Raw genomic sequence first — 57,671 nt, forward strand, 5'->3', positions numbered from 1 at the left:
TACGTGTTACTCACCCGTCCGCCGCTAACTTCTTAAGAGCAAGCTCTTAATCGGTTCGCTCGACTTGCATGTATTAGGCACGCCGCCAGCGTTCATCCTGAGCCAGGATCAAACTCTCCAATAAAGTGTTTGTCTAGCATCATAAATAAAAATTGACGTTTCACGTTGTTTGTTTCGTTCAGTTTTCAAAGAACTTGTCCGCCGCTCAATTGGCGACTTCCTTATGTTAGCATCTTTGTTTTTCGATGTCAACATTGTTTTTTTATTTCTTTTTTCTATTCGCTTTCTGCTGTAGTGCAGCAGCGACGTTTATTAATATATCATCTACATTTTTAAAGCGCAAGCACTTTTTTAAAAATATATAAAGTTTTTTGTCGTATAAACTAAATTATTGTATAACATATCGTTCACTCGTTAACTAACCATAAAATGAGTTCCTCACTTAAGAGTTTTTTTTTAGAAAATTTTTACATATTTTTAACTCTATTTCCTTGTCATTTGTTATATAGTAAAACAGTAAACCATCAAACCCTATCATGGAGGAATTTATTTATGGAAAGATTGACGAAGTTTTCATTAAAAAATAGGGCCGCTATTATCATCATGGTTTTCCTCATCTCTGTATTAGGTATTTATTCCGGCTCTAAGTTACCGATGGAGTTTTTACCAAGCATCGATAATCCCGTAATAACAATCACCACTTTATCCGAAGGACTAGATGCTGAAACAATGACAAAAGAAGTAACAGAACCTCTCGAGAAACAATTTCGAAACCTTTCACACGTCGATACCATTACATCGTCAACAAGTGAAGGATTATCACGGATTGATATTACGTACACCTCAGAAGCAAATATGAAAGATGCAACGCGTGAAGTTGAAAAACTCACAAACGGAGTACCACTTCCAAAAGATACAATGAAACCAGTTGTCAGCCAACTAAACACCTCTATGATTCCACTCGCACAAATCACAGTTCAAAAGAAAAATGGCTTTACAAAGGCTGATGAAAAACAAATCGAAAAAGAAGTTATCCCGCAACTTGAAAATATCGATGGCGTGTCCAATGTTATGTTTTACGGAAAATCAACATCTGAATTATCTATTGTATTAGATCCCGTTAAAATGAAAGATAAAAATATCATAACATCACAAATTGTATCTGCTCTTCAAGGAAAAGAAGTTTCTATACCTGCTGGACAAATATCTATAAATAACGAAAATCATTTACTTCGTGTAATTGGAGAAATAAAAAATATTGAAGACATAAAAAACATTCCCCTCACACCAGAAGTAAAACTAAGTGATATCGCAAAAATTGAGCTAAAACAACATCATGATGCAATTTCCCATATAAACGGAGATGATGGTGCCGTATTAGTCATTATGAAAGAACCCAGCAAAAATGCTGTTACAATTGGAAAAGAAATTGAGAAAAAAGTTCATGATATGAGCAAGCAATATAAAGACACTTTCACTATAAAAACACTTATGTCAACGCACGAACAAGTCCAAAATGCTGTTACAAGTATGGCTAAAGAAGTTATTCTCGGTGCCATTGCCGCTACATTCATCATTTTAATTTTCTTACGTAACATTCGTACTACTTTAATCGCTGTTGTCAGTATCCCTTTATCTATACTCCTTACACTCTTTTTACTTGAGCAATCTCATATCACTTTAAACATTTTAACATTAGGAGGACTAGCAGTTGCTGTCGGACGCCTTGTTGATGATAGCATCGTTGTAATCGAAAACATTTTCCGTCGTTTACAAAAAGATTCTTTCTCAAAAGACGTTATTATTGATGCTACAAAAGAAGTTGCAATCGCAATTACGTCTTCCACTTTAACGACCGTCGCTGTTTTTTTACCAATTGGCTTTGTATCAGGCGGAATCGGTGAATTTATGCTGCCTATGGTGTTGGCAGTTGTATATTCGATTCTTTCCTCTCTAGTAGTGGCCTTAACAGTTGTTCCGCTCATGGCTTTTCTACTTTTAAAGAAAGCAAGACACGAAGAGCAAAAAGAAACGAAACGTTATACAGCCATTTTAAAATGGTCGTTATCACATAAATTTATCATTTTACTTACTTCTTTCTTATTGTTTGTCGGTTCAATTGCAGCTTACATTGTACTTCCAAAAGCAAATATTAAATCTGACGATAACACAATGCTTTCTATCAATATGACATTCCCCGCTAATTACGATTTAGAAAAGGGGAAACAACAAGCTTTCGAATTCGAAAAGAAATTACTTGCAGATACACAAGTACAAGACGTTACCTTACGAATGGGTTCTGCTTCAGAAGATGCACAGTGGGGCCAAGTGACAAAAAACAATCTTGCAAGTATATATGTAGGATTTAAAAAAGGAATTGACCTTGAAACATACATTAACAAACTAAAAAAAGAACAGAATCAATTTCAACCAGCAACATTTGATTATATAAAAGTGAGTTTTTCAAGTTTCGGTGGCGGGAACGCTTTACAATTTAACATTACGGCCAACAATAGTGAAGATTTAAAGAAAGCTTCCGATCTTGTTACCACAAAATTAAAAAGCTTAAATAGTCTTTCAAAAGTAAAAACAAATATGGAAGAGGAGAAAAATGAATGGGTCATCAACGTTGATCAAACAAAAGCAGAGAAAGCAGGATTAACTCCTGAAGTCATCGCACAACAAGTTGCATTTTTAATGAAAAAATCACCAATTGGCCAAATTTCACTCGATAATGAAAAGACAACTATTGTAATAGAACACGAAAAAACAAACATCCATAATAAAGATGCAATTCTAGACTCAAATATTTCGTCTCCAATTACTGGTTTGATCCCATTAAAAGATGTTGCAACCATTTCTGAAAAACAAATACAAACAGAAATATTCCATAAGGACGGAAAAGAAACAATTCAAGTTGCGGCGGAAGCAAAAGGTGAAGATTTAAGTAAAGTAAGTACAGATGTAAATACAGCTATTACAAATTTAAAATTACCTGATGGAGCGAAAGTTAACATTGCCGGAGCAACAGAATCAATGCAAGAAAGTTTCACTGATCTATTTAAAATTATGGGAATTGCAATTGGTGTCGTTTACTTAATTATGGTTATTACTTTTGGGCAAGCACGTGCACCGTTTGCAATTTTATTCTCCCTTCCATTAGCTGCTGTCGGCGGTATTTTAGGTTTAATTATTTCACGAACACCGGTTGATTTAAACTCCCTTATCGGTGCCTTAATGCTAATCGGAATCGTCGTGACAAATGCAATTGTATTAATAGAACGTGTACAACAAAATCGCGAAAAAGGAATGTCAACAAGAGAAGCGCTATTAGAAGCTGGCTCGATAAGATTACGCCCAATTATCATGACAGCTATTACAACCATCTTCGCAATGCTTCCTCTACTATTCGGTGATACACAAGCTGGAAGCATGGTATCAAAAAGCTTAGCTGTTGTAGTAATTGGCGGTTTATTAGTTTCCACATTACTAACACTCGTTGTTGTACCTGTTATGTACGAATTACTAGATCGAATTGGCAGCAGGAAGCATCGCAAAAAACAACACGAATCTTATACAGACGTTCCAAACTCATAAAGTGAAACTTCCATAAGAGTAGGTTTTCTTCATCCCCCACTTTTCTTTGAATCTTGAGGTGGGGGTCTTACTGCCCACGAATAATAGAATAAAATACAACAACCGCACTCAGACTTCTGAATGCGGTTGTTGTATTTTTTTACCTATACCCTTCACATTCCTTGAGAATAGGGGCTTCTCAAATAAAGTGAAGCTTTCAGCAGTAGTTTCTCATGTTGCTTAAACTCTTCATTAAATACCTTTGTTTCTACATCCAAAGAATTAACTATGGACCGGTTCTTTTTCGTTTAGACCAAGCGTCTGCGCTGTTGAAGTATGAATTTCTTGGAAAAGCTCTGGATTTTCCACTAGTGACACGCCATAAGAAGGAATCATTTCTTTTATTTTCAGTTCCCACTCTTTCATATGTTGCGGGAAGCATTTCCCTAATACTTCAAGCATAACGTGAACAGCAGTAGAAGCCCCCGGAGAAGCACCAAGCAATGCAGCTATCGAGCCATCAGCGGCACTAACAACTTCCGTACCAAATTGAAGTGTTCCTTTACCGCCAGCATCAGTATCTTTGATAACTTGCACACGTTGGCCCGCTACCACTGTACTCCAATCTTCGCTTTTGGCGTTCGGAATAAACTCGCGTAATTCTTCCATGCGCTTTTCATTCGATAACATAACTTGCTGGATCAAGTATTTTGTCAATGCCATCTCTTTTACGCCTGCCGCCAACATAGTCAGGACATTATTCGGTTTTACGGAACCTATTAAATCAAAATTTGAACCAGTTTTTAAAAACTTTGGTGAGAAGCCAGCAAACGGTCCAAACAGCAATGTTTTTTTGTTGTCGATATATCTTGTATCAAGATGCGGAACAGACATTGGAGGAGCACCAACCTTAGCTTTACCGTATACTTTTGCATGATGCTGCTCTACAACTTCCGGATTGTTACATACCATAAATAAGCCGCTTACCGGGAACCCTCCAATATGTTTTGACTCAGGAATACCGGTTTTTTGTAGTAAAGGCAGACTTCCGCCTCCACCGCCGATAAAGACGAATTTTGCAGTATGGTATTCGATTTTACCACTATCGATATCATGCACTTTTACTTCCCACGAGCCGTCGCTAGTACGTTTAATATCCTCAACGCTATGTTTGTAGTTTATCTCGACGTTTTTAGTCTGCAAGTAGTCAAACAACATGCGTGTTAAAGCACCAAAGTTAACATCTGTCCCAGAGTCAATTTTTGTTGCCGCTATCGGTTCATCCGCTGTACGTCCTTCCATGATAAGCGGAATCCATTCCTTCAGTTTTTGAGGGTCATCGGAAAATTCCATCCCTTGAAACAGAGGATTATTTGAAAGCGCTTCAAAACGATTCTTCAAGAACTTTACATTTTTTTCCCCTTGTACTAAACTCATATGAGGTATTGGCATGATAAAGTCCTGCGGGTTACGAATCAGATTGCTATTTACAAGATATGCCCAAAACTGTCTTGAAAGCTGAAACTGTTCATTAATTTTTATAGCTTTACTAATATCTACAGATCCGTCTGTTTTTTCGGATGTATAGTTAAGTTCGCACAGTGCAGAATGACCCGTACCCGCATTATTCCATTCGTTAGAGCTTTCTTCTCCTGCGTTTGCCAGTTTCTCAAACACTTTGATTTCCCATTCAGGTACTAACTCTTTCAGTAATGATCCCAAAGTCGCGCTCATCACTCCGGCACCAATTAAGATAACGTCTGTTTTCTTCTGTATTTTGCTCATTTTAACCTTCCTCATCCCCTATATTTACAAAAAAGAGTAGGCGCACTCCTGCTTAGATGTCGCAAAAAGCAAGGCGCCATCTAGACCCCACCTAGAAACACACCTTTTCTGTCTCAATTATAACACCATATCATATTCTATTATAATTATTTATAGAGTAAAATATCTACTATTATCTGATAATTATAAACTATGTAAAGTTCGTTAAAAAGTGAACAGTCCGTCCAAAAGGCCTTAACTTAGCTTCTTACAAGGGCTAAGGCTTCGGTTTGCCATTACTTTTGGTATGGTTCTCCGCACTTAACAGGGAGTAAAACGTTTACTATAGTTAGTTTAACTGTATAATACTGCACATTCTCCAAAATATCCATATCATCTATAAGCTCGCTCTTCCACAATCTGGCCATTTAATGGAATAACGGTCGAACTTTATTTCAAATCCACTCCCCCACCTATCTTCTGTAGAAAACGCGGAAACGTCCTGCGATTCTAGCCGCTAGAGCTGGACAACGATTCTCTCTCAATCTTGAGGCGGAGGTCTTACTGCCCTTGAATAGCGGGATTAAAAAAAGAGCATCCTTAAAAGGTCGATTTTATCGAACTTTTAGGACACCCTCTTTATTTTATATAGAGTACAAGTAGTTATGCCACTGCTTTTCCTTTACTTCTTTTACGAGATTTTTTCGTACCAGTAAAGCGTTTATGCAGTACGGCTGCTATAAAGCGAGCAAGAATATTAAATAGTAGTACCATAATAATTAATACTGCTGCTGATTTTGTTGCAATTAGCTTCGCGTCAGGAATAATTCCCTCAGAATTTAACTTCCAAATATGCACTGCCAATGTTTCTGCTGGTCGAAATGGGTTCAACGGATTAGCAGGACTTGAAAGGTCCGCTGCTGAATTTAAAATTGGTGACGTTAATCCAGCTGTATAAATTAGTGCTGCCGCTTCACCAAAAATACGTCCAGCCGCTAAAATAACACCTGTAATAATTTGTGGCAATGCAGATGGAATAATAATTCTAACAATTGTTTGCCACTTTGTTGCACCTAACCCAAGACTTGCTTCTTTCACATTAGATGGAATTTCTGTAATTGCATTTTCACAAACGCGCGTTAAACTTGGTAAATTTAAAATCGTTAGAGCTAACGCTCCGCCTATGGCAGTATAACCCCAACCTGCCATCGTAACAAACACAAGTAATCCGAATAAACCAACTACAATAGAAGGTAGCGATGCCATTGTTTCAATACATAGACGAACAAAATTTAAAAATCGACCTTGCTTTGCATATTCTGCAAGATAAATTCCCGCACCAAGACCTAAAGGAATTGAAATAACTAATGTAATGACAAGCATATAGAAGGAATTAAATAATTGAGGACCAATCCCTCCTCCTGCTGTTGTATTACTTGGTTCTCCAAATAAAAAATTTGGATCCCAAAACCCCCAACCTTGTCGTAAAATTTCGTATACAAGAAAACCGAGTAAAGCGACTACAAATGCTGCAACCGCATATAAAATCCCTGTCCATATACTATTAACTGTTCTAGCATTCATCGTTATCTTTCACCTCTTTGGCCAATCGCTCGAATTGCTACGATAAATAAGAAAGAAATAAGAAGTAATATCATCGCTAATGTCCATAGCGCATTATTCCAAGCTGTCCCATTTAACGTATTCGTCATATCCATTGTCAAAATACCTGTTAAAGTTGAAGTTGGACTATATAGTCCTTCTGGTAATTTTATTGTATTACCGATTACCATCTGAACTGCCAATGCTTCACCAAAAGCACGAGCTAATCCAAGAACAACCCCTGTTAAAATACCTTTTTTTGCTGCCGGAACAATGACGCGGCTAATCGCTTGCCATTTCGTCGATCCTAAACCATAAGAGGCTTCTAAATATTCAAAAGGAACTGCACGAATTGCATCGGAAGCAATACTTGCAATCGTTGGCAAAATCATAATACTTAATACAATAATCCCTGCAATTAAACTAAATCCTACACCACCAAAAGAATTACGTAAAAGCGGAACTAAAATTGTAACCCCTAGTAAACCATATACAACAGACGGAATCCCTACTAACAATTCTAAAACCGGCTTTAATACTTTGTTTCCAAACTTTGGTGAAATTAAATTCATAAACACTGCTAGTGCAATTGCAATCGGCGCACTAATAATTACTGCACCGAGAGATACAGCAGTAGATCCAACTATAAAAATAACAGCGCCAAAACTTCCATCATTCGGAGCCCATTTTGTTGATGTGAATATTTCTGAAATTGAGATATTACTTTGCGTAAATGATTGAATTCCTTTTGCACAAATGAATGCAATAATAGCTAATGTAACAGCAACAATTAATAAACCACAAAGCGTCACAAGTGTTCTTCCAATATATTCACTTTTTACGTAGTTAATTTGTTTTTTCCCCTTCATCACAAGACCACAACCTCACTTCATATATCGAAATGAACAAGACTGGCTAAATAGCCAGCCCCGTTTTATATTATTGTTTTAATTTAGACATTGGGATGTAACCCATTTCTTCTACTTTTTTCTCAAAGTCTGAACCTTTTACATAATCAATGTAACCTTTTGTTGCATCTTTTGCTTCACCTTTTGTGATCATGTATTCATAAGACCAAAACGGATATTTACCAGAAGAAATATTTTCAGTTGTTGGTTCTACACCATCAATTTTCAATGTTTTTAAAGTACCTTTTTTGTCACCAACCATGTAAGAGTTAGCTAAATAACTAATAGATCCTGGTGTAGAGTTGATTGCTTGCTCTACTGCACCATTGGAATCTTGTGTTGTACCAGTAGCATCGTTAATTTTTGCGTCTTTCATAACTGTTTTTTCAAACGTAGCACGTGTACCAGAAGCAGCTGGGCGATTAACTACATTGATTTTTTCGTCTTTTCCGCCAACTTCTTTCCAGTTTGTAACTTTACCAGAGAAAATATCTTGTACTTGTTTTACTGTTAAGTTATCAACATTTACATCTTTATTTACAACTAACGCAAATCCGATACCTGCAACTTTGTTATCTACTAATTCTTTTGCTTTATCAGCTTCTTTTATTTTATCTGCAGCAGGAACATCAGAGTTACCAACTTGAACAGCACCAGAAGCTACTTGGTTAATTCCAGTTCCACTACCGCCACCTTGAACTGTAATTGATACTTTTGAATTTTTCCCCATAAATTCTTTAGCAGCTTCGTCTGCAAGTGGTTGAAGCGCCGTAGAACCAGCTGCTGTAATTGTACCGGATAATTCTTGCTTCGTTTCGTTACCACCTTTAGCAGTTTCCGTCTTTGTTGTGTCTGTTTTCCCACAACCTACTAAAGCACCTGCAACTACTAATGCTGCTAACGAAAATTTAAAGCCTTTTTTCATAACCATGTCTTGTACCCCCATTTGATTATCACTTTTCATTTCTACATTATTATGTGCATATCTCGTAGTACAAATTCATTGTAGGACAATAATATTATGTCAGTGTTAAGCGTTTTTAAATTTTAAGTAAAGGAAGTGGATTCATAGAAAAAACCATATATATTCATTGTTTTCAACATAAAACAATGAAAAAACCATAAAAAACAGAACGTATTGTAAAGCTAATTTTAATAATGTAAATTTATTGTAAATTCATATCTTTGCTTTACACCTTTATTTAAGATATTTTTCTAAAAAATTCTACTTCTCCTTGTTAAAATCCCAACATAAACAACAAAAAATGGAATAACATGCAAGTGAGCCCTATAAACTGGAACAATTCGAAAAATACCTGAATATTTTTAAAGTAAGAATTGACAACCGCGCTCAATATCACCTAGTATGTTATTAACAAAATGTTTCCCTAAGGAAACATTTTGAACTCGTACTAAAAAAATAGAAGTGAGGTAACTCTTATGGTATCGGTTAAAACCCAGCCACTTTCTACTTTTAAAACAGGTCAACTCGTACAAATTGAAAAAATTCAGTTAGAAGGAACAATGAAACGCCGCCTGCTTGATTTAGGATTTATTCCTGGTGCAACGATTAAAGTGTTACAAAAAAGTCCGCTTGGTGATCCCATTGCATATCAAGTAAGTAATACGACAATTGCACTTCGAAATGAAGAAAGTTCGCAAATAATTGGGACATTGATAGGAGATGATCCAAAATGAAAAAGCGCCGCATTGCATTAGCAGGAAATCCGAATACAGGAAAAAGTACGTTATTTAATACATTAACCGGATTAAAACAACATACTGGAAACTGGACGGGAAAAACAGTATTAAAAGCTGAAGGCGAGTATGCACATAACGGAGATTTATATACGATTATAGATTTACCTGGAACGTATTCTTTATATTCCAACTCTGCCGATGAAGAAGTTGCCCGTGACTACATTATCTTTGAAAAACCAGATGTAACCGTCGTTGTATTGGATGCAACAGCGATGGAGCGGAATCTAAACTTAGCACTGCAAGTTATGGAAATGACAAAAGAAGTTATTATATGCGTTAACTTAATTGATGAAGCAGAAAAGAAAGGCATTATAATCGATGAGAAAAAATTAGCAAAATCACTTGGAGTTCCTATTGTAAAAGTCTCTGCCCGTAACAAAATCGGAATCAGTCGGTTACTAAACACAATTGAAAAAGTAGTAAATAGAAAATTAATTCCTACTCCCTTTCAAATTACTTATAACGAAAAAATAGAAAAGATGATTCAGGAACTTGAACCACAAATATATGAAGTTTTTGGAGATTCTTATCCTGCACGTTGGATTGCACTTCGCATTCTAGATGGAGACAAGAATTTCTTAGAAGCTCTTCAAAAACATCATGAAGAACCGCTTGTAAGGGAGGTCGTAATCAATGGAATCTCATTTAACCAGTAAAGCTCTTCCATTAGACCATATCGTACATCATGCACAAACACTTGTTAAAGAAGATATTCGCGATGAAATTGTTGTTGATATCTATCGTGCTTCAGCTAATATTTGTAAAAATTCGGTTCAATATACGGATAAAAATAAATTATATCGTTCAGAGAGGCTCGATAAAATTTTCACCTCTCCTATATTCGGTTTCCCTATTATGCTTGCTGTTTTATCTGTGATTTTCTATCTTACAATTGCTGGCGCAAACGTTCCATCCGATAAAATTGCTGAATTCTTTGGATGGGCAGAAAATCATTTAACATCTTGGTTCCAAGCGATGCATGCACCAGAATGGTTACATGGTGTTCTTATTCTTGGGCTATTCCGTGGAACAGGAGCAGTTATTAGCGTTATGTTACCACCCATGGCAATCTTCTTTCCAATTTTCGCTTTACTAGAAAACTACGGTTACTTACCACGCGTTGCTTTTAACATGGACCGCCTCTTTAAACGTGCCGGGGCACATGGGAAACAATCATTAACAATGGCGATGGGATTTGGATGTAACGCAGCTGCAATTATGTCAACACGTATTATTGAATCACCTCGTGAACGTATGCTCGCAATCTTAACAAATAACTTTGTTCCTTGTAACGGTCGATGGCCAACACTTATTTTATTAGCATCTTTATTTATGGCTGCTGGATATACAGGCGGTATGCAAACCCTAGTAACAGCCGGAGTTGTTGTCGGCATGGTTGTAATTGGCATTATCGTAACTTTAACCGTTTCATGGGCACTCTCAAAAACGGCTTTAAAAGGTGTTCCAACCCACTACACACTAGAATTACCACCTTATAGAAAACCTAAAATTTGGGATACGATCGTACGCGCAACGCTCGATAAATCAATATACGTTCTAAAGCGTGCCGTTATCGTTGCGGCACCTGCAGCAGTATTAACATGGGTATTAGCAAATGTATTTATTGGAGACACAAGTCTTCTTATGTATATCGTAAATTTTTTAGATCCGTTTGCAAAATTACTTGGGCTTGACGGATACATTTTAGCAGCATTTATTCTCGGCTTACCTGCAAACGAAATTGTTGTTCCAATTTTATTAATGGCTTATCTATCAACAGGTTCATTAACAGAGTTAGCAGATTTAACACAAATTAAACAACTGTTTCTTGAACACGGGTGGACTTGGCTAACTGCATTAAATATGATGTTGTTTTCTCTTCTGCATTTCCCATGCGGAACCACACTAGTTAATATATATAAAGAAACAAAAAGTGCCAAATGGACATTTCTTTCATTTGCCATCCCTACTGTAATTGCCATTGTTGTTACATTCCTTACGGCACAATTGGTACATTGGTTGGGACTTATATAATAGAAAAGAAACCCGATGTATCATTACTCGGGTTTCTTTTTTTGCGGTATTTGTTTTTGCCAAGGCTGCGCACCGTATTCTTGTATTTTTTTATGAATGAAATAAGCAGTATAGGGCAGAGTTGCCATTAAAATCGTGCATATAATCCCTAAAGTCGTAAACATTATGCCGCTCCTTTACTCACCTTCTTACTGGTAACACAGATCCTGTATGTTCAATACTTGGATGCACACGAACAATAATGTTACTTGTACTAAAAAAATTTTGACCTTGATCCCAATTTTTTTTAATTTTTATCCATTGCTTATAATTTTGACGCTTATAATATTCTCCTAATCCAAATGCATCTACTTTTAAATCTTTTTGGACAATCTTAATTGTTTTTTGTATCTGTTTTTCAATTTCACTGGCAAGGTATTTACTAATTTCTTCAGAACTCATCGCTTTATTATCTTTCCTTAAATACACTTCTGCTAATGTTCCGTCTAAATATACATCAATTACAAATTTAGGCTTTGTAGGGTTTGTTAAGAATGTGTGGATTTTCCGACGCATCCCACGAATTTCAAATACAATAAGCTGATTTCCCTTTTTTATTTTAAAAAAGCCCCCTACTTTTTTTCCAACAATATAATTTAGTCCTAATGTTTCCATCCCATTTAGACTACCTACAAATTTAGTATCTTTTCCACGAAATACAGCTGCTCCTTCCATTTTAATTCCCTGCCGAGTTAGTCCTAAGACAGGAAGAACAAAACTTCTATCAGCAGACATTTTTTCTTGTAACTCACCAATTCGAACTGCTTCTAACATTTGGGCATTTTTCTGCGCATGATTTGATATCATACTTACGTATTTGGATGGTAAATTTTCTGGTTTTGCACTCTGCTTTAAAATTTCTTCCGCTCTTCCTTTTGAAATAAAGATCCGAATATTTCTTCGCATCTCATGATCACGAAAAAATACATCTAATGTATCTTCTAAAACGAAAGGTTTTTTCAATAAGTCCTCAGAAAAAATAAGCGCTTCTATATGAGGAAAGAATAAGGACCGACTTATTTTCTTAGAGATAATCCGAATTTGGGCAAATACACTATCAGCCGTTGCATTAATATTAATGTAATTTTCTTTACTTGATGTTTTACTTCCCTGTTGCATTAAAGAACTAGGCAATACAATTTGATACGTTCCTTTTATAAGAGGGGAAAGCTTGGAAGTTATCGTTTCACTTTTTTCTCCCTTATTCGTTGCCCGGTCTAATGCAACACCAACAACAAACCCTCTTTCTTCAATTTCCTGCCGTTCAGAGCAGCCACTTATAAGTAAAATCAAAAACAGACAACTCATTTTTTTAAGAAGAAGGTTCATTTTTATTCCCCCCTCCTTTTATTTTATAGAAAATAAAAATGAGAAGAGGAACAACAAACATAATAGACATGTCAACCCAAGCTAAATATGTACCATACTTACTTATCACATCCAAATTACCTGGAATATTATTCACAATATAAATGATAGGTGCACTAATAAAAATAAACGTATGTTTTTTTATTGCAGGAAACATTGCACAAAATAAAAAAATAGCAACATCATAATACAATGCAGTTGTATTAAAAACAGTAATAATCCATGTTATAAAAAAGATTGCATCAAATCTCTCTAGAAAACCTCCCCCGATTTCAATTTCTTTTCCAAGTTCAATCGTTGGATATGTTAAAGTACTAGTCGTTAAATAAGTAAATACACTTATACAAGTAATATAAATTAATATATAGGATAAAACAGTAATCATAACCCCTTTTGCCGCTGCCATAGGGGCGTTTTTAGTTGACTTTAGTATAGCAGCATAGAAAAAACCTACTTCGAATCCAATAAACGTAAAGGCAGATTCTCTGATTCCACCCATATATTTACTCATTTTAGTTTGAAAAAATGGGGATAAACTTTCAAATTCCATTAAATTAACATTTAGCAGCGATAACAAAATAATAGCAATAAAAACAATGGGTAAAAATAGAACACTAAGCCTTATTAATCCTGCCCTAGATCCACAAACGCCATAAATAACAACGAGCAAATAAAAAAAAGACAAAAGCTGAACAGGTGTATCACTAAATAAATAGGTTTGAGAAATAATAGAAATTGTTCGCGCTTCATAAGCCGTAATTCCCATAAATGTTAGCATTAAAATAAAACAGATAAGATAAGTAATAGGCTTCGTTAAATGCACGCTCGTATATTGAACAAAATTTTGTTTCGGAAATAAAATGGCAACCTTCATGATAAGCCACGCAAAACAAGTACATATTAACCCACTTAAGAGTAAAAGAATCCATCCATCCGCAAAAAGCGCATGAGTCGCCATAACACGCGGCATGGCAAGTGCACCTGTACCAATAATAGTAGAAGATACAGCAAACGTGAGTTCACGAGTACCAATTTCTTCATCTCCATACTCAAATGGCTTCACTTCATCCCCTCTCCTTTGAACGCAATGTTTTATCCTTTGGTTGTAAGTACTCCGGTCTTTCTTTCAACATTGCTTTAGGCAAACGTACAACCTCTTCTTTCCAATCTTTATAAAAAGCAGGTGTAATCGGTGCAGAATATGGTACTCCAACACTCGTTAAATTTACGATGTGAATTGCTAAGGCAATTAACCCTAAAATAATTCCATACAAACCAAAGACTGTGGCAGCTAACATAAACGCAAACAATAAAATACGAAAAGTAATTGTAATGCTATATACCGGCAATGAAAATGTAGCTACGGCCGTGACCGCAATAATAATGACAAGAAACGGATTTACAATACCGGCACTTACAGCAGCTTCTCCAATAACAAGACCTCCTACAATACCAATCGTTTGCCCCATCGGCTTCGGAAGACGAATTCCAGCTTCACGAATCAGTTCCATTGTAAAAGCCATTATGAGCGCTTCAATATACGCTGGAAACGGAACACCTTCTCTTGCTCCAGCAATTGAATATGCAAGAGTAGAGGGAATAAGCCCTTGATGATAAGAAACAAGAGCTACATACATAGCCGGTAATAAAATTGCAATCGTGCCCGCTAACATTCGAAGTCCTCTTAACAACGTTCCAATCATCCAACGTTCATAGTGATCTTCAGGCGATTGAAATATATCAATCATTACCATTGGAGCAATAAGTGCAAATGGAGAACCATCTACTAAAATAGCTGCTTTCCCTTTTGCAAGTGAAGCTGCGACGTTATCTGGTCTTTCTGTATTTAAAAATTGAGGGAAAGGAGACAAATTATTATCTTGTATGAGTTGTTCAATCGTTCCTGTCTCAAAAATAATATCTGTTTCAATAGACTGAAGTCTCCGGTTTAATTCTTTTACAATATAAGGATTAATAATATCTTCAATGTAAACTAATGTTACTTCCTTCTGTGAACGTTTCCCCATAATATAGGAATAAAAACGTAATTGCGGGTCACGGATGTGACGCCGAATCAACATTTTGTTTACATTCACATCTTCAATAAATCCTAAATTAGGCCCTCGAATGATTGTCTCCGTAGATGGTGAATCGAGACTTCGTTTCTCCCATTCACGGAAATTTACAATCATTGCAGAAGGAATACCATCTAGTAGCACAATTGTATCGCCTGCTAATAGCGCATTCATAACATCCGGAAATGTCTTTGCAATACTCACTTCTCCAACTGACAAAAATTGATCGATTAACGTTTGAATGATCGGAGCTTGTTTAGGAATATCTTCATACTGCAATGGTCGAATAACAAAACGATAAATCATGTCTTTATTGCTTAGTCCGCATAAAAATATAACTGCACACCGATCATTCGTTCCTGAAAGAGAAAATTCACGTACAGTTAAGTCATTAGGTGAATCTAACTTTTCTCGAATTTCATTCGTAATTTTCGATAAGTTAGCATCTAATTGAATCATCTTTATCACCTAACTTTCTTTCTCAAAATGTTGTAGTTATATTTCTCCACTTCAAACAAATATATACAAAAAGAGTTATCCGTTAGTAGCTGGATAACTCAAATAAAACACTATTTTATTCTCTGTTTCTCATGAAATTTAAAACAGACGAAACAAATATCTCTACACCAATCGGCAAGGCATCCTCATCAATTGTAAAACGCGGATGATGATGAGGGTGGATAATTCCCTTCTCGTGATTTCCAGCCCCTATAAAGAAAAATGTACCGGGGGCTTTTTGTAAGAACGCCGAAAAATCTTCTCCAGCCATCGTCGGCTGTAAATGAACAACGTGTTCTCTTCCTAAAAGTTGCAATGCTGTATTTTCTATATGCCTTGTTACATTCTCTTCATTTACAACTGGGCGATATCCGTATTCGTATGTAAATGTATAAGATGCCCCGTATGCTTCTGTAATACATTTTACAATTTTCTCAATTCGCTCTGCTGTTTGCTTCCGAAGTTCATTTCGTAAACTTCTTACTGTTCCCCCAATTGTCGCACTGTCAGGAATTACATTATGAGTTGTCCCTGCGTGAAACTGTGTTACAGATAACACTAATGAATCTAACGGGTTAGTAAGCCTGGAAACAATTTGTTGTAATTGAGAAACAACTTGCGTACCAATTGCAATACTATCAATCGTTTCATGCGGAATCCCAGCATGTCCGCCTTTCCCAACAATCGTAATCGAAAACGCATCAGGAGCAGCCATTGCCGGACCATACACAACCCCAATTTTTCCAACTTCCAGTGGTGCCCAAAGGTGTGCGCCGATAATATAATCGACTCCTTCCATAACACCAGCGTCAACCATTTCCTGTGCACCGCCCGGAAAGTTCTCCTCAGCATGTTGAAACAAAAAACGGATTTCCCCTTGAATTTGATCCCGTTTTTGTGAAAGTGTGTATGCCGTACCAAGTAACATCGCAATATGTCCATCATGTCCACACGCATGCATAACCCCTTGATATCTAGAAATAAAATCAAACTTATTCTCTTCTTCAATAGGGAGTGCATCCATGTCAGCACGAAGCGCAATTGTTTTTCCTGGCTGTTTACCAACCAATTTTGCCATCACACTATACTGCGTTGGACGTGAAACTTCTAAATGAGGAAATGTTTGCAGTATGTCATAAACTGTTTGAGATGTTTTTTCTTCACGATAAGAGAGCTCAGGATACATATGAAAATGTCTTCTCCATTGAATAAGCTGCTCTTTCGAAATAGATGCTTCTTGTATAATATCCATATACAATCATCCTTTCTCCACTACATTACCTGTTATTATGAAAACTCCCGCCACTTATCTCATTCGGATCTTAAAGTGGGGGTTTCTCGTGTATCACCTTCAAGAGATGCTTAACACGAGTGGAGTTGACACAGCTGCCCGATGGCACAACCCCTCTATTCCATCAGCAAACGCCTTTGGAACTGCTTTTTTTAAGATGTTATAGGCACCATTCACATCTGCGTTCAGTAGTTTGTTCTCTTTCGTACGGTACAAGCCACGTTTGATACGTGTTCCACTGAATATAGGAATATCTTCCTCACCATAAGTTGGTATCACGTCATTGTCTAGGAAGGATGCCTTGCTTGTATACGATTCTTCTACAACTTGTACAGCAATACCTTTTCGTTTTGCCTTATAGATGATCATTTCAATGAGTAAATTATGTGGGACATGACAAAATGATTGATTTTGTCGTTCCCCCATCTTACTGTTTTGTTTCCATGATGTATTTTTTCCAATCGCAATCGTAGAGATTTCTTGTTGAATCGCTATCTGAACAATGTGGTGACTCATTTTATGGAAGATATCTTTTATTTTGAGAAACCGTTTCTCATGAAGCTTCTCTAAACGGTTTGATGTGTGTGGTCCTTCTTTTGGTTCTTTCCCATGACGAAGAATCCCCAGCAAATGTGCCTTTTGCTTGTTATAGTATTGATTGATACTTTTGATGACATTGCCCTTTACTAACACAGGAGTAGCCCCCTGTATTCGTTGTGATAGTTGCAATGTTATTGATCCCTAAATCAATACTCATATAGCGATTATTGTCGACATGCTCAGGTGCTGACTCAGATTGTTCTGTCACAATTGCCACTTTAAACTTCCCATAAGCAGGGGAAACGCGTACCTCCTTCAGATTTTCGATATGCCCAAACAATTTACCGATATTTAATTTCATGCTTGTTTTTGGAAAACGAATGTAATTCTCTTGGAGTTTACACGCTTGATTCGTAAATACAACTTCTGCCATAGATGATTTGATATATTTTGGAATGCGAGGTCTGCCAGTAAAAGTGGAAGAATGTTTTTTGTATACCTTGATGGTAGCAAAGAATGATTTCCAGTTTTGATAGAGTTTTTTCATGACCGCTTGATTCGTTTGCGCTGGCAAGTTCATATAATCTTGTTGTTTCATTGTTTTAAACAAGCAATCTAAGAAATGATACGATAGGAACGACTTCTCCTTTGTCGGTAATGTAAAGAAGTTACATTTCATTTCTTTTCGCTCTTCCACAGGTTTTTCTTTCTGTTTTTGCACGCGTTTTTGGTACGCACGAAGTTGATTTTCATTCATGGTTTCAATATGTGTTTGGAATATATGGAGAACTTCTTGTTGAAGTGGCTGTAATGGTTGATCAGTACGTAAAGCCGTATACACTTGGCGAATATAGAAGTTTGTTGTATTGTAGAGATTTTTTGCATTTTGGCACATTTCCATGAAGTAGGCGTGCAATTTGTGACCTTTCTTAATCCAAATTTGATAGGTTGCATATTCTTTTTCTTTCATCATAATTTTCACCTCCTTCTTTCCTTTATGATACTACAAAACAACAAAAAGGAACGTACATTCGTATTGATACAAAAATATTTTTACGAATGCAATGGCAGTTCAATCCCACCTTAAACTTAGCTATGCCCTGCACGTTTTGGAGATGGGGTTTTTTACCCATTTTCCGATGAAAAAAATAAAAAGCTATCAAATTTGATAGCTTTTTATTTTTTTAGAATAGTAATCGCCTGTTTCCCCATTTGTTCCCACGCCTTTTCAAATTGAGCGCGCGGAATACCTTTACGCGGGTTGTTTGCCAACGGATCATTTATATATACAAAATTTTGATCATAACCGACAATAACAGCGCTATGTTCATAATATGTAACCTTTACTTCTCCAGCATTTGTATTCCAAGTCTCAAAGCTTCCTTCATCTAGCGGCTGAAAAGTTGTATTAGCAATAACCCATACCGGTGAACCAGCACTAAGCACTTTATATATATCTTTTATATCTCTTCCTGTTAAATCAATTGTTTTATCTGGAACATATTTTTGCGCTAATTGAAAAATCGGCTGATGATATACCCCGTAACCTGGTTCAGACTTTGTATAAATATTTCCTACAAATCCTTCATGAGGATTTCCTCGCAAACCATTTGCCTCAAACGGTACACGTGTAATTTCATTTGCAAGCTTCATTTTGTCAACTTGAATTCCGTTATATTGCAGTAACATTGCTAAACTTGTTACTTCACAACCTCTTTCTAATTCAGGAAGTTGCTTTATAAATGGCACATTTTCAATCATCACTTGCTCTTTCATTTCATATGAAAAGTCTAAGCGAAGTTCCTCAGTTTTTTGAAAAATTTTATTTTTTCCTTTTTCAAATACTCCCATAACATCCTTACTGCATGCCGCACCGACAAGAACTCCAACTCCTAAAATACATATGTATTTCATTATCCTAAACATATATCTAACTCCATTACATAATTATTTTCTTACATTTCCCAAAATAATACTCTCTTTATTGTACCGTTGTTTTCACTAGTTTACTAGAATGATTCTACGAATTGTGATTTTAGGATATCGACGTAAAATTCTTACTTTTTAAAATAAAAAGATTTTTTAATATACAATTTCAGAATATTTTGTTAGAATGAAATATGCTTAATATAGTGAAATTTCTTCAATAAAGATAAGCGAATTCACTAGCAGTTTTCATTGTGATTTTAACTAAAAAATATGAGGTGAGGGGTATATGATACAAAAGGAGAAGCAGTCAAATGAACTAAAACGTACAATGCAAAGCAGACACCTCTTCATGATTGCTCTAGGAGGAGTTATCGGAACCGGATTATTTATGGGATCTGGACAAACTGTTCACAATGCTGGACCTGGCGGAGCCATTCTTGCCTATTTAGTCGGCGGATTTGTTATGTATTTAACGATGCTTTGTCTTGGCGAATTAACAGTTGCAATGCCTGAAGCCGGCTCTTTCCAAAGCTATGCTAGCCGATATATTTCACCTGGTTTTGGATTTGTGGTTGGATGGATGTATTGGCTAAACTGGGCTGTAACCGTCGGAGTTGAATTAACGACTGTCAGTATTTTAATGAAGCGCTGGTTTCCAGATGTTTCATCTTGGATATGGTGTGTTATATTTGCAGCCATACTCTTTATTGTAAACGCTTCATCTGCGCGTGCGTATGCTGAAGCTGAGTTTTGGTTTGCAAGTGTTAAAGTAATAACAATTATTCTTTTTATTCTACTCGGCGGCGCTGTTATGTTTGGTGTATTAGACTTTAACGGTAAGCCGGCACCGATGTTCCATAACTTCACAGGAAATGGCGGATTATTTCCAAATGGACTTCCAGCTGTTCTTCTGACAATGATTACCGTTAACTATGCGTTTCAAGGAACAGAATTAATTGGTATTGCTTCGGGTGAAAGTAAGCAGCCGGAAATAACAATACCACGTGCTATAAAAAGTACAATTTGGCGAACACTTTTCTTTTTCGTTCTTGCCATTTCTGTAGTCGTAGGATTATTACCATGGCAAGAAGCAAATCTTGTAGAAAGCCCGTTCGTACTCGTTTTTGACACAGCTGGAGTCCCATATGCAGCAGACATTATGAACTTTGTCATTATTACAGCTGTATTATCGGTAGCAAACTCTGGTTTATACGCAAACTCTCGTATGCTGTGGGCGATGGCAAAACAAGGAATGGGAAGTCCGCGTTTCACAAAATTAACGAAAAAAGGGGTACCGATTAATGCCTTAATTTTCAGCTTAATCTTTGCCGGTCTTTCTCTGTTAACAAGTGTATTTGCCGCTGATACAGTCTTTTTAGTATTAACATCGATTGCGGCCATGGCAGCTGTCGTTGTTTGGATGTCCATTGCTGCATCTCAATTTTTCTTTAGAAGAGAATTTATTAAGAACGGCGGGGATATACGAGACTTAAAATATCGTGCGCCGCTATATCCGCTTGTTCCTATTGCAGCGTTCTCGTTAAACTTCATTACATTTATAAGCTTAGCGTTTATTCCAGATCAACGTATTGCTTTATATTGCGGCATTCCATTCATGATTATTTGTTACATTTTTTATAAAGTAAAATATAAAAAAATTGTCACATTTGAGCAGCAAAAAAATGTCTCATGAGGAGTAAACTAAATATATAAAATATTCAGCTATCTTTACTTATTATAAGATAGCTTTTTTCTATTTTTTGGATATCCTGGTATAACTTTATTTATCTTAAAATTTTAAAAATCGCGATATGGCATCAAAAATAGTTTACAATGTTAGCAAGTTACAAAAGTTTTTCATCGTAAAAACTGTGCATTTGTGTCTATTTTTTAACAATATCTTAAAAACTATTGCCAACTATAAATTAATAGGTTTATATTGTTTTATTGGCATAGTTTCAATCCAAGGAGAAAGGAGATTTTCAATCGTGCAACTGAAAAAAAAATTTTGGAAGTTGGCTTCACTTCTTCCACTATCATTACTCTTGTTCCTCGGTGGATGCGACAAAAAAATTGCTGTATTAAATCCACAAGGACCTGTTGCAAAAACGCAGTATGATTTAATTATTTGGTCGCTCATACTGATGTCTGTAATTATTGTAGTCGTATTCGTCCTGTTTACAGTTATTTTAATTCGTTACCGTGAAAAACCAGAGAATATGGACTATGAGCCACCTGATATACATGGTAATACTCTTTTAGAAGTTATCTGGACTATTTTCCCTGTTATCATCGTGATTGCATTGTCAATCCCGACAGTAAAAGCAACATATGCATCGGAAAAGCCACCGGAGCAAACAAAAAATATAAAACCTGTAGAAATTTACGTTACATCTGCTAACTGGAAATGGTTATTCAGTTATCCTGAGGAAGGAATTGAAACCGTTAACTATTTAAATGTACCAGCAGGTGTTCCAATTCAATTTAAGTTAACTTCTGTTGGTCCAATGAATGCTTTCTGGATCCCAGAGCTTGGTGGAATGAAGTACAACATGGATGGTATGGTCATGGACTTATACCTACAAGCTGATAAACCAGGTTCTTACACTGGACGTAGTGCAAACTTCTCTGGTAAAGGATTTACTGACATGGAGTTTGAACTTGAAGCTAAAACAAAAGATGACTATAACAAGTGGGTAAAAGAAGTACAACAAACTGCCCCTAAATTATCAGAAAACAAATATAAAGAAATTGTTGAACCAGGTGTAGTAGGGCGTATGTCGTTCTCTAGCAACCATTTAAAATATGTAGATCCAAAATCACTTGAATATTGTGATTACAACTACTACAAAAACAAAAAGTAATAACGACTATTCCAACAGATTGGAGTGAATATAGTGAAGCTTGATGAATTTTTTGTCACAGGCGATCCGATTCTATACGGAGCGGATGCATCTATCGTTCTTGTGACGTTAGGAATCATTTTTGTGCTAACAAAGTACAAAAAATGGAGATGGCTTTGGGATGAGTGGTTAACTTCTGTTGACCATAAGAAAATTGGGGTCATGTATATCATTTCAGCAATTTTAATGCTGTTCCGCGGCGGTATGGACGGATTAATGATGCGTGCCCAATTAACGTTTCCTGACACAACTTATTTAAATGCTGAACACTACAACGGTATTTTTACAACACATGGTACTGTTATGATTCTTTTCATGGCAATGCCATTTGTTATGGGACTTATGAACGTTGTTGTACCTCTTCAAATCGGGGCACGTGACGTTGCATACCCTTACCTAAATTCCTTAAGTTTTTGGTTATTTTTCGTAGGTGCTATGTTATTTAACATCTCCTTCGTTATTGGTGGTTCTCCAGACGCAGGGTGGACATCATACTTCCCGATGGCTGGTAAAGAGTTTAGCCAGGGCGTAGGAAACAACTATTATTCAATTGCATTGCAGATTGCCGGTCTCGGTACGCTGATGACAGGGATTAACTTCCTTGTTACGATCTTAAAAATGCGTGCACCAGGCATGAAGTTAATGAAAATGCCAATGTTTACATGGTCTATTTTAATCACATGTGTAATCATTATCTTTGCTTTCCCAGTATTAACAGTTGCTCTTGCATTAATGACATTTGACCGTCTATTTGATGCTCACTTCTTTACGATGGCGAGCGAAGGTATGCCAATGCTTTGGGCGAACTTATTCTGGGTATGGGGTCACCCTGAAGTATATATCGTTATTTTACCGGCATTCGGTATTTTCTCTGAAATCATAAGTACATTCTCGCGTAAACGTCTATTCGGATATAGCGCGATGGTTTACTCAATGGTTGCTATCTCAGTTTTAAGTGGCCTTGTATGGCTCCATCACTTCTTTACAATGGGTGCAGGACCATCAGTTAACTCGTTCTTCTCGATTTCAACAATGGCGATTTCAATTCCGACCGGTGTTAAAATCTTTAACTGGTTGTTTACACTTTATAAAGGTCGTATTCGTTTTACAGTTCCAATGCTTTGGTCATTGGCGTTTATTCCAAACTTCGTAATTGGTGGAGTTACGGGTGTTATGCTTGCGATGGCAGCAGCTGACTATCAGTACCATAACAGCTACTTCCTAGTTGCTCACTTCCATTACGTATTAATCGCAGGTACAGTATTTGCGATGCTTGCTGGATTTACATTCTGGTATCCAAAAATGACTGGTCATATGCTAAATGAACGCATTGGTAAATGGACATTCTGGATCTTTATGAGCGGATTTAACATTTGTTTCTTCCCAATGTACTTCCTAGGTTTAGATGGTATGACACGTCGTATGTACACATACTCTGCAAACCTTGGATGGGGCTTATTAAACCAAATCGCATCTGTCGGTGCAGTAATGATGGGTATTGGCTTTCTCTTATTATGCTACAACGTAGTTTACAGCATTCGTCATGGTGAACGTGACTTAACTGGAGATCCTTGGGATGGCCGTACACTTGAATGGGCAACACAATCTCCTGTACAACATTACAACTTTGCAAAAATCCCAGAAATTAAGCATAGCGATGTATTCTGGGAAATGAAGAAAAACGGTGAAACTATTGCACCAAAACCTGAAGAATTAAAACCAATTCATATGCCGAGCAATTCAGGTGTTCCACTTATCATGTCTTGCTTCATCGGCCTTGCTGGTTTTGCATTAGTATTTAGCTGGTTCACGTTAGCTATTATCGGCGGTATTGGTATGTTAGCTTGTATGATTTGGCGCTCGTTTGATTACGACGACGGATACTACGTTAGCGTAGATGAAATTAAAAAGACAGAACATGTTGCATGAGAGGTGAAACGAAATGGCGGCTTTAGATAAGAGCTTACCTCTAGAATATCAATCTGAACAAAGCAGATTGAATATTTTAGGGTTCTGGATTTTCCTTGGGGCTGAAATCGTGCTGTTCGCAACACTTTTCGCCTCTTACCTAGTATTAGCTGGTCGTTCCGCAGACGGACCGACAGCAGCACAAATTTTTGAATTAAAGCCTGTTATGATTGAAACACTTTTACTTTTAACAAGTAGTTTCACATGCGGAATTGCAATTCATGAAATGCGTAAAGAAAACAAAAATGCTATGCTCGTTTGGTTTATCCTTACATTACTATTGGGTGCAGGTTTCCTTTACATGGAAATTGAAGAATTCATGATGTACGTAAGCCATGGTGCTACACTTCAAACAAGTGGTTTCTTATCGGCATTCTTCGTTCTACTTGGAACGCACGGTGCCCACGTAACGGGTGGTATCATCTGGGCAACTTGTGTTATTATCCAAATTTTAAAACGAGGACTAACACCAGTTACAGCACGTAAAGTATTTATTATCAGCTTGTACTGGCATTTCCTTGATGTTGTTTGGATCTTCATTTACACACTAGTTTACTTGAACGGGATGGTGGCGTAATAATGGGACAAAACAATACACAAGCAAATCAACACGCTCATAGCGGGTTTCCATGGTCACACGTTTTCGGATTTATTTTATCACTTGCATTAACGTTCCTTGCTGTATACGTAGCGTTATATACAAGTTTGCCACTTTCAACAATCTTAACAAGCATTATTGCAATGGCATTGGCACAAGCAGCATTACAATTAATTATGTTTATGCACTTAAAAGAAGGAGAAGGCGTAACACAAACAATAGCAGTAATATTCAGCTTCTTCATCGCTATAGTAACTGTTGTTGGTACGGTTTGGATTTTCTTCTCTATGTAATTCAAAAGTCTGTTGGGACAATGTCTCAGCAGGCTTTTTTATATAGAGTGAAACTTCCATACAGTGAGGGTTTTCTTCATCCCCCACCTCTCTTCTTCGCTTCTCTCTGAGTCTTGAAGCGGGAGTCTTACTGCCCGCAAATGGCGGGATAACTTAAATACTTATATAATGGTTTAACACTGCGTCTTCTGCTCTCCTTAGGTAATGTACCCATTCTTCAAAATCATTAATATCTCATCTATAGCATGCAGATACTCCCTTTTTAGCAGGTTCAAAAGGAGTATATTAGAGTAGTAATAGGCAATAACTTCCCTTCCCCACTAATGACAGTTTCACTTTATTCTTTTTAGAAAGAAATTAATTCATAAAACCTTAATTGTATGGAAAATCCACAATATTCCTTAAGTTCTATTTTTATGTATGGTAAAATATTACTATCATATATAACTAAGGAAGTGTCCAGACATGTCAATATCAACTTTAGCTCTTTTATTACTCGGAGAAGTACTTGTCGCAATTATTCTGATTGGGCTCAGCATTGAAATTTGGAGCTATGGGTGGAAAAAAACAAACGGAGTAAAGTATTCTTGCATTTTACTTTCTCTTATTATTGGAACTAGTAGTGTATTGGGACTTTGTGTAGCACCAGCTTATTTTTTTATACAACTTACAGATAAGGTAAAATTTTAACCATATGGCTATTAATTAGTAGTCGAATCAATTGGAGTATATGAGCAAATTTCATCCTATCCCCTTCGTTAATCCCTTATAAAGTGAAACTTCCATCAGGGGGGGTCATCACCCACCTATCTTCTTCGATTCTCTCTGAGCCTTAAGGTGGGGGTCCTACTGCCCGATAAAAGTTAGAAATAAGGGCTGTTCCTATCCGTTAATACTATAAGAGAAGAGAGGTATATGTATGGTAGAAATAAAACGAATTGATTGCTCTCAAACATATGCACTTCGACACGAAATTTTACGGCCTAATCAAAGTTTAGAAGACTGTAAATATACTTCTGATAATGAAGAAAGTACCTTTCACCTTGGAGCATTTATGGACCATAAGCTTATTAGTATTGCTTCCTTTTCTTACGAAACACATCCTTCTTTAGGAGAAGGCATTCATTATCGTCTACGAGGAATGGCCACAGAACAAAATTTCCGCAAACAACATGCTGGAAGTACATTAATCCACAGCGCTGAAGCAATATTAACAGAGCGCCATGCAAGGCTTCTATGGTGTAACGCCAGAATCACCGTTGCAGATTATTATACACGATTAGGATTTCAAGAATATGGTGAAATATTCGATATTCCTCCAATTGGATTACACAAATTAATGTACAAAATATTGTAATCCATTTTATTATGTACAAAAAAAGAGCGTCTCCTAAGAGAAGCTCTTTTTTGCAATTCATTATAAAAACAAATGACACCCAAATAATATAGCAAAGAAATAAAGAAACGGATGTACTTCCTTTCCTTTTCCTTTTACAATTTTTAAAATCGGATAAATTAAGAAGCCAAGTGCTATACCGTTCGCGATACTTGATGTGAGTGGAATACCAACAAAGATAAAGAATGCTGGAAGTGCATCTTCAAAGTCATTCCAATTTACTTCCCGAATATTTTGCGCCATAAGGCTGCCAACAATAATAAGAGAAGGCGCTGTAATTGCCGCTACACTTGATAATGATGCGATTACAGGGCTCAAGAAAGCTGTAATGATTGTCAATCCAATAACGACAATACTTGTTAATCCTGTCTTTCCTCCTGCTGCAATACCAGCAGAAGATTCAATTGTAGCTGCTGTTGGACTTGTGCCAAACATTGCCCCTACCGTGCCTCCAATTGCATCTGCAATAAATGCTTTTCCAAAACGCCCTTCTGCATTATCCGTATTTAAACCCGCCTGCTTAATTAACCCAAGCAATGCTCCTGTTGTATCAAATAACAATACAAGCAAAAATGAAAAAACAATACCATATAATCCGTAGTGAATTACATCCGTCACAGCGTGAATCGGATTAAATGTAATCATCCCTTCTGGTAAATGCGGAACTGCTACAAGTTTATCGCTAAACTTCAATTGTCCTGTAAAAAAGGCAATGACTCCCGTTACAATCATACTAATAAACAGGGCACCATTTACGTTTAATACCATTAATATCGCAGCTAACACTAAACCAATTAACGTTAGCACAACAGAGGGAGAATGAAAATTTCCAATGGTAACTAAGTTTGTAGGATGATCTACGATAATACCAGATAACCGAAGCCCTATAAACGCAATGAACAAACCAATTCCTGCTGCAATCGCATGCTTTAAACTATCAGGAATAGATTCAATTAATTTTTGACGAAACGATGTAAATGAAAGTAAAAGAAAAATAATACCTGTCAAAAATACAGCTGAAAACGCAATAACGTATGTAATACCTTCTGCTTGTTGAACAACAGAGTAAGCAAAGTAAGCATTCATTCCCATCGCTGGTGCAATGACGATTGGATAATTTGCCAAAAATGCCATACATAATGTTCCAACAATTGTTGCAATAATTGTTGCCGTAAAGGCTTGATCGAACGGTACTCCTGCATCAGACAAAATCTTCGGATTGATGACAAGAATATACGCAAATGTGAAAAATGTCGTAATCCCCGCTAAAATCTCCTGCTTTACAGAAGTATTGTATTTCTTTAATTGAAACATACTAGTTACCCTTCCTACTTAATAAAATTATGATTATAACTACCTTCTCAAATTAACTTCTTCTAACAGCAATAAAGTGAAACTTCCGTCAGTGGGGTTTTTCTTCATCCCCCACTGACGGAAAGCTCTCACCAATCGGGCTTTTATTGCGCGAAAAAATATAATACTTAATCTTATCAATTACTAAAAAGGACCGTCAATACACTTACTAATAGTTCGAATTTTAAAATTAAGTTTAACACTCTAAAGATATAGTACAGAAAACATTGTCTTTTTTTGTAGCATAACAGAAATAAATGTTTTATAATTTTAAATAGTTAGACACTTTGTAAGCGAATACACTATTTTTTCTTATAATAAAGGAGGTTTACTATGAAGCACACAGACAAAGCAGACACTTTAAATCGCGGATTAAAACAACGACATATTACACTTATGTCTCTTGGATCTGCTATTGGAGTTGGATTATTTTTAGGATCCGCTTCTGCTATTAAACTAGCAGGACCATCCATTTTATTTGGTTATATCATTGCAGGCCTTGCTATCTTTTTCATTATGCGGGCGCTTGGAGAAATGGCAATTGAACAACCTGTTGCCGGTTCTTTCAGTAAATATGCACATGACTATTTAGGCCCATTAGCAGGTTATATAACAGGCTGGAATTATTGGTTTTTATGGGTTGTTACTTGTATGGCAGAAATTACAGCTGCAGGTATTTATATGGAATATTGGTTCCCTGGAATTCCACGTTGGATTTGGGCTTTAATTGCTCTCGTATTAATGACTGCATTAAACTTTTTATCTGTTAAAGTGTATGGAGAACTTGAATTTTGGTTTGCTCTAGTTAAAATTGTCACAATTATCTGTATGATTGTAATTGGTACTGGTATTATTCTATTTGGTTTTGGAAACGGCGGCGTAGCGACTGGAATTTCAAATCTTTGGTCTCACGGTGGTTGGTTCCCGAATGGTTTCTCTGGTCTTCTTCTTTCTCTACAAATGGTACTATTTGCTTACTTAGGAGTGGAGTTAATCGGTGTAACAGCTGGAGAAGCAGAAAATCCGAAAAAAACATTATCTAAAGCAATCGATAACGTTTTTTGGCGCATTTTAATTTTCTATGTAGGGGCTCTATTCGTTATGATGGCGATTTACCCATGGAATGAGATTGGCGAAAAAGGAAGTCCATTTGTACTAACGTTTGAACAAATCGGCATTGCGAAAGCAGCAGGAATTATTAACTTTGTTGTATTAACAGCTGCCCTTTCTTCTTGTAATGGTGGTCTCTTTAGTACAGGCCGTATGCTATTTACATTAGCACAGCAAAAACAGGCACCAGAAAAGTTTGGCCGTTTAAATAAAAACGGCATTCCGAGTAAAGGAGTTTTAGCAACAGCTTTCGTATTATTAATAGGCGTTGTTTTAAACTACCTTGTTCCTGCGAAAGTATTTACGTGGCTAACTAGTATTTCAACATTCGGAGCAATTTGGACTTGGGGCGTCATTTTAGTTGCGCAGCTACGCTTCCGTAAAGGATTATCACAGGAAGCACAAAATAAATTAACGTATAAATTGCCACTGTATCCACTTAGCTCTTATATTACACTCGCTTTCCTTGTTTTAGTATTAGGAGTTATGGCATATTCTGCTGATACACGTATCGCATTAATCGTTGGACCGATTTGGATTATCGCTTTAGTTGCTGTTTATTATATGAAAGGATTTCATACAATAGATAAAACTCAAAAATCTTCTTCAAGAATCGGGTAAAGCTACTCCCTTCCTCACATGAGGAAGGGAGTTTTTCTATGGACCTAAAAAATATTTCTCAAAAAAATTCACCGTAAATTTACGAAATTTTTATAATTTTCATCTTTTTTCTCCTTCTCAAATTAGCTAGAGTAATAAAGGGAAACTTCTATCAGTTGGTTCCTACTAATCAAAGCAACTCATTTTATTATCTCTAGGAGGATTATTATGAAGAAAAACAAATGGATGAGATTCGCATTAGCAACAGGAATTACTTTAAGTATGGCCAACCTATTTAGTGCAACAACTTTTGCTGAAAGTGCTATGGATCCAGCTCCGGAGATTTCTGCAAAAATCGTTAATGAAAATGCTGGAAAAAAAGTATTATTTGATAATACGCATGGTCAAACGGCAGGAACAGCCGATTGGGTTATTGATGGAGGATTTTCTGATTTTGGAAACGGTATTGCAAACAAAGGTTTTTTTGTAAAAGAACTTCGTAAATCATCACCTATTACATATGATGATTTAAAAAATTACAATGTGTTTATTATTCCTGAAGCAAACATTCCCTATAAAAGGTCCGAACAAGATGCCATGCTGCAATATGTAAAAAATGGTGGCAGTATCTTTTTTATTGCCGATCATTATAATGCTGACCGTAATAAAAATCGCTGGGATTCCTCAGAAGTTTTCAACGGATATCGCCGTGGAGCCTGGGATAATCCGGCAAAAGGGATGTCTATAGAAGAAGCATCTTCACAAGCTATGCAAGGTGTAGAAAGCTCAGACTGGCTTTCTAATAACTTTGGTATACGCTTCCGCTATAACGCAATCGGTGATGTTTCTACAAATAAAATGGAAACGCCAGATCAATCATTTGGGATTACTACAGGTGTTTCATCCGTTGCGATGCATGCTGGATCAACACTTGCAATTACAAACCCTAAATTAGCAAAAGGAATCGTCTACTTACCAGAAGGTTTACCAAAGTGGAGTAATGCGGTTGATAGTGGTGTGTATAATGGCGGCGGCATCGCTGAAGGCCCTTATGTTGCTATTGCAAAGGTTGGATTAGGAAAAGCTGCTTTTATCGGCGACTCTTCACCAGTTGAAGATGCAACGCCAAAATATGTTCGTGAAGATACTGGTCTATCCAAAAAAACATATGACGGGTATAAAGAAGAGAGCGATGCTACTTTATTAACCAATGTTGTAAACTGGCTTTCTTCACAAGAAACATATACAAGTTTAGATCAAGTAGCTGGATTACAACTAGACGAGCCAACGCCATTACAAGCATTTGAGCAACCAAGTGCATCAACTGAGCCGCAGCCAGAACCTTGGAGCGCTCCTAATGCAGGATACCAATGGTTTAATACAAGTACATTTAAACCGGGTTCATACGGCTATAATGGAAGTATCTCAACGAGTGACTATAGCTTTATCCATCCTAGTATCCTTCCAAACAGCGGGATATTTCAGGTTAAAGTACAAGTGAATCATTTATTACCAAACACTACCTATAATAATTATTCTTTAGGTATTTATACAAGTGGTGGTATGCAAGTAGCAAAAATTCAAAATGAAAATGGTACTTGGCCTTCTTCCTATGGTTATAGCAATTCCTTTTCTCTTACTACTAATAACCAAGGTTTTGCTGAAAAGATATTCAATGTACAAATTGCACCTAATACAGTAGGTCAAGCTACTTTACGCCTTCGTCAAAATACAACTGCAAAAGTAAGTGAAACTGTTGTAATTGGAGCACCTACAATAAAGTGAAACTTCTGTCAGCGGGGTTCTTTATCCCACACTGACGGTTAGTTGAACCAAATCGGGCGCATGCTAGCAGTTATCCCCCTTCTGAATCTTGAGGTGGGGTTCTTACTGCCTAAAAATAACGGGATAAAGTGAAACTTTCATCAGTTGGGGAATTCTTCATTCCCCACTGATGGAAAACTCCCACCAATCGTGCACATGGCAGCAACTATTCCCCACCTCTCTTCTTCGCTTTATCTAAATCTTGAAATGAGCTTCCATTTCTAATTTTTTACAAAAATTCTACCTTTATTGACTTTTAATAGTTAACAAGATAAACTATTAAATATATAAAACTATTAACTTTATTTTTTTGTCAGGAGGAATTATATATGGAAGCTGCCATACACCTTGATGAGAAACAACAGCAAAAAAAGAAACATCCTCCAGGTTTATACTTACTCTTCTTCACAGAAATGTGGGAAAGATTTAGTTATTACGGATTACGAGGGTTACTAACATTATATTTAACAACAGCCTTAATAAACGGTGGTCTTGGGTTTAGTAAAAGCTGGGCACTTACGATTTACGGTTTTTATACAGGAGCTTGTTATTTCACTCCAATGATTGGTGGATTCTTAACAGATCGTTATCTTGGCAAACGATTAGCTATTACACTCGGTGGCATAACAATTGCACTTGGTAACCTTACGTTATTTGCGCTGCAAAGTCACTTAGGGCTATATCTTGGATTAGCGCTTATTATTATCGGGAACGGTTTCTTTAAACCGAATATCTCTACTCTTGTCGGAGAGTTATATACAGAAAATGATCCGCGCCGTGATGGTGCCTTTACGATTTTCTATATGGGAATTAATGTAGGTTCATTCCTTGCTCCACTCGTTTGCGGATATTTATCAGAAGATTTATTTAAAACGGCTGCAGATGGTGTTATTCATTATGGGTTCCGATATGGATTTTTAGCTGCTTCCATCGGGATGATTGTGGGGCAAATTTTATTCACAACATTATCCAATCGTTTTCTTGGTGACATTGGTAAAAAACCAACAGCAGCTTTACAAACAGGAACAGGCAACAAAACAGCTGGAAATACACCATTAACAAAAAAAGAAAAACAGAATACAGCGGTTATTATCATTATAACGTGTTTCGTTGTTTTCTTCTGGGCTGGATTTGAACAAGCTGGTAGTTCTTTAACTTTATATACAAATAGCTTTGTAGATCGTACTGTATTCGGTTGGGAAATTCCAACATCTTGGTTTCAGTCTGTAAACCCACTATTTATTATTTTATTAGCACCAATTGTTTCAGCACTTTGGACAAAGCTCGCTTCTACAAAACGCGGTGATCTTAAAATTCCAACAAAAATGGGTCTCGGTATGATTTTACTTGGAATTGGTTATATGGTTCTTCTTGTCGCTACATTAAAAACAGGAAGTAATGAACAAGACATTACAGAAAAAGCAAATCTGCTCTTTATTGTCTTTACTTACTTATTCCATACGTTAGGTGAATTGTTCTTATCTCCAGTTGGACTATCAATGGTAAGTGCACTCGCTCCTGTCAAACTCGCATCTTTATTAATGGGTGTTTGGTTCGCAAGTACAGGTGTCGCTAATATTTTAGGTGGACAGTTAGCAAATCTCACAACTTCATTAGGTTATTCAGAAATATTTGCTGTTATTGGAGCTGCCGCTATTTTCTTAGGATGTATCTTACTGTTAATTTCAAAAAAGTTAGTGAAAATGATGGAATAAAGTGAAACTTCCATCAGTGGGGTTCTTCATCCCCCACTGATGGTTAGTTGAACCAATCGGGCTTTTACGGGCAGTCCCCCCACCTAGCTTCTTCGCTTCTCTCAATCTTGAGGTGGGGGGTACTGTCCGTTAATGCGGGATAAAAAAGATGAGGGTACAACCCCTCATCTTTTTTTAACTATTTACTCTCTTCACATGCATTAAGTCTCCAGACACTACATACCGCTTTGAATTATCAAGCACAGATGCACACGTAATAAGCGTCACTTCATCTTTTCCGTGATCTTCAACAACTTCCCATTTATCCGGCGTTACTTCTATCACGCGTTGTACCTCATACTCGTATTCATTTTCGTTATCATATAAATATACTTTATCGTTCTTTTTTAATTTCGAAATATCGCTAAATAATACACCTTTTTTTGACATATTATGTCCTGCTAATGCGTAATTCCCTTTTCCCATCTCTTGTTTCTCTTTTACCGTTGCTGCACCTGATAATAAATTTTTCTCTGTCGAAGAATTTAGAATTGGCAACTCTAATCCAATGGTTGGAATAGCCATGCGCCCGATAACTTGCTTCTTATCTAATGAAGCATTTGCCACATCCGCTAAACCCGGTTGTTTTATTTTAGAAGCATCAACAAATTTTGTTTCTTGCTTTTCGTACTTCATCTTCTTAATATTCTGCAGATTTTCTCCTTGCATTTTTCCAGCTTTATAGCCGTCATAAAAAGGTTTTGCAATTAAAATACCACCTACGACAAATAATAGAAGTGCTAATATACTATAAATCCTTTTTTTATTCATACCCCAATTCCTTTCCTTCACAAAGTTCCTCTTATATAAAATGATAAAATAAGAATGCTAGATATACAAGCAACATACGTAAGATATAGGAAAGGGCACTTCTCAATGCAAAAAAAGATGTGCGATTTGGCACATCTTTTACACAACCTTATTACGATATAAAGAAATGTGAAATACTGTTATTTGAATTAATAGAATGACAAATAATACATATAGCGGATATTCTGGAATGTTTCGATTGAATAGTGGATAAACAGTTAACGAGACAGCTGCGAAAGGTATAATAAACCATAATGAAAGCAATGTAGTACGGCACGCTTTCGCAGTCAATATTTCTTCTCTCTCATCTTCACTTGGAAATAATAACGGAAATGTCCAAAATGATAATTTCTTATATTTCTTTTTTTGTACCTTGTAACCAATAAATACCCCTACCGCTACAATCAACATCAATGTAATTGGCGTTATATTCATCGTAACAGTCCAAGTTTGCTCTTCAGTACGTATGATGTTTGCAAGATCCATAATGATATGAAAATACTCAACAAATGCCCAACCCGTTATAACAAGAATAAATATATTTATTACATAAGAAAGACCAATTCTATTCATTTTTCTCTTCCTCCTTTTGTAATACAAATACTTCTTCCATCTGTAACCCAAACACATCACAAATCATGAGCGCTAATAATAATGATGGCACATAATCTCCTTTTTCAATAGCAGCAATAGTTTGCCTCGTTACCCCTACTTTTTCAGCCAATATGCTTTGTGTGAAATTAAAGCGGGCCCGTAACTCTTTTACTCGATTGCAAATGGACAATTTTACCACCCCTTACCATTATTGTATGCTAAGTTTTACAAAATGTAAACTCAACTTAACATCTAATGTTAAAAAAACCTACTTTGCTTTTGACAAAGTAGGCTTTTATTTTAATCTAAAATTACAACACGAACTTGTTTTCTGCCCCAAGCGTTAGAAGATGCTTTATCTGGCATGAATACATCAATTTTATGCCCTTTAATTGCTGAGCCAGTGTCTCCAGCAATTGCTGTACCATATCCCTCGACATATACGCGAGATCCTAATGGAATAACAGATGGATCAACAGCAATTAATTTCATACCTGGGTTTCCAGTTAAGTCATGTCCCATTTTGGAGTATACATGCTCTCCTGGTTGTTTTCCGTTTTCTGAAGGATCAGCAGTATAAGCTGTTGCCTCTACATACATCTCACGTCCACCTTGAACAGGAGAACCATTTGATGTAGATCCTGTTCCTGATGCCGTTCCTCTCGCCTTTGCTTCATCCGCTGCGGATGCTTTCTCAGCTGCAGCTTCCTTTTCACGTGCTTCTGCTGCTGCTTTTGCTGCTGCTTGCTCACGAGCAATTGCATCTTGTACGTTCTTCATATTGGCCTCAAGTTGTGCTTTTTCTTGCGCAGCAAGCGTCAGTTGACTTGAAATTTCATTATATTTTGTTTGCACAGCCTGCAAGTTTTCTTGGCGTTTCTTTAAATTCTCTTGTAATTCATTCTGTGCCTTTGCTAATTTTTGTTTATCTACCACTAAAGATTTTTCTTTTTCATCAATTACTTTTTTATCAGCTTCGATTTGACGAAGATCTTGTTCTTGTAAACGAAGAATCTCTTTATCTGCGTCCATAATTGTAGAAACTGCACTCATACGTTCTAAGAGATCTGCAATATTTTTTGAGTCTACAATTACCTCTACTACTAAACTCACATTTGAACTATTTTGAACAGAGACCATACGCTTTTTCATAATATCTTTACGCATAAGTACTTTATCTTCTAAAGCAATAATCTCTGTCTTTTTTTGTTCAATTTGTTTATTTGTTTCATCAATTTTATGTTGAATTTGATCTTGCTCTGCTTTATTTTTAGAAATTGTATCATTTAAATCTTTTAATTCTTTTTGAATACCTTCAATTTCTTTCACTACAGCTTGTTGTTCTTGCTCTTTTTGCTGAATAGTATTGTTATTTTGCTGCAATTGCTGCTGCATGTTGTTTAGTTTATCGTCGTTTGACTCAGCTTTTACAGCAACTGTACTAGAAAAACAAATGAATCCAGCTAATACAACGCTACTGATACGCTTAAAATAGTTCATAATCCGACTCCCTTCTTCTACAGTTATACATGATTTGTTTTACAGTTTGTTTACAAACTCATTAAATACAGTTTATTTTTCATGACGAAAAATAACGAATACTGAAAAAATTGTAATAAATACATTTAATATTTTTAAAATTTTATATGTATATATTTAAAAATAATGCTACAATTTCAATATAAAGTGAAACTTTCATCAGCGGGTTTGTTCGTCATCCCTAATGATGGAAGCCCTCACCAATCGGGCTCTTACGGGCCGTTGCTATCTCTCACCTATCTTCTGTAGAAAAGCGGAAGCGGCTCGCCCAGAATCGCAGGACGTTGGAGCTCAAGGCAGAAAGGCGCTTTTTGCCTCGTCCGAGGGGGCGAAACGACCGGAGATTCTAGCCGCTAGAGCTGGACAACGTTTTTCTCATAATCTTGAGGTGGGAGTCTTACTGCCTACAAGTAGCAAGATAAAATGAAACTTCTATAAGCAAAATCTTACTATCTAGTAACAAAAGAAATAGAAAATCATAGAAGCTTGGGGAGAATATTATGTTTACAAAAACAAAATCACTAGAAAATGAAATTACTCAATTACAGAATCAAGTACAAGAGTTAGAACAACAATTACATCAAAAAGAGAAAGAACATCAAAATGTTATCACTTCATTACATGAAAATGTATTAACAGTTGTAAGTGAACATGAAGAAATCAATCGACAACATCATACATTACAAAATTTAATTCAACAATTAAGTGATTGCTTTAACAACGTTACAACGCGTACAAATCATTCCAACACAATCAATAGTGATATGCTGCAAAAAGAACAAGGCCTTATTCAAGCTATTGAGGAAATCGTAACATGCTCAAATGAAGGAAAGGATTCTGTTCACGGATTACTGACTGTTATTAACAAATTAGGTGAGCAATCACAACGTACCTCTAATAGTATGAATCATTTAAGCGAGCGCTCAAAAGAAATTGAACAAATCGTAGAGGTAATTCAAAATATTGCTGCACAAACAAATCTCCTTGCTTTAAATGCGAGTATTGAAGCTGCTCGTGCTGGCGAACATGGAAAAGGGTTTGCAGTCGTTGCCAATGAAGTTCGAAAGCTTGCAGAAAGCACTGCAGAAAGTACAAAAAACATCGGAGATCTAACAAAGAAAATTCAAGAAGAAATTGAAAAGGCATATGAAAATACAAAAGATAATCTTCATCTCGTCGATGAAGGTGTTGAAGTAAGTGCAGATACAAATGCAAAAATCGAAAAAATATTAACGATGGTACAAACATTACAAACAGGTGCTACAAGTGTTATTGAATCAATTGAACAACAAAAGCATTGCAACGAAGACATATTACGTGAATTTACAAAAACACAGCAAATGTTCCAAAAATTAAATGACATGATGATAAAGCATATAAATGATACTCAAAAAATTGATACAAAATTATCTACAAGTCTAGGAGAAATAGCTGTAACGAAAAACTAATAATATAGAACCTATTAAAAAGAGCACTGAAGCAATATAGCTTCAGTGCTCTTCATAATTAATATACTTTCTTTTCTTGGCAATATAAACGAATGACATGTTCATTTTTATGAAATACATCATGTGTTAGACGGATAATAATAAAATTACGTTTTTCTTTTTCTTCGTGAAAAAAAATTTGTTCCCCTTCCTTAAACTGCCACATGCTATCAAACGTTGTTATATGACCCCCATTTACCAAAAACAGCTCATATTTCATAGTTTGTCATCTCTCCCTCACCCAGAATCCATCGCCAAAATTAATCTAACACTATATTTAAATTATAGGCTATTTAAAGTTGAATTCAAAATTATTTATTTTACTAATTATTAATTAAACAATTATAAGGCATCTCCCTGTAGCTAGAACTGTTTCTAAGTTCATATAAAAAAAGACCCAATACTTAAAGAGTAAGTATTGGGTCTTTCTATAAGTCATTAGCGATTTACATACGTATCAAACCACAAATGAATATAACCAGCTGTAACGCGCTGTGCTTCGATTAAACGCTTTCCTGTCGCCGGTGTCACTTCCGCTCGCCATTTATCTGCATATTCTTGAGATACAGCTGCTTTTACAAACCAATCTTTTGTCGTATCGTTCACAATGCCAGGGTAATCTTGTTTAGCTGCTACCGCTGCTCCTTGAATCCAATCTTCTGGGTTTGCCCCTTTCCAATTCCAATATCCATTACTATCTGAAACTATATAGTTATTTTTTATTGTATCAACAAAATTTTCGTATTTAGAATGGAAGCCCATTGGATAAGAAAGATTCGTAAAGTTTGCTGCATGCATCGGCTGATTTACATCTCCTAAATAATGAAGAGATAACCCTAGATAGAAGAATGCCTGTTTCATATCTTTATTTTGATATGCCTCTCCAGCAAGTTTAAAGTATTTTGCACCTGTTTCTTTTGCCTGTTTTGCAAGAGGAATATATGATTTTCCAGTATCCGGATCATAAAAGTGAGAAGCATATGTACTATTATCATAATAAGGATTCTCGTAATCAGCAGAATAAATACCATTTTCTAAGTCAGTACGCCACTCATTTAATAAAGCAGTTTCATTCGATTTCACAATCGTTGTATTACGAGACATGATTTCCATTGCACGATTTACAATCCATAAATGAGTGCTAACCCCCTCATTATGCTTATCCTCAGCTGACCATCTTAAAATCGGTGCAGGCCTTTCACTATTATTTGTTTGCGCAAATGCTACACTTTGAACTGGTGCAGCTAATGCAACCATAGCTGCTAGTGCTAATACTTTCCTTTTCATACAAAATCCTCCCATTTTATATTTATATATGAAGTAGAACCTCTGATGTTATTTAGTAAATCTATTATAAGGATATCCTATCTTTTCTATCATTAAAATAAAATATGCAAATATTCATAATTGGATAAATCAATACATAGTTAGACTGTCATAATTCAGTCTAACTATAATGAAGAAATATTAATCTTATACAAGATAATTGGTAAAGGAATGTAAATATTATAAAAAACTAATTCGTTATTATTTTCCTTAATTTTCGTTTGGAAAACTTTCACCAATCGGGCTCTTACTGCCCTAAGGTAGCGGGATAAAGAACTATAAAACACTCTACATTTCACTAACCTTTAACAAAGTATACAAATTTCCAAACATAACAAATTAATTTCATTGCAGAGAAAAATAGCATTATGCCATAATAGCAAAGGAGAGGTGAAAAAAGTTGAAATACTTTATTTATTTTATTGTTATCATTGCATTTTTAGATACATTTTCACAATTACCAATTATGAGTACATACGCGCAAAGCCTGGGAGGAACACCTCTAATTATTGGCCTTGTCGTTGGAATGTACTCATTTGCCAATATGATCGGCAATATTATTGCAGGTGCGTCTGTTGATAAATATGGAGCCAAAAAAGTTCTTTCTATTAGTATGGCAATTACGAGTCTCATAGTCTTATTGTATACGGTTGTCCAAAACGGCGAACAACTTATTATCGTTCGTTTTCTACACGGATTTAGTGACGGCTTCTTAATACCAGCTGCCTTTACTTTCTTATCAAAACAAACAAAAACAACAAAACAAGGGAAAGCAATGGCTTTATCTGGTGCAGCTGTCGGAACAGCAGCTATCGTCGGTCCTGCTTTCAGTGGGATTATGAAAGCAACCGCGGGCATACATTGGGTCTTTATTACAATTTCTATCTTAATGATACTCGGTACAATTGTCTCACTCTTCTTTTTGCCAAATCATATAACAAAAACAAATACATCACGGACGCAAATGATGAACAAAGAAGATATGCTTGGATTATTAAAATCTGAACCGTTATTACAAGCATACATCGGTGCCTTTACGTTAATGTTCTCACAAGGAATTGTCACCTATATGTTACCTATGAAAATAGAAGCTTTAGGACTTAAAACATCCTTAACAGGAATGATGCTTAGTGTCTTTGGAATCACCGCAATTCTTTTCTTCTTACTGCCAACAAACCGTATATACGATTACTTTAACCGTCAAAAAATGATGGTCATTGGTATTACAGTTATGGCATTTGCATTATCATTACTTGGTATATTTACAACAAAAGGCATGCTCTTTATTATTATGATCATTTACGGAATTGGATTTGCAATTCTCTTTCCTTCTATTAATGCCTTACTTGTTGAAAATACAACAGAGGATAATCGCGGAAAGGCATTCGGATTATTCTATGCGTTCTTCTCACTCGGTGTCGTTGGCGGATCATTTACAGTTGGAGCAATTGGCGCATCACCAAGCGTAAGTTTTGTAATTGGAACAGCTTTCTTGCTTACATTCGCTTCGACGATTTATATAAGAGGAAGATTCAAAAAAACAATGATGGGATAGACCCCATCATTGTTTTTTTATTTTAAAAAGCATATCGATACAATCCATTTGTAGAAAAACTGTGCAAATCCCATTCACATTTCGACAATTCCCTAGGAAATATTCATTTCTCCTACAAAATCCGTTAGAAACTCAAACTACCCCCACCTATCTTCTTTGCTTTTCTCTGCCTCTTAAAGTAGGGGTCTTACTGTCCGCAAATAGCAGGATAAAAAAACGATTCAACTCGAAAGTTGAACCGCTTCATAAAAAATTATTTTCCTTGTGTTTTTTCCCAATCTGCTAAAAACTTTTCAATTCCTTGATCTGTTAATGGATGTTTCACTAATGAAGCAATAACATTTGCTGGAATTGTTGCAATGTGCGCACCATTTAATGCTGCGTCTGTTACGTGTACAGAGTGGCGAACAGATGCTGCAATAATTTCTGTTTTAATGTCATGAATTGCAAAAATGTCTGCAATTTGACGAATTAGATCCATACCATTGTGGCCAATATCATCTAGGCGACCTAAAAATGGTGATACATATGTTGCACCAGAACGTGCAGCCATTAATGCTTGTACAGCTGAAAATACTAATGTTACGTTTGTACGAATGCCTAAATCAGAAAATGCTTTTACTGCTTTTAAACCTTCTGTTGTCATCGGTACTTTTACAACAACGTTAGGTGCAATCTTTGCTAATTCTTTTCCTTCTTCAATCATTTTGTCTGCTTCTAAGCTAATAACTTCTGCACTTACAGGACCTTCTACAACACTGCAAATTTCACGAATGCGTTCATGAAAATCTACGCCTTCTTTTGCAACAAGAGATGGGTTCGTTGTTACACCTGCTAATACGCCAAGAGCATTTGCCTCTTTAATTTCATCAATGTTTGCTGTATCAATAAAAAATTTCATGTTTTTTCTTCCTTTCTGAATTCGAGTATATGTTTATTTTTGCTTAATAAGGCCTAATTCAACCAAAATAATTTTTTTACTTTTTTTCTTCGCTTTTTTCTTTTTCCACACTTACCGCTGACGCAACTGCTTTGGAATCTGTTAAGATGATACCGGTTACATATACGCTTTTTTGAATGACATTTTCTCTGCATCATTTTGTACATCAACTACTATTCATTTAACGCCAGTATCTGCTATCACCTCTGCTTCTTCATGCCAACCAATACGTTGATTTTTCTTTAAAATCAAGTACTGTATAGCAACAGCAGTTATCTTTGTTATATCACATACAGAAATATCAAAGCAATAACTAAGACCAGTGATCAGACGTCTGTCCATATAAACAAGTGTAAAGCCCCTAAAAAACATCATTGTTGATAAAAGTTGCTATTTTCCCTTTCTCAAGGATGACACCGTTTATAATTCTCATTATACGAACAGCAAGCAAATCCACTCCTATTGCAAAGAATGAATTCATACCAGCAATAAGTGTACGTAATAATGCTAAAATAGAACCTACTGATAAGTCAATACCTCAAAGTTAAAATTACGCTAAAAGTCATAATTTTAAATGTATTTGACAGTTCAATATACGCTAATTAAAACTTCACCATCCAATAATCATCCGCACTTCTCGTACTTTATCTCGTGATGGCATTCCACCTTGAGCTCCTAATTTTGTTACAGAAAGCCCTGCTGCAATGTTTGCAAAATGAATTGCTTTTTGCAATTCTTCTCCTTCTGCAATCGCAACTGCTAATGCACCATTAAATGTATCTCCAGCTCCTGTCGTATCGACAACTTCTACAGAAATACTTGGTACATGAACAATCTCTGTTCCATTATGGAATCGAACACCGTTTTTACCTTCTGTCATTAACAGTTTATTGGGATATTTTGCAAGTAATGATTCGATTGGTGACGTGAAATCATCTAAAACAATTCGGCATTCATGTTCATTTGGCGTAATGTACGTTGCCTTTTGCAGCACTTCCTTTGGCAGTACTTGTGCTGGAGCTGGATTTAAAATTACTGGAATTTGATGTTCTTCACAAATTTTTAGTACATACTTTACTGTTTCGAGTGGGATTTCTAACTGCAAAACAACCATATCCGCTTTCGTAAGAAGATCTTTTGCATGATTTACAAGTTGCTCACTTACAAGACGATTTGCACCTTGTACAATAATGATACTATTATCTTCTTCAGCTAATACAATATGGGCAATTCCTGTTGTTTCATTTGTAATCGTTTCCACACAATCAATAAAAATACGTTCATTCTCTAAATTTTTTCGAACAAACTTTCCGTAATTATCATTTCCAATCGCTCCAACCATCGCAACATTTGCGCCTAAACGTGCTGCAGCTACAGCTTGGTTTGCACCCTTTCCACCTGGAACAGTATGAAATGCTTCCCCAATTACTGTTTCACCCGCTTTGGGGCGTTTTTTTGAAATGGCAACTAAATCCACGGAAATACTACCGATTACCGCAATATTCGCCAATTGTTTTCTCCCCTTACTTCGTTGTATTTCGCTCTATAATTGTAATTGCTAAACGATGATGCTCTTCCTTTAATTGACGCCCTTCTATTTTCTCAATTAATAACTGCGTTGCAATTTTACCCATCTCATAAATGGGCTGTGCAACTGTTGTGATAGCTGGATACATCATTTCAGCTAAAGAAATTCCATCAAATCCGATAATTTGTAATTCATCTGGAATAGATATTCCCTTTTGCAATGCAGCTTTTACTGCACCTAATGCAATCAAATCATTTCCTGCTACAATACCATCAATATGTGGATGTTTCTCAAGTAATTCTGAGACAACATATTCGCTTTTTGTAGGATGAAATTCACTTTCTGCAATAACGTAAGAAACATTTTGCTTTGTGACAGCATCGATAAATCCTTGAAAACGCTCATTTGCAGTACTGAGATTTCGCGGTCCACGAATATGCGCAATCGCTTGACATCCTTTTGCTACTAGAAGCTCTGTCGCTTGTTTACTTCCAGCATAGTTATCGGCATATACTGTTGGAATACATTCATGAAACATGCGGTCAATTGCTATAACCGGCACTTGTAAATTCATGTAATTACTACTATTTTGCGGACTTGTTGCGACAATAAAGCCATCGACATTATTTTGTATAAGCACATCAATGTATTGTTTTTCTTTTTCTAAACTTTCATCGGAATTACATAGCACAACCGTATAACCTTGTTTATGAGCTACGTCTTCTACTGCCCGAGCTATCTCTGGAAAGAATGGATTTACGATGTTTGGGACAACTAATCCAATTAGACGCGAACTCTTACTATATAGAGAACGTGCCACCGTACTTGGTCTATAATCTAATAACTCAATTGCTCGCTTTACTTTTTTGAGCGTATCTTCATGCACATAGCCATTCTGATTTAATACTCTAGAAACAGTAGCAACGGATACCTCTGCTAATTTGGCGACGTCCTTTATCGTACTCATTCTTTTCCATCTCCATCCTATGTAACCGTTTACACAAATAATATAACTTATTCAGTAAAATCCGTCAATTGTTTATAAGTAAAAAGACGCGATTAAATCTATGTAAAAATACAAAGAGCATCGCCATTATAGGCGATGCTCTTCCTTATTATGAATAAGATACACTTGCATCTTTCTCTTCTGTTTCATTTTTTTGTTCTTCTGTTCCCTTTTTACGATCAGAAAGTTTAATTTTCTTCAAGAAAAGTGTAAATACGGCACCAACTATAATAAACACTAATCCAGTCATAAATACATGTTGAAGAGAATCTAATAATGATGTCTTCAAGACAGGTACAATGCTATTTGTGATTGCTTCTGGCATTTGTTTCATTGCTTCTGGACTAAATAACATTGAATACAGCCCTTGTGGATTTGTATGAATCATATCTTTAAACTTCGTCACCATTTCTCCTGCTTGTGGCGGGAATGTATTCAGTACAGGTACTAACTTCTCTGTTAATACTGTACCAGATGTGTTATTCATAATGGAACCTAAAATCGTAATTCCAAATGTACCGCCGATTTGACGGAAGAATTGACTTGATGAAGTTACAACCCCAAGATCTTTTTTCGGGAAGCTTTCTTGTAACGCTAATGTTAAAGTTGGCATTACAAGACCCATTCCTAAACCAATAACAGCCATATACGACGTTGCTACAAGCTTACTTGTATGCATATCCATTGTCGTTAAAAGCCCGAATCCACCGGCCATAATCAGCATACCAGTAATAATTTGCGGCTTTACTCCAACTTTTAACACAAGCTGCCCACCAATAATACTTGTAACAATCATCGTGATCATCATTGGCGTCATAATCGTTCCTGATTCAGCAGCACTTACACCGACAATTCCTTGCATAAAGAATGGTACAAACGTAATTGCTCCAAACATTCCAACACTCATAAAGAAACCAATTGCATTTAATAGTGTAAATGTACGATTTTTAAAGAAATGGACAGGTAAAATCGGTTCTTTTGCTTTTGTTTCAATAATAACAAAGCTTACAAGACCAATAACTGCAAGCGCAAATAATCCAATGATTTGCCAAGAACCCCAAGCGTAGTCTTTTCCGCCAAATGTTAATGCTAATAATAAGCTGACAACACCGAGAATCATAGTGAAAATACCCGCGACGTCAATTTGAATTGGACCAGTTTGTTTCTTACCTTTTAAGCCCATTGCAATAAAGATTGTCGCTAAAATCCCAACTGGTAAGTTAATGTAGAACACCCATCTCCAGCTCATTGAATCAACAATCCAACCACCAATTTGTGGACCAATGACAGAAGCAAGACCATAAAGTGCTCCAAAAATCCCTTGCCATTTCGCACGTTCTTTCCCTGTAAACATATCCCCAATTATAATCATAGCCATCGGCATCATAATACCGCCGCCTAGCCCTTGAATACCACGGAAAATAATTAATTCTGTCATGCCATTTGCCATACCACAAAGTGCAGAACCAACCATGAAGATGATTAATCCTGTCATATATACATTACGGCGACCTAACAAATCTGCTAATTTACCAGCAATCGGTACAACCGTTGTTGATGTTAACAAATATGCTGTTGTTAGCCATGTCATTAAACTTAATCCGCCAAGTTCACCGACAATGCGCGGCATTGCTGTACCGACGATTGTTCCATCTAATGCAGCAAATAACATTGCGATAACTAAACCAATTAACAACAATGTTCTATTTTGATTTGCTTGTTGTTCCATATAATCTCCTCGATTCTCTTTATTTTGTCTCTTTCTTCTCCGATGTTTGGCAAATAATTGCTTCTAGTTTTTCAAACAACCGAAGTAAGTCTTCTCTCTCTTGTACTTCTAATTGTGAAAAATACTTTGCAATATGTTGATTCCGAGCAGTCATTGCCTCTTCTACTACATCTTTCCCCTTCGCCGTTAACTCAATTACGACAACGCGGCGATCATTTTTATCATGATAGCGTAAAACCAATTCTTGATCGATTAAACGATCGATCATCACTGTAATTGCACTTGGTTTCACATACATTATTTTCGCTAATTCTGTCGCTCTGGATGTGCCGTAATGACTTAAAATTTTTAAGATATAAAATTGCGGTGGTGTTAGTCCAGATGATTGCAATTGCCCTAATAACTCCGTTTTCATTTTCTTTGTAATAGAAAATACAAGAGCTTGAATTTTATCAATATGAGCTATATCCTTTTGCATATTTTCCACCTCTTATTTAAACAATAAAATATTTAACGCTTTTAAATATTAAAACTTATAACTAATAATGTCAATAAATTTATCTCTTGAAAATTTTCATAATTTTTTTTGATGAAAACAATAGCGAAGAGCATGTTAATTTAAAATATAGGATGATTTCTCCACAAAAAAAACTACCATTACTATGTATACAAAACATAGCAATGGTAGTCTTTGCTTTTTTATAAAATCAATTCAATTGTTTCAATAATTTCGATGCTGTCCTTCACAGATTGAACAATCGTACAATTCTTCACTGCAAGCTCTAACGCCTTTTCTAACTGCTCTTGCGTGATTCCTTCCGCCTTTACTTTATAGTGCAAATGGATGCTCTCCACTGGTTTTGGCAAAACTTCACTTCTTACAATTTCAGTTGCAATTGTAAACTCATTATACGTAATACGTTTTTTTTCTAAAATCGTTCGAAGCACAATTGCACTGCATCCTGCAATCGAAGCAATAAGAAGATTTAATGGCGTATACCCATTTTCTTTTCCGATTTGCAATTCACCATACGGAAGATCAGTTGTTATTTCATTGTGCTTGACTGTTAGTTTCATATGCATTCCCCATCTCTACTTGCGCCTTTTGCTTTCGCTTTTTACTTATATAATAATATACGTAGCAAAAAATGATAAATGGGATGCCGCAATATAATGCCATGCGCTGTTCTGGGATAAAAGCTAAACTAATAACAACAATGCTATTTAAAATAAGCGCGGCAATTGGAACAATTGGATATAATGGTGTCTTATATTTTAAATCTTCCAGCTTACCACCATTCTTTAAATGTTGTTGTCTAAATCGAATTTGTGAAAATGCGATAACAATCCAACTTGCTACTGCTGATAAACCTGCAATAGATAGTAAATACATGTATACTGTACTCTCTGCGAATACACTTGTTAATAATGATAGTGCTGCAACAGCTACCGTTATAACTAATGCCTTAACAGGTATACCTCTTTTATTCAACTTCTTAAAGGAAGTCGGTGCCATACCTTCATTTGCTAGCGACCATAAAATACGTGTTGCTGCATATAACCCAGAGTTTGCTACAGATAATAGAGCAGTAATAATAACAAAGTTCATAATATCCGCTGCATATGGAATACCGATTTTATCAAATACAACAACAAACGGGCTTTCAATAACTCCTGCTTCTTTCCAATTAATCAATCCTACTAAAATCGTTATTGTTAAAATGAAGAATAACATAATACGCCATACTGTATTACGAATTGCACGTGGAATCGTTTTTTCTGGTTCCTTACTTTCACCTGCTGCAATTCCAATTAACTCTGTTCCTTGGAAAGAGAAGTTTACAGTAATCATTGTCAGTAATACAGCTCCGATTCCGTGTGGAAATAACCCACCATCTTGTACAAAGTTAGAAAAAAGCGGTGCTGCTTCTTTTCCATCGTATGGTAAAAATCCAAGCAGTGCACTTCCCCCAAGAAGAATAAATGCAATAATGGTAACTACTTTAATACTTGAAAACCAAAATTCTAATTCTGCATAGCTTTTTGCTGATACTGCATTTGAAATGAATAAAAGACTACCGAACACAAGGCACCATACCCAAACATTTACATCCGGAAACCATCTCTTCATCATTAAACCAATTGACGTCAACTCTAAACCAACAGTTACAGCCCAGCCTAACCAATACAGCCAGCCAATCATAAATCCTGTTCCAGGTCCGATAAATTTCGTCGCGTACTTTTGAAACGATCCAGAAACAGGCATGGCAACTGTTAGTTCACCAAGACAAAGCATGGTTAAATACATAATAAAACCGCCGACTAAATAAGAAAGAATCGCTCCTCCTGGCCCTGCTTCATGAATTGTATATCCTGATCCGAGAAAGAAACCTGTCCCGATTACTCCCCCGAGTGCAATCATAAATAAGTGTCTACTTTTCATTGTACGGTGTAATTGCTCATTCGTTGTTTGACTCATCTTCTTCCTCCCCTAAACACTCTCTGTATTTTAAAATTTCTGATAATATAAAATATACAATAAAGCGTTTACAATTTCTATATAAAATTAAAACTTTTCTAAAAAAATAACTCTTGCATAAATAAAATGCAAGAGTTACCTGCTTTCTAAACGTCTTGAAAAAATCGACAAGCTATAATTTACAATGAAATACATACATGCGGCGAGAAGAAACATTGGAATCATATAGTTTACATTTTGACCATTAATGATTTGAGCATTATGCATTAATTCTGGCAATGAAATTACGACCGCCAACGATGTATCTTTTAAAAGGGATATAAATTGACTGACAAGCGGCGGCACCATACGCCGCAGTGCTTGCGGTAAAATAATATGCTGAAGCGTCTGTACATACGATAATCCAGAAGCACGCGCTGCTTCAATTTGTCCCTTCTCAATTGATAATAAACCACTGCGAATAATTTCTGATATCATCGCTGCTTCAAATATCGTCAAAGCCACAATGGCCGCTGTTGTAATCTCTAATTTCAATCCAGCTTCTGGGAGCGCAAAATATGTAAAGAAAATAATTAATAACAACGGTAAATTACGAATGATTTCAACAATACAGGCAAGTATTGCTGATACAACAGGCATTTTCGTATATCGTAACGTACCAATTACACCACCAATTATAAAACTAAGAAATATCGCTATAAGAGCAACTTCTAACGTAACAAGTAGTCCTTTTAGTAAAAAGATAATATGATCCCCTGTATAAGCACCTCGAAAATCCATTTACACAGCTCCCTTCGCCAAGCGTTTCTCTAAGTATCGAACACCCATGCTAAGCGGAACAGTTAAAAGTAAATAAAACATACCAACAAATATATATACATCAAATGTGACAAATGTTCTTGTAGAGATTAAATCACCTTGGTACATTAAATCCGCCCCAGCGATAATACCTAGTATAGAAGAGTTTTTCACTAAATTTAGAAATTGATTGCCTAGCGGCGGAATCACAATTTTTATCGCTTGCGGCAAAATGATATGATACATCGCTTGCACATACGTTAAGCCAGAAGAACGCGCTGCTTCCATCTGCCCTTTCGGAACTGATAAAATTCCTGCCCGAATTGCCTCTGTAATAAAAGCTGCTGTATATATAGTAAGTGCAGTTGTGCCGGCAACAAAGCCACTTAATGTAATGCCAATTACCGGAAAAGCAAAATAAAAAGCAAATGCAATTAGAACTAAAGGGATATTCCGAATAAACTCTACATATGCTGTACCAATCCAATTTAGAATCCGAATTGGTGCAATTCGCATGACTGCGATTATGATACCCAGAATAAAACTACCAATTAACGCAGTAAGACTAGACATCACCGTATATTTGAATCCCTCTAAATACAAATCTAGATTATTTGAGAGAATAGAAAAATCGGGCACAAACTCTCCCCTCTTTCTTCATAACAAGAGGATGATTATTTCTCATCCTCTTGTTATCCTATATTTTGTAGTTTTACTCAGGCTTTTTCCCAATCCACTTTTCATACAATTTATCGTATTCTCCACTTGCTTGCATCTCTTTTAGTAACTCATTAATTACTTTCGTAAGCTCCGTTTCTCCTTTTCTCACCGCAATGCCATATGGTTCGTCCGTGAATTTTTTTCCAACCACTTCATAGTTTGCATCTTGCTTTTCCATACCATATAAAATGGCATTATCTGTTGTTAAAACATCGCCTTGTCCTGCCTTCAATGCCGTGAATGCTTCACTATAATTTTCAAATTCAAGTACAGTCGCTTCCGGTGCTTTGGCACGAATATTGTTCGTAGAAGTAGAGCCTTTTACAGCTAACACTTTTACCCCTTTTTTCACATCAGCTATATCCTTAATTCCACTTCCTTTTTTTACAAGTAAAGATTGCCCAGCTTTAAAATACACATCTGAGAAATCAACTTCTTTTTTACGTTCCTCGGTTATTGTCATTGTCGCAATAATTGCGTCAATATCGCCGTTTTTCAGCATTGGAATGCGCGTTTTAGAAGTAACTTCTTTTAATTCTAATTTATTCTCATCACCTAAAATTTTTTTCGCAAGTGCTTTCGCAACATCAATATCAAATCCTTCTACCTTTCCCGTTGCCGGGTTCTTTAATCCAAATAGATTCGTATCATACTTCACACCGACAACTAATTTTCCACGTTTCTTAATTTGATCAATAACAGTTTCTTTCTCATTTTTTACAGCTTCTTTCGTTTCCTCTTTCTTACTTCCACACCCAGCTAAAATCAGTATAAATAAACACGTACAAACGATAAGCGTGAACCACTTTTTCATTTTAATCATCAAATTCCTCCCTTAACGATTAAGCACACGACTTAAAAATAATCGGGCTCGTTCTTGCTTTGGATTTGCAAAGAAATCAGCAGGTGCTGCTTCTTCCACAATTTGACCCTTGTCCATAAATAAAATACGATCAGCTACCTCACTGGCAAATCCCATCTCATGTGTAACAACAACCATCGTCATGCCTTCTTTTGCTAATGTTTTCATAACGTCGAGTACCTCACCAATCATTTCAGGATCAAGCGCAGAAGTTGGTTCATCAAACAGCATAATCTCCGGCTTCATTGCTAGTCCCCTTGCAATAGCAACACGCTGTTGCTGTCCGCCTGATAGTTGGTGCGGATAGGCATTTACTTTATCTGTAATCCCTACTTTCTCTAAATAAAACATAGCAATTTTTTCTGCTTCTTCTTTCGGCTTTTTGAGTACTTTTATCGGGGCAAGTGTAATATTTTGAAGCACCGTTTTATGAGGATATAAATAAAAATGTTGAAATACCATGCCGATGCTTCGTCTTAATTGATTTATATCTTTCTTTACACCATATATGTTTACACCATTCACAAACAATTCACCATCAGTAATCATTTCTAGCCGATTTATACAGCGCAGCAACGTGCTTTTCCCTGACCCCGATGGGCCAACGACTACGACAACTTCCCCTTTTTCAATTTGTAAATTAATATCTTTTAAAACCTGAAAGCTGCCGTAATATTTGTTAACATCGCGAAAAACAATCAATCTACTCCCCTCCTTTACAACTCAAAAAGCTTGTATAGTTTTTTATATTCGAAAACATCTAAAAAAATAACTAGTAATCTTTTAGGCATAAAAAAGAAGCAAAGAAATCGCTCTCTTTGCTTCTTTCACTCTTTTTACGAAACCTCTTCTTGTTTACCTTTTCTATATTCCTTCTTTTGAATTGGAATTTTCAGGATATACAAAAGGTATAAAATATACACCTTATGCAATTTAATATTATTTTGAGAAAATAAACACATTTTCGCATAAAAACACAGAATATATGTATTTAGTAAAAGAACAGAACAGCAATTATCTAATATAATCTATATACCCAAACTAGCCTAAAAAAAACTGACCATAATTCCACCAGAGGGTGTTTTAGGTCAGTTTCTTGTTTTTCTCAACATTCAATAATGGCTTTTCTTGCAAGAATTCTTTGGTGAATAGCTTTTGTTAATGTTTGAAAATGCTCTGGCATTTCCTTACCGTTAAACTTTTTCATAATTGTTCCATATAAAGCAACATCCCGAAGGCGCATGAAGAGCGGCAAAGCATCATATGAGGAATCGTCAAGCTGATGCTCTGTCTCATATCCTTCTCGTAATACTTGCAACTGGTGACGTGTAAAAGCTGCCCTTTCTTCCTCTGACCAATCTTTTCGTAAAACTGAATAATATAAAACCATTGCAAGGTCATGGACAAAATAATTATACGTTGCATCATCAAAATCAAAGATTGTTAGCTCTCCATTTTCATAGTGAAAATTCCCGTGATGTATATCTCCATGAATGAGTCCGAATGTACGACTTGTAGAAGGTAAATTCTTAATTTCTGCTACAATTTCATAGGCGATTTGCTGCAGTTCATTATCTTCTTTTAACATATCAATAATCGTAATCTCATCATCCATCCATGTAACACGATTCTCTGTTTTCGGATAATGCATTGTAAGGCGATGTAACTGACCAATTGCTTTCCCCCAAGCATAAAAGAGCTTATCATTCCAAATGTCGGGATCATTATCTTTCGCCCTTTCTCCTTTTGCATAATCAAAAAGAGAAGCATAAAAAAATGTTCCATCTGTCGCTTGTAAACTTTCTACAAATATATTGTTCTGTGAGCGATGCGGCGCCGCCACTTTTGCACCGTTTGCCCCAAGGTATGCCAAGAATTCTAATTCGGCCTCAATTTGTTTATATGTACGATGAGATGAATGGGTCAAACGCAAAACATATGGTGTAGAATCTTCTCCCTCCGCACGAAAAATATAATTTTCAAAGTCTCCTAATGGTTCTTCCGTAACAGTTACACCGAAGCGTTTTGCCCCTTCTTGTAAAATTTCTTTTGTAAATACTCGTTCAACTACTAATTCCATATGACCACTCCTTTCCTCTCTACGTAATTCGCCATAAATCGTAGAATCACTGCTATAAAATAAAAAAAGAAGCAGAACGTTCTACTCCTTCTCAATCCAAGTAATGGAAGACTATAACTATACAAGTAAACAAATTTATTACAATTCACTTAGATTTAAACTTACATAGTGATATACTCCATTCCTATATTCCTTACCATTTCCCCTCTAATATTAGTGCATAAATACCCATGCTCATAACAAATAGTGAAACGCCTAATGTAATGATCCATAACGGAATTTTCAATTTTTTTATTTTAAAATAAGCTCCGTACCCTTTATATTTAACAGAGCGATATACACTAAGTCCCCCTATGCAAATCATAAAAATACTTAAAATATGTACGACATACGGCAAGCTCCCACTCCTTATAAGATTATCACATCCCCCTTTTATTTACAGTAATTTCTAAATAATATTTCTCATGAAAATAACAAAAGAAATAACAGTTGAATTCGCAAATTAATTCACATAGTAAATAGCATACAAAAAGCCCAGAGTTTTTATACTCTGAGCTTTCTTTTTTTATAATGGGGTTATACCCTTAAAGCCCCCTATTGTCACATAAGGATAGTTCTATGTTAAATCGCAATAAAAGGTGTTTTATGAATATACGCTTTGTTATCAATCTGACTAATTATAAAACTTGCTATTTCGTTGTTTGAAATCATTGTTCCAGGCATATCGGTAAGACTTTCTTTGACTGTTCTTACTTCAACACCCTCTTTTACAAAAGGCAGTCTTATTAGTGTCCAATCTAGTTCTTTAATTTCCAAAAGAATATCCAGCTCTTCTTTTTTATCTTTCATCATTTTGGAAAAGAACATTTCAAACATTTTTGCTCCAATCTTATTTAAAAGACTTTTTTCATCTCCTATAATGTTGAGAGAAGCTCCTGTAACTCCAATATATCTCTTAATATCCTTTTCCTTCATTACTTTAAGTATATCTCTTGTAACTCTGCTATACATAGGTGTATCTCTCATTGGTTGACCAAAACAATTTATAACGATTTGACACCCTTCGAGTAGTTGTCCTATTGTATCAATATTCTCTGCAGCACCTGTTACAACTTCAATTTTATCATCGCTACATTTTAATTTTTTTGGATTTCGAACAAGCATACGAACTTGATAGCCATTTTTTAACGCTTCTGAAGCTATATAACGTCCTACCTTACCAGTTCCACCAATTACAGCTATTTTATAAGGATTATCCATACTTCCACCCCTAAGAATATATAAAAAAATCAATCCTGTTCTTTTCTTAAGCAAGTAAAGAATTTTATCATTTCTCTTTATAATTTAACATAAATTTCCTGTTTATTCTGGATTTTTCATTTAACACCCTAAATAACAGCCTAAATCACAACTGAAATGGAAGTGCCTAATGATGTCCAACTTCGTGTTTACGCAGATAGGGAATGGGCATGCACCTATAATCTTTTGAAGAATATGCTAAATCACATATAACCGAAGGGGGCTGGCTTATTATGTTTGAGCATTTTGGATTTGTAGAACAGTGCGATACAGTTCCAATCGAATTTCCCCCGCAGTACCAACCTCAGCAGCCGGGTATTGAATCTTTGATGATTCCAAGACCTATCTCCGAAAACCCTAATTATTCTGGAAGCAACAAACTATTGAACAAAGTCGCCATCATTACTGGGGGAGACAGCGGGATCGGCCGGGCTGTCTCCATTGCTTTCGCAAAAGAAGGGGCGGATATTGTAATTGTTTATTTAAACGAGCATGGGGATGCATCCGAAACAAAAGACAGAGTGAACCAATTGGGCAGACAATGTCTGACAATCGCAGGTGATATTGGGGATGCCGGGTTTTGTCATTATGTCGTTAAAAAGACAATGGAAGCATTTGGCCACCTTGAAATCCTGGTCAATAATGCGGGAGAAGCACATACACAAGCAAGTATCAGCGACATTTCAGCAATGCAGCTCGAACGTACTTTTAAAACAAACATTTTTTCCTATTTTTATTTAACACAAGCAGCCATGCCCTATTTAAAAAGTGGAAGCTCTATTATCAATACGGCTTCACTCGCCGCATACAACGGACTTGATCCCGCGATTGATTATGCCGCTTCCAAAGGAGCTGTCGTTGCATTTACCCGCTCGTTAGCATTATCAGTCATTAATCAAGGAATCCGAGTCAATGGCGTTGCTCCAGGGCCTGTATGGACCCCTCTTATCCCTTCAAGCGCTCCGCCAGAACTTTATGCAACACTTGGAAGCACTACGCCAATGAAACGTACTGCACAACCTTTTGAACTGGCACCTTCCTATGTTTATTTGGCGTCAGACGACTCCTCATATGTGACAGGACAAATTCTTCATGTAAACGGTGGAGTGATTATAAATGGATAAGAGTGAATTCCTTCGATTCAAACTTTATTATAAGAAATTGTATTTTAGTGAACAGAAAGACGCCATTTTGATCAATCTATTTTCAAAATGACGTTTTTTTATTTCCTGTTACATATGGAATAGAGGGAATTTTTTTAATCAAACTTTGTATAAAAAAATAGATTATTTATCTTTCAGTGCTTGTTTGCTACAGTATACTTCTAAATCATTCTAATGTGAGTAAATAGTTAATTAACGCATCTTGCTCTTGTTTTGAAAAACCTGTAGAAGAATCTACCCAATATTCGTGTCCTTCTCCCGTAATATGTGTGTCTTGTAAATCCTTTGAACTTTTGTTTGCTTCGATTACTTTTCTTCTCAAGTTTCGATTAATTAATGCTCGTAAGCTGTTAAACGGATTAGGCTCAATTCCTTTTGATACCGTTCCTGTCATACCTAGTTCACTCTCCACGTTTTGGCCAACCGCAATACCTCCATCATGTAAATACGGCGCTCCCCAATAAAGCCCTAACAAACTTGGAACTTTGTAACCACCAGATGAATTATTTAACATGTATGCTAAATCGATTTTCTCTTTATCTAACGAATAAGCCGGAACTTTTAACTGTTTCGCTCCTTTCGGTACAGGTACTGGTGTATCTGGTGAATATATGATAGGATCTGCTAAACTTTTACCTATTGCTTCAAATGATTTCGCTCTTGATGGCTCGGTCTTAATTTCATGAACTGGGATAATTCGATTATTTGTGTAGGCTTGTCCAGCATGACAAGTAATACAACCTGCACGTGTAAACACACTCTTGCCTTGTTTTATCGTCTTTTCATCAACAGATAATGGGGGCTTAGGAGAAACAAATGTATTTTGTAATGCCGACATTCCGTTGTTTTGTTCCATTACCCGATAGCCAGGAGAACTTGATAATAGGCCATTGGGAGAAATTAAAGACGGCCTTGGAAACGTCGGAAGCGTAATTAACTCATTTACTCCTGGAACTCCTGGAGTAGGATCTACTGAAGCAAAAAACTCAGATGGTTTCTTTCCACTTTTAGGATCATATCGATATTTTAGATTCGCTGCATTTTGTAACATTGTTCCTAAATAAACTTCCTTGTCAATTTTGAAAAGGAATGGACTAGCATGTGCTAATGTCGTTAAATCTGATCCTTGAATATTTACAGCACTATTAATTACACTTAGCCCTTTAAACGGACCAGCTTGTGCAAACCCATTCCACCCATAAGGATGATCTCCAAATGTAAAAGAATCTGGAATTTGTGTTGGATTATTCACCAAATCACTACTCGCATCAAAATTTCCGCTTGGCCATTTTAATAAAGTACGATCTACAGTCTCCTCTATCATCTCTGGATCAGGAAGCGGAGCTTTTTTCCCATCAGAAGTCACTACTGTTCGCCCTAAATCTTTTATATAGTCTTGTAATGACTTAATTTCTGCACGAGAAAAATAAGCTGCTGAATTTGTCCCTAATGCTAAAATGAGACCGCCATTAAAATCATTATTTGCAGCACCTTCAATCACTTTTTTTGTATCCCTAGTTACCGTTGCATGGCATGCAGCACAGCTTACTCCTATTTTCTCTCTTCCTTCAGACTTAATGATAGGCATCCCTAACACTTCATTAGAACCTCTTGCAACATCTAAACCAGTATCAACCTTTGTTCCTTTTTCAAACGTTTTATCTCCTATTTTCACAGTTTTCGCCAGTTCGACACGTAAATTTGTTGTCCCTTTTCCATGCAAGTCGTAAATTGCTTTTTTAATATTTTCTAAAGTTAACGCACCATTTAAAATACCCATTATGTCTGTAAGAAACACTTCATTTCCAAATGTTTCTTCATAAAAAGACTCTCTCCCCACTTTTAATAAATTCTTGTCAATTTTCACTGCTCCATTTTGTGGTGATAATAACATTTTGCCTTCATTCGTTTTCAACAACTCATTCGCTTTTTTTTGCGAAATCGTTTGTCCCCAAATATCGTATGCCGGCTGATTTTCCTCAGTTCCATAATGATTTGGTTTGCTCTTTACAATTTGATCTTCAGAAGGAATATAAGCGTATGTTGGTTTTGAAAAGTTAAAAAGGACAACACATACAAAGATTATCCCCCAAACAAGAGATCTAGCGGACTTCCTATTTTCCATTTACTTTCCTCCTTGCTCATCAAAAAATATTACAAACGCTCAGTAACAACCTTACTATTCCCTGTAAAAAGAGATATAAATACGAAAACATACTTTCCTTCTTCTTTTCTTTGTATTACAGTATGTTAAAAATTAATTCCTAAATTTGTTACTTTACAAGCAGTAAGAAAAAACAGGCTAAATATTTAATCACCAGTATGAATTTTTATAAAAAAGTTTGTATTTTTCTCTTCCCTTTCTAAAAAACATGTAGTATACTTACTTCAAAATCAGAGGAGAAAGGGAGCAAAGAACTATGTTTACTTATACAACTGTAGTTACATTTGCACAAAAACATCATCATCATACGTAAACCCTTGAAACCTAGCGGAAAAATTCACGCGTAGGTACAAGGGTTATTCCCGTTGTACCTACGTTAGGCAAAGAGCCATGTAGGTATTTTTTATC

General features: G+C 36.1%; 49 protein-coding genes, 1 rRNA gene and 2 pseudogenes. 17 read left to right on the top strand and 35 right to left on the bottom strand.

Annotation, left to right across the window (positions count from 1 at the left end):
- A 16S ribosomal RNA gene (locus WAX78_RS20860) occupies positions 1-124 on the bottom strand; the annotation flags it as partial.
- Between the two features lie 428 nt (positions 125-552).
- On the opposite strand from WAX78_RS20860, the gene WAX78_RS20865 reads away from it, so the two are divergent.
- Complete coding sequence (locus tag WAX78_RS20865) at positions 553-3,597, top strand: efflux RND transporter permease subunit (RefSeq protein WP_336483944.1); 3,045 nt, start codon at positions 553-555, stop codon at positions 3,595-3,597.
- Between the two features lie 261 nt (positions 3,598-3,858).
- Here the strand turns inward: WAX78_RS20865 and WAX78_RS20870 are convergent, their stop codons facing one another.
- The 4 genes from WAX78_RS20870 to WAX78_RS20885 all read right to left on the bottom strand — a co-directional run bounded on the left by WAX78_RS20870 (position 3,859) and on the right by WAX78_RS20885 (position 8,781).
- Positions 3,859-5,361 (bottom strand): malate:quinone oxidoreductase, encoded by a 1,503-nt coding sequence (locus WAX78_RS20870; protein WP_336483946.1) that lies wholly within the window; start codon positions 5,359-5,361, stop codon positions 3,859-3,861.
- Between the two features lie 642 nt (positions 5,362-6,003).
- On the bottom strand, positions 6,004-6,924 hold the full coding sequence (gene pstA / locus WAX78_RS20875; protein WP_336483947.1) for a phosphate ABC transporter permease PstA: 921 nt from the start codon (positions 6,922-6,924) through the stop codon (positions 6,004-6,006).
- Between the two features lie 2 nt (positions 6,925-6,926).
- Positions 6,927-7,811 carry a phosphate ABC transporter permease subunit PstC gene (gene pstC / locus WAX78_RS20880; protein ID WP_336483948.1) on the bottom strand — a complete coding sequence of 295 codons (885 nt, stop codon included), beginning with the start codon at positions 7,809-7,811 and terminating at the stop codon, positions 6,927-6,929.
- A gap of 70 nt (positions 7,812-7,881) precedes the next feature.
- Positions 7,882-8,781 carry a phosphate ABC transporter substrate-binding protein PstS family protein gene (locus WAX78_RS20885; RefSeq protein WP_336483949.1) on the bottom strand — a complete coding sequence of 300 codons (900 nt, stop codon included), beginning with the start codon at positions 8,779-8,781 and terminating at the stop codon, positions 7,882-7,884.
- A gap of 509 nt (positions 8,782-9,290) precedes the next feature.
- Here WAX78_RS20885 and WAX78_RS20890 point away from each other — a divergent pair.
- The 3 genes from WAX78_RS20890 to WAX78_RS20900 are packed head-to-tail and all read left to right on the top strand — an operon-like array spanning position 9,291 to position 11,645.
- The gene (locus WAX78_RS20890; RefSeq protein WP_336483951.1) at positions 9,291-9,548 is read left to right on the top strand and encodes a FeoA family protein; all 258 of its coding nucleotides are present in this window, start codon (positions 9,291-9,293) and stop codon (positions 9,546-9,548) included.
- Entirely contained in the window at positions 9,545-10,267 is a 723-nt protein-coding gene (locus tag WAX78_RS20895) for a FeoB small GTPase domain-containing protein (RefSeq protein WP_336483952.1), read from the top strand. Before WAX78_RS20890 ends, WAX78_RS20895 begins: the two co-directional genes overlap by 4 nt.
- Entirely contained in the window at positions 10,245-11,645 is a 1,401-nt protein-coding gene (locus WAX78_RS20900; RefSeq protein ID WP_336483953.1) for a nucleoside recognition domain-containing protein, read from the top strand. Before WAX78_RS20895 ends, WAX78_RS20900 begins: the two co-directional genes overlap by 23 nt.
- Before the next feature lie 23 nt (positions 11,646-11,668).
- Here WAX78_RS20900 and WAX78_RS20905 read toward each other — a convergent pair whose 3' ends face one another.
- The 7 genes and pseudogenes from WAX78_RS20905 to WAX78_RS20935 form a co-directional block, all read right to left on the bottom strand.
- On the bottom strand, positions 11,669-11,809 hold the full coding sequence (locus WAX78_RS20905; RefSeq protein WP_336483954.1) for a hypothetical protein: 141 nt from the start codon (positions 11,807-11,809) through the stop codon (positions 11,669-11,671).
- A gap of 16 nt (positions 11,810-11,825) precedes the next feature.
- Entirely contained in the window at positions 11,826-13,013 is a 1,188-nt protein-coding gene (locus WAX78_RS20910; protein ID WP_336483955.1) for a Ger(x)C family spore germination protein, read from the bottom strand.
- Positions 12,997-14,115 carry a GerAB/ArcD/ProY family transporter gene (locus WAX78_RS20915; protein WP_336483956.1) on the bottom strand — a complete coding sequence of 373 codons (1,119 nt, stop codon included), beginning with the start codon at positions 14,113-14,115 and terminating at the stop codon, positions 12,997-12,999. The genes WAX78_RS20910 and WAX78_RS20915 overlap by 17 nt, the downstream gene beginning before the upstream one ends.
- 1 nt (position 14,116) lies before the next feature.
- Complete coding sequence (locus WAX78_RS20920) at positions 14,117-15,586, bottom strand: spore germination protein (protein ID WP_336483958.1); 1,470 nt, start codon at positions 15,584-15,586, stop codon at positions 14,117-14,119.
- A gap of 115 nt (positions 15,587-15,701) precedes the next feature.
- On the bottom strand, positions 15,702-16,877 hold the full coding sequence (locus WAX78_RS20925; RefSeq protein WP_336483959.1) for a M20 family metallopeptidase: 1,176 nt from the start codon (positions 16,875-16,877) through the stop codon (positions 15,702-15,704).
- A 99-nt stretch (positions 16,878-16,976) separates the two neighbouring features.
- Positions 16,977-18,429 (bottom strand): annotated as a pseudogene (locus WAX78_RS20930) (RNA-guided endonuclease InsQ/TnpB family protein).
- Between the two features lie 203 nt (positions 18,430-18,632).
- Entirely contained in the window at positions 18,633-19,382 is a 750-nt protein-coding gene (locus tag WAX78_RS20935) for a C39 family peptidase (RefSeq protein ID WP_336483960.1), read from the bottom strand.
- Positions 19,383-19,671: 289 nt separating this feature from the next.
- On the opposite strand from WAX78_RS20935, the gene WAX78_RS20940 reads away from it, so the two are divergent.
- The 7 genes from WAX78_RS20940 (at position 19,672) to WAX78_RS20970 (ending at position 26,504) form a co-directional block, all read left to right on the top strand.
- The gene (locus WAX78_RS20940) at positions 19,672-21,078 is read left to right on the top strand and encodes an amino acid permease (protein ID WP_336483961.1); all 1,407 of its coding nucleotides are present in this window, start codon (positions 19,672-19,674) and stop codon (positions 21,076-21,078) included.
- A 295-nt stretch (positions 21,079-21,373) separates the two neighbouring features.
- Positions 21,374-22,249, top strand: coding sequence for a cytochrome aa3 quinol oxidase subunit II (gene qoxA / locus WAX78_RS20945; protein ID WP_336483962.1), 876 nt, complete (start codon positions 21,374-21,376; stop codon positions 22,247-22,249).
- A 33-nt stretch (positions 22,250-22,282) separates the two neighbouring features.
- Positions 22,283-24,217 carry a cytochrome aa3 quinol oxidase subunit I gene (gene qoxB, locus WAX78_RS20950; protein ID WP_336483963.1) on the top strand — a complete coding sequence of 645 codons (1,935 nt, stop codon included), beginning with the start codon at positions 22,283-22,285 and terminating at the stop codon, positions 24,215-24,217.
- Positions 24,218-24,230: 13 nt separating this feature from the next.
- The gene (gene qoxC / locus WAX78_RS20955; protein ID WP_336483964.1) at positions 24,231-24,833 is read left to right on the top strand and encodes a cytochrome aa3 quinol oxidase subunit III; all 603 of its coding nucleotides are present in this window, start codon (positions 24,231-24,233) and stop codon (positions 24,831-24,833) included.
- 2 nt (positions 24,834-24,835) lie between these two features.
- The gene (gene qoxD / locus WAX78_RS20960) at positions 24,836-25,147 is read left to right on the top strand and encodes a cytochrome aa3 quinol oxidase subunit IV (protein ID WP_336483965.1); all 312 of its coding nucleotides are present in this window, start codon (positions 24,836-24,838) and stop codon (positions 25,145-25,147) included.
- A gap of 465 nt (positions 25,148-25,612) precedes the next feature.
- Positions 25,613-25,837, top strand: coding sequence for a DUF4022 family protein (locus WAX78_RS20965; RefSeq protein WP_336483966.1), 225 nt, complete (start codon positions 25,613-25,615; stop codon positions 25,835-25,837).
- 229 nt (positions 25,838-26,066) lie between these two features.
- Positions 26,067-26,504, top strand: coding sequence for a GNAT family N-acetyltransferase (locus tag WAX78_RS20970; protein WP_336483967.1), 438 nt, complete (start codon positions 26,067-26,069; stop codon positions 26,502-26,504).
- A 60-nt stretch (positions 26,505-26,564) separates the two neighbouring features.
- Here WAX78_RS20970 and WAX78_RS20975 read toward each other — a convergent pair whose 3' ends face one another.
- A complete protein-coding gene (locus tag WAX78_RS20975; protein ID WP_336483968.1) occupies positions 26,565-27,857 on the bottom strand; it encodes an NCS2 family permease in 1,293 nt (430 codons plus the stop codon).
- Positions 27,858-28,229: 372 nt separating this feature from the next.
- On the opposite strand from WAX78_RS20975, the gene WAX78_RS20980 reads away from it, so the two are divergent.
- From WAX78_RS20980 to WAX78_RS20990, 3 genes are all read left to right on the top strand, one after another.
- Positions 28,230-29,627, top strand: coding sequence for an amino acid permease (locus WAX78_RS20980; RefSeq protein WP_336483969.1), 1,398 nt, complete (start codon positions 28,230-28,232; stop codon positions 29,625-29,627).
- A 207-nt stretch (positions 29,628-29,834) separates the two neighbouring features.
- A complete protein-coding gene (locus tag WAX78_RS20985; RefSeq protein ID WP_336483970.1) occupies positions 29,835-31,391 on the top strand; it encodes a DNA-binding protein in 1,557 nt (518 codons plus the stop codon).
- A 368-nt stretch (positions 31,392-31,759) separates the two neighbouring features.
- Positions 31,760-33,145 carry a peptide MFS transporter gene (locus WAX78_RS20990; protein ID WP_336483971.1) on the top strand — a complete coding sequence of 462 codons (1,386 nt, stop codon included), beginning with the start codon at positions 31,760-31,762 and terminating at the stop codon, positions 33,143-33,145.
- Positions 33,146-33,319: 174 nt separating this feature from the next.
- On the opposite strand, the gene WAX78_RS20995 is transcribed toward WAX78_RS20990, so the two are convergent.
- The 4 genes from WAX78_RS20995 to WAX78_RS21010 all read right to left on the bottom strand — a co-directional run bounded on the left by WAX78_RS20995 (position 33,320) and on the right by WAX78_RS21010 (position 36,088).
- Positions 33,320-33,955: a class A sortase gene (locus tag WAX78_RS20995; protein ID WP_336483972.1), complete on the bottom strand. Its 636-nt coding sequence runs from the start codon at positions 33,953-33,955 to the stop codon at positions 33,320-33,322.
- A gap of 138 nt (positions 33,956-34,093) precedes the next feature.
- A complete protein-coding gene (locus WAX78_RS21000; RefSeq protein WP_336483973.1) occupies positions 34,094-34,567 on the bottom strand; it encodes a DUF2178 domain-containing protein in 474 nt (157 codons plus the stop codon).
- Entirely contained in the window at positions 34,560-34,778 is a 219-nt protein-coding gene (locus tag WAX78_RS21005) for a helix-turn-helix transcriptional regulator (RefSeq protein WP_336483975.1), read from the bottom strand. Before WAX78_RS21005 ends, WAX78_RS21000 begins: the two co-directional genes overlap by 8 nt.
- Before the next feature lie 110 nt (positions 34,779-34,888).
- The gene (locus WAX78_RS21010; protein WP_336483976.1) at positions 34,889-36,088 is read right to left on the bottom strand and encodes a 3D domain-containing protein; all 1,200 of its coding nucleotides are present in this window, start codon (positions 36,086-36,088) and stop codon (positions 34,889-34,891) included.
- A 965-nt stretch (positions 36,089-37,053) separates the two neighbouring features.
- Here WAX78_RS21010 and WAX78_RS25250 point away from each other — a divergent pair.
- A pseudogene (locus tag WAX78_RS25250) lies at positions 37,054-37,575 on the top strand (methyl-accepting chemotaxis protein); the annotation flags it as partial.
- Positions 37,576-37,633: 58 nt separating this feature from the next.
- On the opposite strand, the gene WAX78_RS21020 reads toward WAX78_RS25250, so the two are convergent.
- On the bottom strand, positions 37,634-37,834 hold the full coding sequence (locus WAX78_RS21020; protein WP_336483978.1) for a hypothetical protein: 201 nt from the start codon (positions 37,832-37,834) through the stop codon (positions 37,634-37,636).
- Positions 37,835-38,052: 218 nt separating this feature from the next.
- Entirely contained in the window at positions 38,053-38,901 is an 849-nt protein-coding gene (locus tag WAX78_RS21025; RefSeq protein ID WP_336483979.1) for a phospholipase C, read from the bottom strand.
- Between the two features lie 439 nt (positions 38,902-39,340).
- Here WAX78_RS21025 and WAX78_RS21030 point away from each other — a divergent pair, with 439 nt between their 5' ends.
- Complete coding sequence (locus WAX78_RS21030; RefSeq protein WP_336483980.1) at positions 39,341-40,495, top strand: MFS transporter; 1,155 nt, start codon at positions 39,341-39,343, stop codon at positions 40,493-40,495.
- 253 nt (positions 40,496-40,748) lie between these two features.
- On the opposite strand, the gene fsa is transcribed toward WAX78_RS21030, so the two are convergent.
- The 15 genes from fsa to WAX78_RS21105 all read right to left on the bottom strand — a co-directional run bounded on the left by fsa (position 40,749) and on the right by WAX78_RS21105 (position 53,897).
- Entirely contained in the window at positions 40,749-41,396 is a 648-nt protein-coding gene (fsa, locus tag WAX78_RS21035; protein WP_098309064.1) for a fructose-6-phosphate aldolase, read from the bottom strand.
- A gap of 216 nt (positions 41,397-41,612) precedes the next feature.
- A complete protein-coding gene (locus tag WAX78_RS25255) occupies positions 41,613-41,777 on the bottom strand; it encodes a hypothetical protein (protein WP_413789218.1) in 165 nt (54 codons plus the stop codon).
- A 268-nt stretch (positions 41,778-42,045) separates the two neighbouring features.
- Positions 42,046-42,945, bottom strand: a complete 900-nt coding sequence (gene rbsK / locus WAX78_RS21045) for a ribokinase (protein WP_336483981.1) — start codon at positions 42,943-42,945, stop codon at positions 42,046-42,048.
- A 13-nt stretch (positions 42,946-42,958) separates the two neighbouring features.
- Complete coding sequence (locus WAX78_RS21050; RefSeq protein WP_336483982.1) at positions 42,959-43,930, bottom strand: LacI family DNA-binding transcriptional regulator; 972 nt, start codon at positions 43,928-43,930, stop codon at positions 42,959-42,961.
- 148 nt (positions 43,931-44,078) lie between these two features.
- Positions 44,079-45,698 (bottom strand): MDR family MFS transporter, encoded by a 1,620-nt coding sequence (locus WAX78_RS21055; RefSeq protein ID WP_336483983.1) that lies wholly within the window; start codon positions 45,696-45,698, stop codon positions 44,079-44,081.
- A gap of 19 nt (positions 45,699-45,717) precedes the next feature.
- Complete coding sequence (locus WAX78_RS21060; RefSeq protein ID WP_336483984.1) at positions 45,718-46,176, bottom strand: MarR family winged helix-turn-helix transcriptional regulator; 459 nt, start codon at positions 46,174-46,176, stop codon at positions 45,718-45,720.
- 221 nt (positions 46,177-46,397) lie between these two features.
- On the bottom strand, positions 46,398-46,775 hold the full coding sequence (locus WAX78_RS21065) for an OsmC family protein (RefSeq protein ID WP_336483986.1): 378 nt from the start codon (positions 46,773-46,775) through the stop codon (positions 46,398-46,400).
- Positions 46,750-48,177: an amino acid permease gene (locus WAX78_RS21070; RefSeq protein WP_336483988.1), complete on the bottom strand. Its 1,428-nt coding sequence runs from the start codon at positions 48,175-48,177 to the stop codon at positions 46,750-46,752. The genes WAX78_RS21065 and WAX78_RS21070 overlap by 26 nt, the downstream gene beginning before the upstream one ends.
- A gap of 135 nt (positions 48,178-48,312) precedes the next feature.
- Positions 48,313-48,957: an amino acid ABC transporter permease gene (locus WAX78_RS21075; protein WP_336483989.1), complete on the bottom strand. Its 645-nt coding sequence runs from the start codon at positions 48,955-48,957 to the stop codon at positions 48,313-48,315.
- The gene (locus tag WAX78_RS21080; protein WP_336483990.1) at positions 48,958-49,614 is read right to left on the bottom strand and encodes an amino acid ABC transporter permease; all 657 of its coding nucleotides are present in this window, start codon (positions 49,612-49,614) and stop codon (positions 48,958-48,960) included.
- A 73-nt stretch (positions 49,615-49,687) separates the two neighbouring features.
- Complete coding sequence (locus tag WAX78_RS21085) at positions 49,688-50,518, bottom strand: glutamate ABC transporter substrate-binding protein (protein WP_336483991.1); 831 nt, start codon at positions 50,516-50,518, stop codon at positions 49,688-49,690.
- Positions 50,519-50,530: 12 nt separating this feature from the next.
- Complete coding sequence (locus tag WAX78_RS21090) at positions 50,531-51,259, bottom strand: amino acid ABC transporter ATP-binding protein (RefSeq protein WP_336483992.1); 729 nt, start codon at positions 51,257-51,259, stop codon at positions 50,531-50,533.
- Positions 51,260-51,662: 403 nt separating this feature from the next.
- The gene (locus tag WAX78_RS21095) at positions 51,663-52,637 is read right to left on the bottom strand and encodes a phosphotransferase enzyme family protein (protein ID WP_336483993.1); all 975 of its coding nucleotides are present in this window, start codon (positions 52,635-52,637) and stop codon (positions 51,663-51,665) included.
- Between the two features lie 193 nt (positions 52,638-52,830).
- Positions 52,831-53,034, bottom strand: a complete 204-nt coding sequence (locus tag WAX78_RS21100) for a hypothetical protein (RefSeq protein ID WP_336483994.1) — start codon at positions 53,032-53,034, stop codon at positions 52,831-52,833.
- A gap of 224 nt (positions 53,035-53,258) precedes the next feature.
- Complete coding sequence (locus WAX78_RS21105) at positions 53,259-53,897, bottom strand: NAD(P)H-binding protein (protein ID WP_336483995.1); 639 nt, start codon at positions 53,895-53,897, stop codon at positions 53,259-53,261.
- Positions 53,898-54,169: 272 nt separating this feature from the next.
- On the opposite strand from WAX78_RS21105, the gene WAX78_RS21110 reads away from it, so the two are divergent.
- Positions 54,170-55,060 carry an SDR family oxidoreductase gene (locus WAX78_RS21110; protein ID WP_336483996.1) on the top strand — a complete coding sequence of 297 codons (891 nt, stop codon included), beginning with the start codon at positions 54,170-54,172 and terminating at the stop codon, positions 55,058-55,060.
- A gap of 205 nt (positions 55,061-55,265) precedes the next feature.
- On the opposite strand, the gene WAX78_RS21115 is transcribed toward WAX78_RS21110, so the two are convergent.
- A complete protein-coding gene (locus tag WAX78_RS21115) occupies positions 55,266-57,224 on the bottom strand; it encodes an electron transport protein (protein WP_336483997.1) in 1,959 nt (652 codons plus the stop codon).
- Positions 57,225-57,671: the final 447 nt, after the last annotated feature.

It is taken from the genome of Bacillus yunxiaonensis, assembly GCF_037104695.1.
Lineage (GTDB): Bacteria > Bacillota > Bacilli > Bacillales > Bacillaceae_G > Bacillus_A > Bacillus_A yunxiaonensis.

What these genes read in the sequence shown, in the direction of transcription:
- WAX78_RS20865 (WP_336483944.1), top strand. Translation starts at nt 553, where the DNA reads ATGGAAAGATTGACGAAGTTTTCATTAAAAAATAGGGCCGCTATTATC.
- WAX78_RS20870 (WP_336483946.1), bottom strand. Translation starts at nt 5,361, where the DNA reads ATGAGCAAAATACAGAAGAAAACAGACGTTATCTTAATTGGTGCCGGA.
- pstA (WP_336483947.1), bottom strand. Translation starts at nt 6,924, where the DNA reads ATGAATGCTAGAACAGTTAATAGTATATGGACAGGGATTTTATATGCG.
- pstC (WP_336483948.1), bottom strand. Translation starts at nt 7,811, where the DNA reads ATGAAGGGGAAAAAACAAATTAACTACGTAAAAAGTGAATATATTGGA.
- WAX78_RS20885 (WP_336483949.1), bottom strand. Translation starts at nt 8,781, where the DNA reads ATGGTTATGAAAAAAGGCTTTAAATTTTCGTTAGCAGCATTAGTAGTT.
- WAX78_RS20890 (WP_336483951.1), top strand. Translation starts at nt 9,291, where the DNA reads ATGGTATCGGTTAAAACCCAGCCACTTTCTACTTTTAAAACAGGTCAA.
- WAX78_RS20895 (WP_336483952.1), top strand. Translation starts at nt 9,545, where the DNA reads ATGAAAAAGCGCCGCATTGCATTAGCAGGAAATCCGAATACAGGAAAA.
- WAX78_RS20900 (WP_336483953.1), top strand. Translation starts at nt 10,245, where the DNA reads ATGGAATCTCATTTAACCAGTAAAGCTCTTCCATTAGACCATATCGTA.
- WAX78_RS20905 (WP_336483954.1), bottom strand. Translation starts at nt 11,809, where the DNA reads ATGTTTACGACTTTAGGGATTATATGCACGATTTTAATGGCAACTCTG.
- WAX78_RS20910 (WP_336483955.1), bottom strand. Translation starts at nt 13,013, where the DNA reads ATGAACCTTCTTCTTAAAAAAATGAGTTGTCTGTTTTTGATTTTACTT.
- WAX78_RS20920 (WP_336483958.1), bottom strand. Translation starts at nt 15,586, where the DNA reads ATGATTCAATTAGATGCTAACTTATCGAAAATTACGAATGAAATTCGA.
- WAX78_RS20925 (WP_336483959.1), bottom strand. Translation starts at nt 16,877, where the DNA reads ATGGATATTATACAAGAAGCATCTATTTCGAAAGAGCAGCTTATTCAA.
- WAX78_RS20935 (WP_336483960.1), bottom strand. Translation starts at nt 19,382, where the DNA reads ATGTTTAGGATAATGAAATACATATGTATTTTAGGAGTTGGAGTTCTT.
- WAX78_RS20940 (WP_336483961.1), top strand. Translation starts at nt 19,672, where the DNA reads ATGATACAAAAGGAGAAGCAGTCAAATGAACTAAAACGTACAATGCAA.
- qoxC (WP_336483964.1), top strand. Translation starts at nt 24,231, where the DNA reads ATGGCGGCTTTAGATAAGAGCTTACCTCTAGAATATCAATCTGAACAA.
- qoxD (WP_336483965.1), top strand. Translation starts at nt 24,836, where the DNA reads ATGGGACAAAACAATACACAAGCAAATCAACACGCTCATAGCGGGTTT.
- WAX78_RS20965 (WP_336483966.1), top strand. Translation starts at nt 25,613, where the DNA reads ATGTCAATATCAACTTTAGCTCTTTTATTACTCGGAGAAGTACTTGTC.
- WAX78_RS20970 (WP_336483967.1), top strand. Translation starts at nt 26,067, where the DNA reads ATGGTAGAAATAAAACGAATTGATTGCTCTCAAACATATGCACTTCGA.
- WAX78_RS20975 (WP_336483968.1), bottom strand. Translation starts at nt 27,857, where the DNA reads ATGTTTCAATTAAAGAAATACAATACTTCTGTAAAGCAGGAGATTTTA.
- WAX78_RS20980 (WP_336483969.1), top strand. Translation starts at nt 28,230, where the DNA reads ATGAAGCACACAGACAAAGCAGACACTTTAAATCGCGGATTAAAACAA.
- WAX78_RS20985 (WP_336483970.1), top strand. Translation starts at nt 29,835, where the DNA reads ATGAAGAAAAACAAATGGATGAGATTCGCATTAGCAACAGGAATTACT.
- WAX78_RS20990 (WP_336483971.1), top strand. Translation starts at nt 31,760, where the DNA reads ATGGAAGCTGCCATACACCTTGATGAGAAACAACAGCAAAAAAAGAAA.
- WAX78_RS20995 (WP_336483972.1), bottom strand. Translation starts at nt 33,955, where the DNA reads ATGAATAAAAAAAGGATTTATAGTATATTAGCACTTCTATTATTTGTC.
- WAX78_RS21000 (WP_336483973.1), bottom strand. Translation starts at nt 34,567, where the DNA reads ATGAATAGAATTGGTCTTTCTTATGTAATAAATATATTTATTCTTGTT.
- WAX78_RS21010 (WP_336483976.1), bottom strand. Translation starts at nt 36,088, where the DNA reads ATGAACTATTTTAAGCGTATCAGTAGCGTTGTATTAGCTGGATTCATT.
- WAX78_RS21020 (WP_336483978.1), bottom strand. Translation starts at nt 37,834, where the DNA reads ATGAAATATGAGCTGTTTTTGGTAAATGGGGGTCATATAACAACGTTT.
- WAX78_RS21025 (WP_336483979.1), bottom strand. Translation starts at nt 38,901, where the DNA reads ATGAAAAGGAAAGTATTAGCACTAGCAGCTATGGTTGCATTAGCTGCA.
- fsa (WP_098309064.1), bottom strand. Translation starts at nt 41,396, where the DNA reads ATGAAATTTTTTATTGATACAGCAAACATTGATGAAATTAAAGAGGCA.
- WAX78_RS25255 (WP_413789218.1), bottom strand. Translation starts at nt 41,777, where the DNA reads ATGGACAGACGTCTGATCACTGGTCTTAGTTATTGCTTTGATATTTCT.
- WAX78_RS21050 (WP_336483982.1), bottom strand. Translation starts at nt 43,930, where the DNA reads ATGAGTACGATAAAGGACGTCGCCAAATTAGCAGAGGTATCCGTTGCT.
- WAX78_RS21055 (WP_336483983.1), bottom strand. Translation starts at nt 45,698, where the DNA reads ATGGAACAACAAGCAAATCAAAATAGAACATTGTTGTTAATTGGTTTA.
- WAX78_RS21060 (WP_336483984.1), bottom strand. Translation starts at nt 46,176, where the DNA reads ATGCAAAAGGATATAGCTCATATTGATAAAATTCAAGCTCTTGTATTT.
- WAX78_RS21065 (WP_336483986.1), bottom strand. Translation starts at nt 46,775, where the DNA reads ATGAAACTAACAGTCAAGCACAATGAAATAACAACTGATCTTCCGTAT.
- WAX78_RS21070 (WP_336483988.1), bottom strand. Translation starts at nt 48,177, where the DNA reads ATGAGTCAAACAACGAATGAGCAATTACACCGTACAATGAAAAGTAGA.
- WAX78_RS21075 (WP_336483989.1), bottom strand. Translation starts at nt 48,957, where the DNA reads ATGGATTTTCGAGGTGCTTATACAGGGGATCATATTATCTTTTTACTA.
- WAX78_RS21085 (WP_336483991.1), bottom strand. Translation starts at nt 50,518, where the DNA reads ATGATTAAAATGAAAAAGTGGTTCACGCTTATCGTTTGTACGTGTTTA.
- WAX78_RS21095 (WP_336483993.1), bottom strand. Translation starts at nt 52,637, where the DNA reads ATGGAATTAGTAGTTGAACGAGTATTTACAAAAGAAATTTTACAAGAA.
- WAX78_RS21105 (WP_336483995.1), bottom strand. Translation starts at nt 53,897, where the DNA reads ATGGATAATCCTTATAAAATAGCTGTAATTGGTGGAACTGGTAAGGTA.
- WAX78_RS21110 (WP_336483996.1), top strand. Translation starts at nt 54,170, where the DNA reads ATGTTTGAGCATTTTGGATTTGTAGAACAGTGCGATACAGTTCCAATC.
- WAX78_RS21115 (WP_336483997.1), bottom strand. Translation starts at nt 57,224, where the DNA reads ATGGAAAATAGGAAGTCCGCTAGATCTCTTGTTTGGGGGATAATCTTT.